Source organism: Blautia sp. LMAG:89 (genome assembly GCF_008679485.1).
Classification (GTDB): Bacteria; Bacillota; Clostridia; order Lachnospirales; family Lachnospiraceae; genus Blautia_A; species Blautia_A fusiformis.
This window is the reverse complement of record NZ_NANC01000003.1, coordinates 1-52,500: the sequence shown is the minus strand read 5'-3', so window position 1 is coordinate 52,500 and position 52,500 is coordinate 1. Positions and strand designations below refer to the sequence as shown.

Sequence of the window (52,500 nt, the reverse complement as noted above, 5' to 3'; positions counted from 1 at the left end):
ACAGTTTAAAAATTTCATCACACATAAAAAGGGTGAAACTACACAGCATAATGCTGTCAGCTCACCCTTTTCTTTAGCTTCAATATTGCCCTCTTCCGCAATATCTGCAATGCTGTCACTGCTGTCGCCAAACTCTTCCGCACTCTCTGTCACGGTTCCGGCTTCCACCAGCGGCATTTCCTCCTGTGCATAGGCCGTCACGGTTCCCGCTGACAGAGATGTGACTGTCACGGACGCCGCAAGCAGCCAGGCCATGATGGTACTCGTCTTTTTTCGCATACCTGTTCCTCCCTTTTCCCCTAATTCACTTTACAGTTTTCTGTAAAGCTGATATCACTGTGAATTTGCCTGATATTTTCTGTTCTGTCAACAAAGTGGATTTTAACAAAATCTGGTCCGACGGATGTTCGCAATTGAAGCAGGGGACTTCTCTGATTCACCGACATTTACATTGACAAATTCCCCTGTTATGATATACTTTGATAATAAAACTATTTTATACTAAAATTATTTAACGAAAGCAAATGAATGTGAGGATCTGATCATTATGAAGAATTTTAAAATCGGTGATAAACTTACGAAATTTCCCCTGATCCAGGGTGGAATGGGCGTTGGTATCAGCCTTGGCCGTCTGGCAGGCACCGTTGCAAAGGAAGGTGGGATCGGAATCATTTCCACCGCTCAGATCGGCTACCGGGAAAAGGATTTCGACCGGAATACCGAAGAAGCCAACCAGCGGGCTATCCTGTCCGAGATGAAAAAAGCACGCAGGATTTCTCCTGACGGTATCATCGGCTACAACATCATGGTTGCACTGAAGGAGTACGCATCTCATGTAAAAGCCGCTGTCCATGCCGGCGCTGACCTGATCATCTCCGGTGCAGGACTTCCTACAGAGCTCCCTGCTCTTGTCAGCGGAAGCAAAACAAAGATTGCCCCCATCGTCTCAACGGACAAATCTGCAAAGGTTATCCTGAAATACTGGGAAAGAAAGTACAAGCGCACTGCAGACCTTGTGGTGATCGAAGGTCCCCAGGCAGGCGGCCATCTGGGCTTCCACAAGGAAGAGCTGGATTCCTATACACCGGAAGCCTACGACAATGAGATCCGAAAGATCGTCCAGACTGTAAAAAGCTATGCCGCAAAATTCGGCACGGAAATCCCTGTAGTAGCTGCCGGCGGCATCGCCACGCACGAGGATGTAAAGCATGTCCTTGATCTTGGTGTGGACGGCGTTCAGGTCGCCACCCGTTTTATACCAACGGAAGAATGTGACGCAGACATCCGGCTGAAAGAATCCCTGATCCACGCCGCAAAGGACGACATTGCCATTGTAAAAAGTCCGGTAGGTATGCCGGGACGTGCCATTATGAATCCCTTCATGCAGCACGTCATGGCCGGTGAAAAAATCCCGCACAGTCCCTGCCACCGCTGCCTTGCCAAATGTTCCCCCGGCGAGATCCCTTACTGCATTACAGACAAGCTGATCGCCGCCGTAAAGGGCGACGTGGAAAACGGCCTGCTGTTCTGCGGAGCAAAGGCCTATATGGCAGATAAGATCGAAACCGTGCACGATGTGATCGCTGATCTGTTTGGCACAGAATCGGAGTGCATCCGGCTGTCATAAAGATAAACCTGCGCCGCTAGGCGCACCTAAACAAAAAGCCCCTGCTTTCATTGCTTTTCGCAGTGAAAACAGGGACTTTTTGTTTTTCTACCGGTTATCGATCTTTTCCGGGTACATGTCATGCTCTGTCAGACGTTTCCAGGCAATCTCCTCCCATCTGGTTCCGGCCTTTCCGTAATTGCAGTAGGGATCAATGGAAATGCCACCTCTCGGCGTAAATTTTCCCCAGACCTCAATGTATTTCGGATCCATAAGACGGATCAGATCCTTCATAATGATGTTCACGCAATCCTCATGAAAATCTCCGTGATTGCGGAAGCTGAAAAGATACAGCTTCAGAGATTTGCTCTCCACCATTTTTTCACCGGGTACGTAGGATATCGTGATCGTCGCGAAATCCGGCTGTCCGGTAATGGGACAAAGGCTTGTAAATTCCGGGCAGTTAAATTTTACAAAGTAATCGTTGTCCGGGTGCTTGTTCAAAAATGTTTCCAGTACCTCCGGAGCATAGTTGTCCGGATATTTTACTTTCTGATTTCCGAGAAGGGTGATCCCTTCTTTTTCCAGGTTTTCTCTGCTCATATTTTTTTCCTTTCTATGGTCGGGCGGATATTTATGATCCGATCTATCTGTCAAGTGCCGGGTCCTTCACTCCATTGAGACGGAATGCCTCTGCTCTGTCAATACAGGTTCCGCACACACCGCAGGGCTTTTCGCCGCCTTCGTAACAGCTCCAGGTCAGTTCATAAGGAACATTCAGCTCCAGGCCGGTTTTTACGACCTCTGCCTTTGTGCAGCTGACAAAAGGCGCCTCAACCTTCAGCTGACCGCCGCTTCCCTGATAGATCGCCTCGTTGATCGCATTGTGAAACGCACTGCTGCAGTCCGGATATGCATTTCCGGCTGCATCATCCGCATGTGCTCCGTAATAGATCACACTGCAGTTTTTTGACAGCGCAATACTTGCTGCCGAGGAAAGAAACAATCCGTTCCGGAACGGCACATAGGTTGAAACCGGTGAGCCATCAGTTTCCTTCAGCTGCTCTGCATAGCTTTCGTGCGGGATCTCTTTGTCTGAATGCTTCAGAAGCGAACAGTCACTGTACCGGAAGATCGGCTCCAGATCCAGATAAAGATGCTCCACTCCGTAATATTCTGCTGTTTTTCTGGCAGCCTCGATTTCTTTTGTGTGCTTCTGTCCGTAAGCTACTGTTAATGCAATTACATTCTCTTTTCCATATTTGTTTACGGCAAGCCCCAGGCAGGTGGTGGAATCCACACCGCCGCTTGCAAGTACAAGTGCTTTCATAGCGTTCTCCTTTTCTGCGGTATTTCTTGTTATATTGTGATATGTTTTCCTGTCATACTCCCCGTTTCTGCGGGTCCCAGATCACCTTATGAAGCTGGATCTGAAGCTTTACATCGTTGAGCTTTTTTTCCATAAGGAAATCCACGATCTCCACCGGCTGGATCCTGCCAAATACAGGGCTGAAATAAACTGCCGTTTTTCCGACCAGCCTGTACTTTTCCAGGATTTCCAGGGCTTTTTCCATATCTCTGCGGCTGCTGACCACGAATTTCAGCGTATCCTCACTGCCCAGAAGCTCCAGATTGGAAAGGAGCATCTCTTTTTCCATGCCGCTGTCCGGTGCTTTATAATCCATGGTAAAGGACGGACGTTTTTTTAATATATGATAAGGCTTCAGATCTACGCTTCCATTGGTCTCAATCTCCACCCGCCGGGATGGATTCTCCAGGATTACCTCGATCAGCTCCTCCATCCCTTTCCGCAAAAGTGGTTCCCCGCCTGTAAGTGTCACATTTTTTACGCCTGTTTCACGGATCCAGGAAAGGATCTCTTCTTCTGTCAGCCTTTCACTCTCACATCCCGGCTCATTTGCCCAGCTGGTATCACAATAGCTGCACTGAAGATTGCAGCCCTTAAACCGGATAAAAGCGGCAAGCTCTCCTGCCCGTCTGCCCTCTCCGTTGATGCTGACAAATTTCTCTACAACCTGATAGGTACTCATAGCCATACCGCCTCCGTTTCTTCTTCCGTTTCCCAGTAAGCTGCACAGTTATTTGGTGTTTCGTAAACAACAGCTCTTTTTACAGGATAGCCCTTTTCTTCCATTTTTCTGAAAAAATACTCTGAAAAATTCTCTGCTGTAGGACGAAAGGGAACCTTCACCAGATGAAAGCCTTCCTCATCCAGTGCTTCCAGCGTTTTCGGACGTAATGTATTTTCTTCATAGATCAGCGTGTGATCCATGGAATCTGCCAGCTCCCGAAGATCCTTTTTCAGATCTCCGAAGTCTACCAGCATCCCTCGCTCCTGGCCGTTTTTCTCCAGCTTCCGGCTTTCGATCTCAATCTCCACATGCCAGCGATGACCATGGATGTTGGAACATTTGCCGGTGTAACCGGACAGAAAGTGTGCCGAATCGAAATCTGCTTCTGTTTTTAACTGATACATAAATTTTTCCTCCTTCTGGATCTGTCACACCACCCGAATATTTCCATAAATAAAAAAAGCCGGGATTCCCGGCCTTGATCCAGTTAAAGTAAAAAAAGGGCAGACCCGCCACGAGTCTGCCCTGATTCTCACATCTTCTTCAGCCCTGGTTTTATTTATAGACAGGATGGTACAAACGAACTGTCTTATATTAATTTGTATGGTATTTCCGGAGATACTGCATCAAACGATAAATCGGACCAGATCATCCGCGTTCGCTGCTCACTCATGAGCGCAGTCGCTCCGCAACGATCTATGGGAACTTTCAGCTCCGGAATTACGGTAAATTTTCTGCAGAATTATCTTCTTCCGCAGCACTTCTTATATTTCTTACCGCTTCCGCACGGACACGGATCGTTGGGATAGATTTTTCTTGCAGATGCCGGCTGCATCGGCATTGCTGTCGGCACAAAGCTGTTCGGCATTGCAGTGTGCGGCTTGCCCGTGGCAAACGGCCATACTGCTCCTGAAATCTCATTCGGTGTGTAACCGCGGAATTCCAGCATTCTTGTGTTATTGTTTGCCTCCATGATCAGCTTTGTAAATTTCTCAAGCTGCTCATCGTTAAACTGGATCCCCTTCTGGTTCAGGTTTTCCATGATCGCTGACATTCTGCCATCCATGGAGCATTCTTTGTAAATAAAGAACAGTACCTGATCCTTCACTGCATCGGAAACCTTCATCTCATCCAGCAGGAATCTGCCCAGTCTCTGGTAAGAAGCAGATTTTGTCGGATAACCGTTTTCGGAATAATCCAGGATCTCATCTACTGACGGAATATAGAATTTCCGTCCACCCTGACGTCTCTCGATATCCTTGTAGATGTTATTGACCAGTGCGGATTTCAGGATCAGCTGATCCTCCGCAAGCTCACAGATACAGGCCTTCTCCGGAATGGTATGATACAGCTCGATGAAGCTGTCATATCCGATGTCAAAGCCTTTTCTCTGCTTAAACATCTCATATACGGTCTTTGCCGGTGCAGATACATACAGATAGCTTACCATAATAAGGCAATCCTTCAGCCAGTTTACCTGGCTGCGAAGTGTCTGGAACTCCGGTGTATTGATCTGATCGTAAACAGCTACAACCTCTGCCGGAACTTCTGCGTAATCATCACTGTAGGAAACAAGGTAGCCCATATCGTTCAGCCATTCTAACGTATTCCACTCATCCTCTGCAACATGGAAGCATTTTCTCTGAATAGCTGCCTCAAAAGCCAGTACTTCCTGATCGTCTGCTACGAGGAAGCTTGCTTTCATAACCTCCGGTTTAAGAACCTCTGCGGCAACCTTTGCGGCGATCTCTTCCTGTTCCATTCCCTTGCAGTGAAGTCCAAGCTCACCTGCAATGCTGAGAAGGTCTTCTTTACGATAGGACATAAGGAAATCTTTTACTGTAGGATTTCTTCTGCTGCCTGTGGCTGCCTCATCTGCTTTTGCAGCTCTGGCAGCTGCCTCTACCGCTGCTACTGTTGCAGCAATGTCCTCAGATGCTTTGACTGTTTCCGCCTCTGTCTCAACTGCTGCAGTGCATTCCAGCTCCGGTGCCTCTGTCCAGTACGGATCATCCTCACCCTTTACTTCTTTTACAATAGAAGGAGCTTCTGCTGTTCCCTCGTCTTTCTTCTCAATGTCAACTCTGTATTCCGGGGCTTCCTTATCCGCACCATACTGACGGAAAGTAAACCATTTCTCGGAATCCATAAGCTCTGCAGTCTCTGTCTCGCCTGCATTTAATAATGTGAAATTATTCTTTGCTTCTCCGTCACCATTCTCACGGATCTGTACTTTTTTCTGAAAAAATTCAATCTCATATAGGCTGCCTGACGGATACTGAACCAGTTTTTCAAGCATGGCTGCCATATTTGCAAATGTAACGTCAGCCGCAACAGTACAACGTCTCCATACCGGCGGTTTCGTTCCTTTTCTTGTGATTTTTAACTGATAAAACATTCCTGTGTTCCTCTCCTGTAAATATATACCGGATCAGGAGACATACACAGCTCCTGATCCGGCGTAAGCAACTTCCCCTATGTTATACAAAAATAGAGAAATTGTCAATATTTGAGAGGCTTCTACAACACAATATCATATTTCTCAACCTGGATCACAGCATTTCCGTCACTGTGAAACAGGATCTCATCTGCTTCCACTGGTGTTGGGATCACGGTAGTCGCAGTTTTGCTTCCATCATTGATAAAAAGCTCTATGGAGCTTCGATCCAAGATAAAACGCAGCTTCAGATTTTGTCTGTCATCTGTGATCTGGAGCTTTCTTGTACATACAACATCACGCTGCACCCCGCTCCAGGTTCTGTCGATTTCCAGTATCTGTCTTTTTCGATCATAGGTAAAGACCGTTGTATATTCTTCATTGCGTGCAAGCTCGATCCGGAACTCATTGTACACATCCAATGCTTCCTGATTTGGATTTCCGGAGTTCCTGCTTCCATCCATGATGCCATCTGCGTTCTGCAGTTCCACAGTCAGATCGATCATTCGGCCACGGACGCCTTCAAGGCTTAAGCTCTCACCCACTTTTACATTCTCATAACAGCAACGGTTTTTCCGATAATTCTCAATTTCTCGGACCGGCTTCTGCCAGATCTTTCCGTCACGATATTCCAGCTCTCTCGGAAGAGTCATCATTCCCTGCCATCTCTGCTTTTCCTTGATCACACAGCTATCCCAGGATTTCATCCAGGCGATCATCACTCTTCTTCCATCTGGAAGAAGGGTTGTCTGCGGCGCATAAAAATCAAGTCCGTAGTCCAGACTTACCGGTGCGTCTTTTTCAAATGTATGTTTTTCGCTGTCATAATCTCCCGTAAAATACAGGGAATTATGTCCATTATGAAACTCATACCCTTTTGCCCGCATATGCTGCGGAGAACAGATCAGCACATGTTTATCCCCGAGCGGAAAGAAATCGGGGCATTCCCACATAACACCGATTTCTCCTGTGGAGTTCTCCGCAAGAATTGTTTCAAATTTCCATTCTTTCAGATCTTTACTGGAAAACAGAACTACCTGTCCAGGAATTTCTTCGCTGCGGCATCCTACGAGCATATGGTATGTTCCGTTATCTTCCCATATCTTCGGATCACGGAAATCAACTCTGCTGCATTTCTCCGGAAGCATATCCCCGGTGACTACCGGATTTTTCTCTACCTTTACATAATCTTTTCCGTCACCCCAGGCAAGGCACTGATTCTGCCGGACTTCTTCTTTTCCATCCGGCAGCTTTTCTGTTGTAACTCCTGTGTAGATCAAAGCCTGTTTTCCATCCGCTTCAATAGCACTTCCGGAAAAGCATCCCTCTCGATCATATTCCTGATCCGGTGCAAGCGCTGCAGGAAGCTGCTCCCATCTGATCATATCCTCCGTCACACTGTGGCCCCAGTGCATAGGGCCCCAGTCACGGCTGTAAGGATGATACTGGTAAAAAAGATGTACCTTTCCTTTAAAAACAGAAAATCCATTGGGATCATTGATCCAGCCAACCGGTGCAGATACATGAAAGGCCGGTTTCTCTTCCTGCGGGATATTTTTTGCTTCCTCTATTTCATAAAGACGTGCTTTTTCAAGTTTTTCACTCATACTCTGCTCTCTCTTTCTTTTTTATGTTTCTGACCGGTATCTTTTTCTGTTTTTATTTCTCTGTCTCACTAAGAGACTTCTGATACTGGTCAAAATATTTCTGTTTGATTGCCAGATAATCAGACAGTCCATACTGCTCCATCTTTTTCAGATAGGAATCCCATTCTTTTTCGATGCCGCCATTTAGGATCCAGTCTGCTTTTTTCTGTTCCGCATACTTCTTGATATCCGTGTCATACTGAGATACCTTATTGGTATCATCAATACTCATAAATACATTCGGATACACATATTTACTGTTCATATCCTTAAGATATGTTTCGTGCATATTGTCGAGACGCCATTTTGCATCTGCCGGCTCTGTTACATATACATCGTAATACTCGTTAAGTATTGCCAACGGTCCGTTTACAGACTGTGCTTCACGAACCTCTACCGGAGATGCATCTCCCAGATCCATATGTTTCAGCATCTGACCACCTTCTGCATTCTCGGACATCTCAAAGATATTAAATGAATCTTTTTCCCCGTAAGTACCCCAGTTATTCTGCGGAGACTGGATCGGTGCATACATCTGATCGATCCATGCTGCTGCCAGTGCCGTATTCCGACAGCTTGTAGTCAGAACGCAGCGTCCTCTGTCAAAGCCACTGGTTTCACTGTTATTCTGTCTTGTGATATTTACAAGACCATCCGGACCGGCCAGCGCCGGGAGCATTACATAATCTTCATTGTTATCAATATTTGCAATATCCCAGGTGAAACACAGACCATATCTGTGGTTCTTACCTTTTGCAACATAAGTTGACCATTCCTGGGTAAAAGCCTCCGGATCCACCAGCTTTTCTTCTACCAGCTGATGGAGCCACTGAATACCTTCTTTATAGCCTTCCTGTACAGTTGTATAAATAACGGTTCCATCATCTTTTACTGCAAAATGATCACCGGTGTCACCATATCCTTCTCCGAATCCGTTGATGAGAATTGCAGGATCCTGATCACCATTATTGATGATAAAGGACATCGGGATCACACCACCCTCAATGTTGAATTTCTTTTCCAGTTTATCTGCATTGTCGCGGAAAGCGATCAGAACCTGTTCCAGTTCCTCAGTTGTAGTTGGAACGTCCAGCTTCAGATAATCCAGCCATTTTTTATTAATGTAGGGAATATCTCCAATTGCCTGAATGGCTTCTTTCCCCGCACCAAGCTGCTCAATCCATGGGAAAGAATAAATATGTCCGTCCGGTGCTGTACACATTGTTCTGTATTCCGGGTATTTTTCAAATACAGCCTTAAGATTCGGCATGTATTTATCAATGAGATTTTCTACCGGAATAATGATTCCCTGTTTGGCATAACGAAGAAGATCATAATCACTCATCCCTGCGTTAAAAAGTCCATCCGGAAGATTTCCGAACTGTGCCAGCGCCAGATTTTTTTTGTCATCAAACTGATCCGATACAAAACAGGTCCAGTCAATGTGGACATTAGTCTGCTTTTCCAGTCTTTCAAAGATCGTTCTTTCATTAGGTTCCTGTGTAGATGTTGCAGGTGCACTGGTAATAAAAGACAGCTCTGCTTTTTCTTTCAGAGGAAAGGACACATCTTCCACCGGGGTATCCGGATCTGTTTCTGCTTTCATGTGTTCTTTTCCATTTCCACATCCGGCACTGCATACCATTATAATTGCAGAAAGCCCGATTGCCAATAATGCCTTCATTCTTTTTTTCATCATTATCAACCTCCTGTCATCAGCCTTTTACAGAACCAACCATAATGCCCTGGTCAAAATATTTCTGGAAGAATGGATACATGATCAGAAGCGGTAAACTTGATACAATGATCGTAGCATATTTCAGAAGCTCCGCTACCTTTGCCATCTGTGCAGTACTCTGGATATCTGCGATCATTCCGGGCTGCGGTGTATTCTGTACAAGGATGGAACGAAGTACCAGCTGCAATGGCTGCAGTTTCGCATCATTCAAATAAATCATAGCGTCAAAATAACTGTTCCACATTCCTACAAAGGACCACAGTGCAAGCACTGCGATGATCGGTTTGCATACCGGCATCATAATCTTGAAAAAATGCTCGATTTCCGTGGCACCGTCAATGGCAGATGCCTCTCTGAGTTCCTTGGGGATAGACTGATAATAGGTTCTGGCAAGGATCATGTTCCAGACATTAAACGCACCCGGAAGCAGGATTGCCCAGATTGTATTTACCAGATGCAGCTGATTGATCAGGATAAAAGTCGGGATCATTCCTCCACCGAAAAACATGGTAATGAGAAAAATAACATTGAAGAAATTTCTTCCCACAAATTCTTTCTTGGACATTGGATATGCTGCCAGCAGAGTTACCAGAACTGAAATAATGGTAAACACCAGGGAATAAAAAAATGAGTTTGCAAAGCCTCTCCAGATCATATTATTTTCAAGAACTCTGCGGTACGCATCGATCGTCCACTTCCGCACATCAAAGCTGATCCCCTGGCTGTTCAGCACATTCGGATCCATAAAGGATGCGATCACAACATATAAAAGCGGAACCAGAATGGAAAGTACAAATGCACCCAGAAGTACGTATCCGATTCCTAAAATGGCTTTGTCAGATGCCGAATATTTCTTTTTCTTTGCTTTTGCCATAACAGCACCTCCTATAATCCCTCTCCGTCATTCAGTTTCTTGACTACCCAGTTTACAAAGATCAAAAGAATTACATTGATCACTGAATTAAACAGCCCCACTGCTGTAGAATATCCATAATCTCCATTCAGAAGACCGATTCTGTATACATAAGTAGAAAGAATCTCAGATGCAGGAAGGTTCATATCTGTCTGCAGTGCATATGCTTTTTCAAAACCAATGCTCATAATATTTCCGGCCTGAAGGATAAACTGGATCACAATGATGTTTTTAATAGCCGGAAGCTGTACATACCAGATCTGCTGCAGGATATTTGCTCCATCCACCACTGCTGCCTCTTCCAGATCCTTACTTGCATTGGCAAGTGCTGCAGTATACATAATGGATGCCCATCCGGCTGTCTGCCAAATTCCGCTGGCTATGTAAATGGTACGAAATGCTGCCGGCATAGTCATCCAGTTGGCATCGGAACCGATCAGTTTATTCAGCGGACCTACCGGTGAAAGAAACATACGAACCATACCACAGAGTACGATAACGGAAATAAAATTCGGCGCATAGATCAGAAGCTGAATTTTTTTCCTGATCCCAGCTCTCCGGATCTGATTCAGAAGAAGTGCCAGGATGATCGGAATCGGAAATCCCCACAGTAGTCCGTAAATACTCAGTTTCAGAGTGTTCACAAGATAATTCATAAAATCCGGTGATGCCAAAAATCTCCGGAAGTATTCCAGTCCTACCCATTTGCTTCCAAATACACCATCAATGACATTGTAGTCCTCAAAAGCGATCAGTATGCCACCCATGGGCACGTATTTGAAGATGATCGTCAGAAGAAGTGCAGGCAGCAGAAAAAACACATACAGCTGCCAGTTCTTTTTCACATACTGAAGCTTTTCTGCAGCAGTTCTTTTTCCTGCCGGAACAGCTTTCGCAGAACCTTTTTTCATTCTCTTTTCCTCCCTTTTTTGTTCTTTCGTTCTTGTTTAGTAACCGGTAAAGTAACCGGTTACTTTATAATTTGATACTACTATATGACATAGCTTCTGTCAACCTTTTTTGTTAATTTATTTAAGAAAAGTTACCGGTAACTTAACTGGTTATTTTTTTATTGCTATTTAACGTCTGTATTGTTATACTTAATTACATCAATCCAATTATCCTGTACGGTCTGCAGATTTCTCTTATATGATCACATCTGCATTCCGTATCATAACTTTCTGCTGTTAAAAGGAGACTATTTTTTTATGGCTAAAAAACAGGTAACATTTGCCGATATTGCAGAATACACTGGTTTTTCCAAGACTACGATCTCCAGATATTTCAATCATCCGGATTCTCTGACCCTGGAAAATCAGGAAAAGATCGCAAAAGCCCTTGATGAGCTCGGCTACAGAAAAAACAAGCTTGCCAGGGTTCTTGCCAATGGAAAAAGCGAATTTGTAGGGATCATTGTCCCGAACCTTTATCTTCATTATTATTCCGAAATGCTGACACAGCTTCTTCGAAGTTACTCCGATTATCATTACAAATTTCTGGTTTTTGTCAGTGATGGCGGCCCGGAGAAAGAAATGCAGTATCTGGACGAGCTGATGGCTTATAAGATTGAAGGACTTATTGTTCTCAGCCATACTCTTTCCTCTGAAAAACTGGCTTCCTATAATATTCCTGTGATCGCCATTGAACGTGAAGCAGAACATATATGCAGCGTTACAACAGACAATTACATGGGCGGCATGCAGGCTACTTCTCTGCTGATACGCAATCAGTGTGATGTACTGATCCACATCAATGTCCATGTACCTGAGAATATTCCGGCTTATGACCGTATCCGTGCCTTTGAGGAAACATGCCGGGAATATCATGTTCCTTATGAACTGAACCTTAATGTTTCCGGTGATTCCTATCAGGAGCTTTTTGAACAGATGCGTGTGATCTTTCAGGATATTGACAGTAAATATTCCGGTCAGAAAAAAGGCATATTTTTATCCAATGATACTTACGCAAATATATTTCTCAATCTGATCTTCCAGAAATACAACTGTCTGCCGGATGAATATCAGATCATCGGATTCGATAATTCACCCATTGCTGCGGAGTCCATCATCCCGATCACTACTATTGGACAGCAGATTGATGTGATCGCACAGACTACCATGGAACTGCTTGTGGAACAGATGAACGAAATGAAGAAAAGAAAACCGGCACCGCTTCAAAAACCGATCCACAAAAAGATCACTCCGGTCCTGATACGACGACAGACAACTGGAGACTGAAAATACTTACAACATTTTTCCATATTCCATAACAACCCGTATATTCATGTACCGGAAACTTCATGCTATAATTCTGTGGAAAAATGTCAGATAACCATTACCGCCGGGAAATATTTGACAGGTTTCCCGACATCTATAAATATCTATTCAGGGAGGAAATCATGAAAAAAGATCAGGAAATTTTTCAGGAACGTTTAAACCATCATCACGACGAGCTTCGATGGCTGTACACAGAGCTTTATCACAATGACGATATGTTTGCAGAGCTCTGCGACCAGATGTACCAGTATTTTACAGCACGCCGCCGCGCGCTCAAAAACCGCGACCTGGAAAGAGAAAAAAATCCGGACTGGTTCCGCCAGAAGGATATGCTTGGCATGATGCTCTATATTGACAATTTTGCCGGCAACATCAAGGGAGTTTCTGCCAAGCTTCCATATCTTAAGGAATGCAACGTGAACTGCCTGCATCTGATGCCGTTTCTGGACACTCCGAAGGGCCGTTCCGACGGTGGTTACGCAGTAGCCGACTTCCGCAAAGTCCGCCCGGACCTTGGTTCCATGAAGGATCTGGCTGCCCTTGCAGATAAATGCCACAAAAACGGAATGAACCTGTGTATGGATTTTGTTATGAACCACACCTCCGAGGATCATGAGTGGGCCAAAAAAGCACGCCAGGGTGACGGCGAATATATGAGCCGTTACTTCTTCTACAACAACCGTGAGATCCCGGACGAGTACGAAAAGACCGTACCACAGGTATTCCCGACCACTGCTCCGGGGAACTTTACCTGGCTTCCGGATATCGGTCACTATGTCATGACTACCTTTTATCCGTACCAGTGGGATCTGAACTACGGCAATCCCCGTGTTTTCAATGAGATGATGTACAACTTCCTCTTCCTTGCAAACCAGGGAATGGACGTGATCCGTATCGATGCGGTTCCGTATATCTGGAAGGAACTGGGAACTCCTTGCCGTAACCTGAAGCAGGTGCATACGATCGTTCGTATGATGCGTATGATCGCCGAGATCGTCTGCCCAAGTGTTGTACTTCTGGGTGAGGTCGTTATGGAGCCGGAGAAGGTTGTTCCCTATTTCGGAACCGTAGAGAAGCCGGAATGCCATATGCTTTACAATGTAACAACCATGGCTACAACCTGGAACAGCATTGCCACTCGTGATATCCGCCTTCTGAAAAAACAAATGGATATTGTAAACAGCCTTCCGAAGCAGTACACCTTCCTGAATTATCTCCGCTGCCATGACGATATCGGCTGGGGACTTGATTTCGCCACCCTGAAAGAATGGGACATGGATGAGCCATCCCATAAGCGTTACCTGAATGATTTCTTTACAGGAAAGTATCCGGGAAGCGACAGTCGCGGAGAGCTCTATAATGATGACCCGGTAACTCAGGATGCCCGCTTCTGCGGAACTACTGCTTCCATGTGCGGGATCGAGGCTGCTCTTTTTGAAAAAGATGACGAGAAGCTGAAAAGGGGTATCCGCGAGGATCTGATGCTTCACGCATATATGCTTACCCAGTCCGGGATCCCGATGCTTTACAGCTCCGATGAAATCGGACGTCTCAATGATTATTCCTATAAAGAGGATCCGGATAAGGCTGCAGATTCCCGCTATATCCACCGTGGTGCTTTCCAGTGGGAGCTTGCCGAAAAAAGAAACTCCAAATCCTCCGTTGAGGGACAGATCTTCCAGACTCTTAGCCGCATGGAGCAGATCCGCAGCCAGGAATCTGTTTTTGATAAGGACTGTAACGTGTATACATACGATGTTCATGATAACAGCATCCTCTGCATCCTCCGCCAGAAAGGAAACGAACGTTTCATCGGAATCTTCAATTTCAGTGACAGCGAAAAAACTGCCTGGATGCAGGAGGAAGGAACCTTCCGCGATCTTATTACCGGACAGACACTGGAACTTAAGGACGTAGTACTTCCAGCCTATGGATTTATGTGGTGTAAGAGAGTGTAATGATCCTGTGGCAGTTTCCAGGATCATGTGACTTACCTTTAATTTGTTATTCAAGTAAATAAAAAAGACGTGGCCTTACGGATCGCTATATTTCGTTCATTAACAACTCAGTAAATGAACGAACCTGTCGATCCGAGTCCACGTCTTTTTATTACGTTATATCTTCAAGTTTCTCTGCCATTGCCTGACATTCAGAAATTACTTGCAGAGCTCCTCTGCCATTGCATCGATCTCTGCCACATTCTCATCGCTGAGGGAGGACATGATCTTTACATTGTTCTCAAGCCATGTGATATTTTTGCTCTTTTCGAACATTCCTTTCATGACTTTGGCTGCAGTCGGTGCCCAGCTTCCGTTCTCAATGAGGCCGATGGTGCGGTTCTGGTAATTACGTTCTGTCAGGTTCTCGATGAATGTACGCATAAACGGGAATGCTTCTCCGTTGTATGTAATGCTGGCCAATACCAGCTTGCCGTAGCGGAAAGCGTCTTCCACTGCCTCTGCCATGTCTTCTCTTGCAAGATCGCAGACAACAACCTTCGGGCAGCCCTTTTCCTCCAGCTTCTGCGCAAGAAGCTCTGCTGCTTTCTTTGTATGTCCGTATACAGATGTGTAGGCGATCATTACGCCTTCGCTCTCTACTTTATAAGAAGACCAGATATCATATTTCTCCAGATAATGTCCAAGATTCTCAGTAAGAACCGGTCCGTGAAGCGGGCAGATGGTCTGGATATCAAGAGTTGCTGCTGCCTTGAGAAGCTTCTGTACCTGCGGACCGTATTTTCCGACGATTCCGATATAGTAGCGACGTGCTTCGCGGTCCCAGTCCTCTTCTACATCAAAGGCTCCGAATTTGCCGAAGCCATCAGCAGAAAACAGGACCTTGTCTGTGCTGTCATATGTAACCATGACCTCCGGCCAGTGAACCATCGGTGCAAATACGAAGGTAAGGACGTGTTTTCCAAGTGTCAGAGTGTCACCATTTGCTACAATATGTTTCTTTCCTTCCAGATCCATTCCACGGAAGAAATTCTCCATCATGGTGAAAGTTTTTGTGTTGGCAACAACAGTTGTATCCGGGTATGCTTTCATGAAATTCTCAATGTTTGCTGCATGATCCGGCTCCATATGCTGAACTACAAGATAATCCGGTTTCGCGCCATCCAGAACTTCTGCTACTTTTCCCATCCACTCTTCTGTGAAGTTGGCATCTACGGTATCCATGACTGCGATCTTCTCATCTTTGATCACATAGGAATTATAGGACATTCCGTTTGGCACTACATACTGTCCCTCGAACAGGTCTACCTGATGATCGTTTACTCCTACATAATAAATATCATTTCCGATTTTCATTGTATTGAGTTCCTCCTTAGTCTGCTGTATTTTATATTTCCAATATCTCTGAAAATACTTTCTTATTGCTCTCATTTATTATATCATTGTTCGTACTGAAATCAATGTAGAATCATAAATAAAAACAAACCTCTGCGCCTGGTAAAAGAGCTATTTTCCCCTCTTTACAAACCTATTCCAACATAGTATTGTATACCTTGGATGAAGGAATTTTTTATAATTTTTATGAGGTAAACTATGTGTGAAAATGAAAAAAAGAAAACGCATTCCATTGAGATGACCTCCGGCTCTCTCTGGAAAAATCTCCTCCTTTTCAGCCTTCCCCTGATGGGGTCCCAGGTGTTGGAGGTTCTTTTTAATTTAAGTGATGTTGCGGTTGTGGGGCGATTTGCAGATTACATGGCACTTGGAGCTGTGGGTTCCACAACTCTGCTGGTCACTTTATTTACCGGAATCCTGATCGGCATGGGCGCCGGAGTCAATGTTCGTGTAGCACACGAGCTTGGTGCCGAAAACAGAAAAGGTACCGAAGAAACAATCCATACATCTCTTCTTCTCTGTGCCATCGCAGGACTTCTGGTCTGTGTCGTCTGTCTTCTGTTTTCCGGACAGATGCTGTCCATGATGAATACGAAACCGGAGCTGATGGACCAGGCTGTTTTATATATGAAGATTTATGCTCTGGGTATGCCGGCCATGGCTGTATACAATTTCGGTAACGGCGTATTAAGTGCCCGCGGCGATACGAAGCGACCGCTGATCTATCTTTCCATTGCCGGAGTGATCAACGTTCTTCTGAACCTGTTTTTCGTTATCGTCTGTCATATGGCCGCCGCAGGTGTGGCAACTGCCAGCGCGATCGCCCTGTATATATCCGCTGCTCTGGTAATGATCCACCTCCTCCGGAGAAAAGACGAATGCAGGGTATCCCTGCGTAAGCTCCATCTTCACCCAAAGGCCTGTAAAGCAGTACTGCTTCTTGGTATTCCCACAGGTCTGCAGAACGGAATTTTTGCCATTGCAAATCTGTTCGTACAGGCCGGCGTCAACTCCTTCGATGCAGTCACGGTTTCCGGAAATGCTGCCGCTGCAAATGCAGACTCTCTGATCTACAACGTCATGTTCGCCTTCTATACTGCATGCGCAAGCTTCATCGGCCAGAACTGGGGTGCCGGAAATAAAAAACGTATGCTGAAGACTTATGGGATCAGCCTTACATATGCCTTCATCGCAGGCGCGATCCTTGGTGGACTGCTTCTTGTTTTCGGTCCGCAGTTTCTGTCACTGTTTGCCACAGAACCGGCAGTCATCGATGCCGGCATGGAGAGGATCCGGATCATGGGCTTCAGCTATGCCTTCAGCTGTTTTATGGATTGCAGTATCGCCGCTTCCCGTGGCATCGGAAAAAGTATCCCACCGACCATCATCATTATTCTGGGATCCTGTGTATTCCGTGTCATCTGGTTCTATACGGTGTTCGCACACTTCCAGACCATTTCCTCGCTTTATCTCCTGTATATTTTCTCATGGGGAATTACAGGCTTTGCGGAGGTTCTGTTCTTTGCTGTAAGCTTCCGGAAAATTCGGACCTGATACTTCAAATATATAGCGCCAGACGAAGCATTGATCTGGCGCTTTTTATATCTTTCTCGCGTTTTATGTACATTTGTCTTTACAAGGCGGACATAATTGTATATAATTATCCTGTTGTGCTTTTACGCGATGCAGTAATACCAGCTTAGAACGATCCGCCCTTTACACTGGATCGTTGCTTTGCGGCTCAGCATTTTTTTAGCACACTCACACAATAGGAAAGAGGAAACTAGTTATGAAAAAACTGATTCAAAAATGGAACAGTATCAACCTGATCAAGCGTATCATTTGTGGTCTGATCGTTGGTATCATTCTCGGACTTGCGATCCCTCAGGCATCTGTGATCTCCATTCTCGGTGATCTGTTCGTCGGTGCTCTCCGTGGAATTGCCCCACTTCTGGTGTTCTTCCTGGTAATGAGCTCTCTGTGCCACATGGGAAAAGGCCAGAAAACAAACATGAAATTCGTTGTTGTACTTTATCTTCTGGGAAATGTACTCTCAGCACTGGCAGCTGTGATCTCCAGCCGCCTGTTCCCGATCATGCTGACTTTTTCCGAAAGTACAAATACTTCCGACGTCACTCCGCCAAGCGGTGTTGCAGAGGTCCTCAAAAACCTTCTGATGAACATTGTTTCCAACCCGGTTGACGCACTTGTCAACGCCAACTATATCGGTATCCTTGCATGGGCCATCATCTTCGGTATCGCACTGAAGGCCGCAAGTGAAACTACCAAGACTGTCATCGAAAACATTTCCGATGCAACCTCCACAGCCGTAAGATGGATCATCAGCCTTGCTCCATTTGGTATCATGGGCCTGATCTTCACAACCATCTCCGAGCAGGGGCTTGGCGTACTGTTAAGCTATGGCCGTCTGATCTGTGTACTGGTGGGAACCATGCTCTTTGTTGCACTGGTGATCAACCCGATCATTACTTTCATCTGCACACGCCAGAATCCGTATCCGCTGGTTCTGCGCTGCCTGAAGGACAGTGGTATCACAGCCTTCTTTACAAGAAGCTCTGCCGCCAACATTCCGGTAAACATGGAGCTGTGCAAGGATCTCGGACTTGATGAGGATACCTACTCCATCTCCATCCCTCTTGGTGCGACCATCAACATGGGTGGTGCAGCGATCACCATTTCCATCATGGCTCTGGCAGCTGCACATACACTCGGTATCAGCGTAGACTTCCCGACCGCTCTGATCCTCTGCATCCTGGCTGCTGCAAGTGCGGCTGGTGCTTCCGGAGTTGCCGGCGGTTCTCTTCTTCTGATCCCGATGGCCTGCAGCCTTTTCGGAATCCCCAATGATGTTGCCATGCAGGTAGTTGGTGTCGGTTTCATCGTAGGCGTGATCCAGGATTCCTGTGAGACAGCACTGAACTCTTCCACAGACGTACTTTACACAGCATGCGCCTGCAGGATCAGAAAGAATAAATGATCACACTTATAAACCGTCAGGCGGATATTCGTAATTGAAACAGGGGACTCCCTTGATTCGGTTAAAAAGAGCAGATCTTCCGTATTTGGAAAATCTGCTCCTTTTTTGGCTTAGAGCGTGTTTGAAAAAGGCTTTCTGCAAGATGTGCGTCACAATTTGTGGGAGATTTTGTCCGGATGAGGGCGCCGTAGCGGGCTACGGCAACTGAATTCGGGTAAAATATACCGCAAAGTGGGGCGTGCAGATTACGGGAATGATTTTTCAAACACGCTCTAACCTTCAGTTCCTGCAATATCTGCCCATTAAAAATATCCGTAATCGGTAAATAAAACATCCTCTACATCTGAAAAAGCTTCCAGCTCTCCCCCATCTGCACAGCCAGATATACGATCTCAAAGATCACAGCTACAGATCCAAGCTTAAAAAGCAGGGAATCCACAAAGCCTCCTGCCTTACAGAAATCCAGCGCAATGCCTCCCGGCAGCGGATACAGGATCCGTACCCGTTTCCGGTTAAAGCAGTCCAGCACCAGATGTGATGCGAATCCAACCACAAAATAAAGGACCAGCTTCACGGACACCATGGATATGGCTGCACTTAAAATGGCCATAGCCATGATCGAATGCATAAATGACCGGTGCGGCTGATTTTTTCCAAAGGCGCAGACTGCAATAAAAATAATAACTCCCATGGCAACCGGCGCCATAGACTGGTTATTGCGGATCTTTTCCCAGATGGAAAAATCATAAAAATAATTCAATGCGATCTCTGCTGCCACAAGCAGTACCGCGATCAGTGTGATCCGGTCCGCATCCTTATGGGATTTGGAGGTTCCTACATCAATGTCGCTGATCAATGCTCCAAGCATTCCTGTTCCTGCCGCAAGTACCAGACCGGAAACCGTAGAGGGCTGTGTAACTGCCAGCACTGTTCCGAGTCCGACTGCTGCGTGTGTTTTTCCTGTCATAATTCTCCCCTTATTGTAAAAAATCTTCCGTTATTCAGGATTATCCACTGCTGCAGATCAGACACTCCCTTCTGATCTGCAGCATATATAAATGTATCACTTTATCACTTTATCATTTACCGCAGAGCTGAAAATACAATAAGGCAGCTGTCAGCCTTACCTTTTACTGACAGCTGCCTCCACGAAACAGCATTATATCACACAAGAAAACACTATTCTATCTAAATTCTCCCTACTCTCATACACATCCCGTTTAAATGGAATATATCTCACAAACGTACCAGTTAATCAGACCAGTTCATACGTCCGTAGCGAAGTGCAAGACCATGGATCTCTTTCTGAAGCTTCACAGTCAGCTCCCTTTTGCGGATCCTCCACTTCCAGTTCTTTCCTACTGTGGAAGGCTGGTTCATTCTGCAACTGTTATCCAGGCCCATATAATCCTGCATAGGGATCACACAGAGCTTTGCACTGCTTCTCATAACCAGGCTGATAAAGCATTTATGCAGCTCTTTATCCGGTGTATAGTTATCACAGAGATAATCCCTGGCAAGCTTACGCTCTTTTGCCATAATGCTCTTCCACCATCCGGCGATAGTCTCATTATCATGGGTTCCTGTGTATACCACACTGTTCTCCGGATAGTTGTGTGGAAGATAATCGTTGGCACAACCGGAATCTCTGGAATCAAACGCAAACTCCAGGACCTTCATTCCCGGGAATCCACTGTCATGGACAAGCTGACGCACAGAATCTGTCACATAGCCAAGATCCTCCGCAATGACCTGCTTCCAGCCAAGGGCCTGCTCCACTTTGCGGAACAGATCGATTCCGGGACCTTTTTCCCAGTGACCGCCAATGGCATTTTCTGCACCATATGGAATGGAAAAATACTCGTCAAAGCCACGGAAATGGTCGATTCTTACCACATCATAAAGGCGGAATACGTAGCTCAGTCTGGAGATCCACCACTGATATCCTGTATTTCTGTGGTAATCCCAGCGGTACAGTGGATTTCCCCAAAGCTGTCCTGTTGCGGAAAAACCGTCCGGCGGGCATCCGGCTACAGCCACCGGCACATTCTCCTCATCCAGCTGGAAAAGTTCCGGATGAGCCCAGGTATCTGCACTGTCCATAGCTACATAGATCGGGATATCTCCGATGATCTGAATGCCTTTTTCGTTGGCATATTTTTTCAGTTTCATCCACTGCTCATAGAATTTGAACTGCATATACTGCTGGAATTCAATATCAAAATATAATTCTCTGCGATAGTAGTCCATGGCATTTGCCCAGCGAAGGCGGATATCCTCTGCCCATTTTGTCCACTCAACACCGCCGAACTGATCCTTTACTGCCATAAAAAGTGCATAGTCGGAAAGCCACCAGCTGTTTTCTGCAACAAATTTCTGATAATCCGGATTCTCGCTGATGTTGCTGTTTTCGTAAGCTTTGCGGAGAAGCTTATAACGGCCTTTGTAGATTTTTTCATAGTCTACGCTGTCTGCTCTTTTTCCCCAGCTGACCTTATCACAGTCCTCCTTTGTAAGGACGCCTTCCTCCACCAGTGCCTTCAGGCTGATAAAATACGGATTTCCCGCAAAAGTGGAGAAGGACTGGTACGGAGAATCTCCGTAACTGGTAGGTCCCAGCGGAAGGATCTGCCAGTAGCTCTGTCCCGCTTCCTTCAGCCAGTCCACAAAATCATAGGCACTCTTTGAAAAACATCCGATGCCGTACTCTGACGGCAGGCTTGTGATCGGCATCAGAATGCCGGCTGCTCTTTTATCCATATCTTTTCTCTCCTTATGTTGAGCCCTGCATCTCAGAGCATCTTATCTATTATCCTCTCACGGATGCATATTCATATAATCTACGCAACCGTTTGCGTAAATTATACGTCCATTTTGCATGAAGTGCAATGCGTTTTTGTCTTTTCTACCTTTCTTACAATTTTTACATCCTGATTTTGTGCAGTTTTTCATTATGTCAAACAGAATCTGTCTGCATCTCACTACCTGATTTTCTGTGCATCTGTTTTTACGCAATTTCATGCAATTTTCCGTGCAATATGTTTGACAGTATCCTTATTATGAACTACAATATCTCTATCAGACTGAGATAAAAAAGCCGGATCAGAGGCATACTTCCGCTTTGATCCGGCATATCCGTGAGGAGGCAAATTTATGGCAGTAACCATCAAAGATGTGGCAGCTCTGGCCGGGGTGTCCCCGTCCACCGTTTCCAGAACCTGCAAAAATAATCCATCTATCAGTGAAGAAACCAAGGAACGTGTACGCAGAGCCATGGCGGAGCTTGGCTATGAGCCGAATTTTCAGGCCAGTAACCTGGCAACACAGATTTCCCGCTCCATCGGTATCATCCTGCCTCCGTCCCCAAAGGAGACATACGAGAATTCCTTTTACCTTGAGACGATCCGGGGGATCAGCCACTACTGTAACGCACATCAGTATATCAGCACCATTGTTACCGGTCAGAATGAAGAAGAGATCCTTAACGCAGTACGTTCCATGTCCAGAAGCGGTAAGGTTAACGGATTTATTGTTCTTTATTCCCGTGTGAATGATCCTGTTATTGATTTTCTTTTCAGTGAAGGACTTCTCTATATCCTGATCGGAAAACCGGCACAATACACCAATCATACGATCTATATCGATAATGACAACCTTCTGGCCGGACAGGAGGCAACGGAGTATCTTTATGCTCTGGGCCACCGGAAGATCGCTTATCTGGGTGTAGATAATTCCCTGGTCTTTTCCGCAGACCGCAAAACCGGCTATATGACTGCGCTGATCAGCCACGGATTAACCGTACAGCCCGAATACTGTATAGAGGTTCCTGCCGCTTCCCAGAATGAGTTTCAGGAGCTTCGAAAGTTGCTTTTAAGTGAGGAGCGCCCTACAGCTGTGCTTGTCAGTGATGATATTCTGGCGCTTTCCCTGGAAAGGATCTGTATGGAAGCAGATATCTCCATACCGGAGGATCTGTCCATTCTTTCCTTTAACAACTCACTTTTTGCCAGACTGACTTCGCCTCAGCTGACCTCCATTGATATTAACTCCGGGCAGCTTGGAATGGAAGCAGCCACGCAGATGATCAGTCATATCGAAAATCCGAGCCTTCCGGCCACAAAGATCATTGTACCTCACCAGCTGATCGAAAGGGACAGCTGCCGGAGGATCTGATCTGCTTTCAAACAAAAAACAGGTATCTTCTCTGCTGACTGTGTATTGACCACCACTTATCGATCTGACATTGGTGGTCGATCTACCGCCCGGCAAAAAGATACCTGTTTTTCATTTTTTATAATGCTTTCTCATAACACCAGTACATATGTCCCCAGAGTTCACACTCTCCCACGTTCTCAAAATTCAGCTTATCATAAGAACGGAGTGCTTTTACATTGTCCTTCGCAACAAGAAGATGTACAGCTTTATAGCCCCGCTTCTTCAGCTCTTCCATCACACCCTTAAGAAGTTTCCCGGCAATCCCCTGATTCTGGAATTCCTGACATACTCCCACCCGGGAGACCTCCGCTGACGGCACCATGGTTTCTGACCAGCATGTGAGACATTCCACATTTGGATCATCATCAATGGAGATCACACCTGCGATATTTCCCGTATCGTCCCGCATACAGAACAGCGCATCTCTGGAAAGATCAAATTCCACTTCTTTTTCTGAAGGATACTCCTCTGTCCACACACAATAGGGCGTCCCCAGCAATGAACGGTACAGCTTCAGAACTGTATCTGCTTCTTCTCTTTTTACACGCTCGAAATTCATTTTATATCCTTTCTCCTGAAAATACATTCTTTTTCCGCCCGGATCTCGCCAGTATCAGGATCACAGCAAATGTAATGATCTCTGAACTCAGAAAGGAACTCCACACGCCATTGATCCCAAATAATCCGGACAAGATCACCGCACTTGCAGCAATAGCGATAACACCACGCATAAGCGATCCCACGATCGCCGGAACTGCACGATCCACCGCCGAAAAATACGCCACCAGCATAATATTGATCCCCGCAAACAGGAATCCCAGGAAGTAAATCCGCAGGCCCACATGCGCATAATCCAGAAGCTGCTGGTTATTTTCACTGTTAAAAACAGCGACCAGATTGTCTGTAAAGCCCCACACCACCAGGATCGTCACCGCTTCCAGCACTGCACAGGAAACCAGACTCCAGCGAAGCAGGCTTTTTACATGGTCACGCTGTCCTTCTCCGTAGCTTTTGCTGATAAGCGGCTGTGCACCCTGCGCCAGTCCGTTAAAAATAGACATTGCCACAAGGGAAAGATTAGCCACTACTCCGTAGGCTGCCACGCTTACATTTCCTGCGATCCCAAGAAGAAGCATGTTAAAAATGATCGTAATGATCGCTGAGGAAAGCTCTCCGACAAAGGCCGAAATCCCAAGCTGACAGCATGAGATCAGATGGCGGATGGAAGGCCGTACCCACCGGAAACCTACGTGATTCTTTTTCCCAAGGTAATGGGTTGTGCAGATCGCCATTGTAATGGCAGGACTGATGGCCGTTGCCAGCGCCGCTCCGGCAAGCCCCAGTTTCATTGGAAACATAAAAATATAGTCAAACACAATATTGAAAAGACTTGCGGAAATCGCCCCTGCCATGGCAGTGGAGGTTCCCTGGTCATTTCTTGCAAAAGCAGTAAACGTATAATTGGCCATAAACAGCGGCGTAGTGATCAGCATGATGCGGAGATAGCTTTTTCCAAGGGCAGTCAGACCTGCATCTGCGCCAAGAAGGTGAAGAAATTTCTCCGGTGCAAGAATACCTGTGATAATAAAAGGCACACTGCACAGAACGCTCCAGAAAACAGACTGCAGAAAATAGTGATCCGTATTCTCACCCTTGGCTCTGTTGATCCCGAATCGGGTGGCAGAACCGATACCGATCATTGCCCCGATAGCATATACCAATCCATACACCGGAAGGATCAGATTCAGAACTGCCAGGCCATCTGCGCCTGAATGAACTGATATAAAAAATGTATCCGCCAGAATATAAACCGATATTCCGATCATACCTGCAATGCTTTGAAAAATATATTTAAAAAACTGCCTCAGCATATATGCACCATGTCCTTTCCTGATTCTGGTTTTCATCCCATTTATCATTTATTCTAACTCAAAAAAGCTTCTCTTTTTGTTACTGATAATAACATCTTTCGCTACACCCCGCCGGAAACACTATCCGTTTTAACGTACATTTAAATTCCCTCTCATTTTCTGCAGCGTCCAGAATTTCCAACGCTTTTCGCAAATTCCGGATATCTTTTTCCATGTGATCCACATAGTTTCCCCGGCCAACCAGCTTCAGATGCGTGATCCCTGCCTGCTTCAGCTGGTACAGTGCACACAGTCCACAGCCTGTCTCACCACAAAGATATCCTGATTCATCATATGCTTTCAGATCCGGTTCCTGATCCCACGCCTGCTCCTGAAGAGCCACTATTTTTTCCGGAACAGCCTCACCATTCCGTACAGTTCCAAGCCAATAGGGCACCCTGCAAAGATATCCCATCTCATCACAGTGAAGAGAATTACAGAATGCTCCCGTAAACTGGCACATTTCATTCAGCACAAAGGCTTCGAACTCCATTCCCGCCTCCGGTCGGATTCCGGCCTGTTTTTCCACTTCTCTCTGAGATGCAATAACAGACTGCATATCCCGGAACGTGTTTTTCCGATGAAAGATCAATCTCTTCAGAGGAAAGCGCCGGAACATCTTCAGCATTTCGCTGTTCACTTCCCCTGTCTCTCCGCTGAGATGGATCTCACAGGAAATCCCCCTGTTTTTCAGATAAACAAGAAGCGCCGGATCTGCAATGATATAGCTTCGAAATCCAATTCCCATGCACTTTTCTATGATATCTCCGATCTCCGGATACTGTTCTGGAAGATAATACAGGGAATTGAAGGTGAGATGCACCGGCTTTTTATATTTTTTCACCATCCGGGAAAGAATTTCCAGCTCACTGTATGCTCCAAGCTGAACATTACAGCAGAGAACCTCCCTGCGATTTAACGGCATTACTGTGCCGTATTTTTCCGCCCAGGAAAAGGGTACATAGCCACAGAAAAATTCATCTGCTCCTGCCTGCACAAAACGTTCATATTCATCTATGGAGCCTAACCCGGCTGTTATTTTCATACCGTTATCCATGTCCTGTTCCTTTTTTTGAAATGTATTTTTGTCAAACGGATATTCACGATCTACCTTCACAGCCTGCTCATCACCTGTCATATATTAACAACAATGCGATCCGGCTTTGTGCCTTTTATATTTTTCCACATTTCCGTTGACTCCGGAAGTGTTTTATCCACACCAAACAGGGAGTTATACCGCCCTGCCATGTGTAAATGTTCCGGATAAAGCAGTGCGTATTTTTCACAGAATTTCGGGCAGTGGTCCGCAAGCTGCTGTGTACCGCGATCTCCGGTGGTACACAAAGCATACAATGGACAGTACTGCGAAGTGTTTGTCTGATAAAAAGGCAAATGCAGACTGTTTTTTCCCGGCGGAAACTCCTGTGGATATCCGCAGGACTCCCATTCGTATCTGTGGATATGAAATTCTTCAGCCAGAAAATCCCGATAAAACCCCGCATTCAGGCTGTTTTGCTGAAATAATAAGGTATCACCGGATTTATATTTCATTCGCGGATCCTTTTTTCGTTTATTGAGCAATGTGCCCAGAACAGGATGCAGGCGGGATGTTTTTCCACAAAGCATTTCCACCATGGCCCAGTCATTGACTACGATTTCCACATTCACCCCATGAATACAGCACCAGTTATCCACCTTTTCCAGAAGCTTTCCCACAGACAAAAGCATAAATTCCCGGATATAAGAAAATACCAGTGTGATCTCCGATCCCTCCGAATACATTTTATCCATGATAGAAAAAAGCTGCTCTTCTGTCGGAAACAGGTTATGGCAGAACTGATTTCCAATATAAAATCTGTCCGGTGTCCGGCCTGCAAAATAACTGTGAGTGAGATAATTCTTCTGCCAGTAAGACGCCAGAAAAGCCTGCAGCGGCTGGCGCAGATATTCTTCATACAGGGAAGTGCAGTTTAATTCCAGGGCAAACTCTGTATTATCCAAAAGCCTTAATTCTTCTGCACCCATTGTATCCTGTGGATTACCGGAAGCCTTTTCACCCTCTCTGAAAAACCACTGCTTCTTCTGTTCCTCCAGACTCCTGCAGTGCATCTCATCCAGCTCCGCAGGATAACCGGTCAGTGATTTCGCCAGCTCTCCATCGTCTCCTTCCAGCTTCAGACGGATATATCGGTTGTACTCTCCGGCCAGCCGCCGAACCTCCTGTACATAATCCTTCTGTTCCACTCTCACAGAATATTCCCTGTAAAAATATTTTTCGGTTTTCTTTTCAACTGGCTGTTGATCCTGCAGGCATTGCTCCTCTGCTGCACTCATCCCAAACCTCCGGATCTCCACTCTCCTGTACCCGGCTTTTTTCATATCATAAAAACAGATCAGAAACTGCTCCGGTTCCGGGCATTCCTCTGCCAGCCGAAATCGAAATCCATCTTCACCCAGCTCTGTGATCCTGATTTCTTTGCTATCCATAAAACCGGACAGCAATCCAAATGGTATCATAGAGATCCTCATCAGGAAAGCTTCCTCCCTTCAGGCAAAAAAGGAGATGCCATATGCTCCCATACAGCACCTCCCACTGTTCCTTCTTATTTCACTTCTACTAATTCAATTCTGAAATTCAGCTCTTTACCTGCCATCTCATGATTAGCATCGAAAGTAATGGTTTTTTCATCTTTTGCGTTAACTTTAACCGGGAACGGCTGACCATACTGATTGGAGAGGTATACCTGCTGTCCTACAGTAAGATCCTCAGCACCCGGAAGCTGTTCGATCTCAAGTGTAAAAATCGCATCCGGATTCGGCATACCGTAAGCTTCCTCAGGCATCAGATGAACATCTACCACCTGGCCAACCTCCATGTTTGCAACTGCCGCATCAAAGCCTTTGATCATCTGTCCTGCTCCGCAGATGAATTCCAGTGGCTCGCCACGGTCATAGGAAGAATCGAACTGTGTTCCGTCATTAAAGGTTCCTCTGTAATGTGTACGGCAGGTTTTTCCGACATTAGGACCTGTGATAGATGGCTGGGAACCACATCCTCCGCCACAGCCTCCGCAGGAATGTCCGCCTTCATGACCGCCGCAGGAGTGTCCATCCTCATGGCTTCCGCAGGAATGTCCATCCTCATGATGGTGATGGTCACAGTTCACACCTGTGGATACCAGCTCGCCCTTCAGATAAGCATCCACAGCTGCATCTACGTCACCCTGGGCTCCGGAACATAACTCAACACCAGCCTCAGCAAGTGCTGCCTGAGCGCCTCCGCCGATTCCGCCACAGATCAGAACGCTGATCCCCTGATCTGCAAGAAGTCCGGCAAGTGCACCATGTCCGGTGCCATTGGAGCTGATCACTTCACTGGAAACAACCTTGTTATCTTCCACCTCATATACCTTGAAAAACTCTGTTTTTCCAAAGTGCTGAAAAATGTTTCCATTATCGTATGTTGCTGCAATTTTCATTTGTAAAACCCTCCATTAGTCAGATATGTATTATATTAGTATATCGTGCAGGCAGGATAAAAGCAAGGTTTAACTTCGCTCACAAAAAACACCTCGCGGGACATTGCCAGTGAACAGTAACCTCTTGCTGTCATTCAATGAATCCAGTATAATAGAAGAATCTGTAAAAATAAACGATTTTTTGAATAAGAAGGTTTGAATTAAAATGAAATCATACGAAGAATTACTTTCAGATATTGAAGAAGACATGGAGCTCATGGGTTCCTCACACATTGTTTATTCCATGGAAGAGGACGACATTGTTACCGATTATGATTATCTTCCATCCGATTCCTGTACGATCTCCATTACCTTAAAGGAGCTTCAGGAAAAGCTTCAGCTGCAGATGCTCTATGCAAAAGTTTCCTCTCATACAGCCGGAGCAGATAAAAATGCCCCGAAATTAGCTGTTGTTTTTCCGGGCATCGGATACACTGCTGACAAGCCGCTTCTGTACTATACCAGCCGCCTTGCCAGCAAACACGGCTACAAAATCCACACTGTATCCTATGTCACCCTCCCGGAAAATGTCAAAGGAGATCCTGAAAAAATGAAACAGGCCTTTGACCTTGCCCTGGAACAAACAGAACGCTCCTTAGGCAGCATCGACTGGAATTCCTATGGCAGCATTCTGTTTATTTCCAAAAGCATTGGTACAGTCATCTCCTCTGCCTATGCTTCCAGACACGATCTGACTGTAAAAAGTATCCTGTTTACACCTCTTGCAGAGACCTTTTCCCTCCCACTTGCCGGAAGCATTGCCTTCCACGGCACCGCAGATCCCTGGGCCGAAACCGATTCCATCCGGGAACTGGCAGCGCAGAAAGATGTACCTCTCTTTCTCACCCAAAACGCCAACCATTCTCTGGAAACCGGTGATGTACTGACGGATATCTTTATTCTAAAAACTACAATGGAGCGGGTCCAGCGTTTTATTTAACGCCGGTCCGCTTATTTTTCTCCACCCACTAAAAACTGAGGTGTCAGCTTATTCAGCTCACGATCCATGGAAGTTCTGGAAATATCACTGATGTCCTTCAGGGCAAACACTTTGGAAAAGCCGATCTCCATCATGTGATCCAGATCCCATGCCGGGCGCTTTTTATCACTCATAAACAGCTTACTGCTGAGCTCTTTCCCTGTTTCCGCATCTTCATGAGCATGGATACCTCTTCCGTATTTTTCCCACATGGCAGCATCATGTGCCTCGTAAATCTTTTTCTTTTCTTCATCATAAAGATGCAGATACCAGCAGGCGTCCGATACCAAAAGGCGTCCGCCTTTTTTCAGTACACGCAGCCACTCCTTGTAAGCCTTCTGTGGATCATCCAGCGTCCATGTGATATTTCTGCAGATAACCATATCAAATGTCTCATCCGGGAAATTCAGATTGTGGCAGTCCATAGTCATCAAATCTGCGGATAAACCTGCTGCCTTTACATTTTCCTTTGCTTCATGGATCATATTTTCAGTAATATCGATCCCGGTCACATGATGTCCTTCTTTTCCCAGCATAATTTCAAAAAATCCCGGCCCGCAGCCTACATCCAGTACTTCCAGATGTTCTTTTTCCGGCGCATACTCCAGAATCAGATTCTTCCAGTTTTCTGCTGTTTCACTTTTCAATTCTGCCTTGATCCCTTCGCTGTAAATGCCAGCTTCTCCTTCCCAGTACTCTTTGATCTTATCGTTTTGCATGTCACTTCTCCTTCTTTGTGGCTATTACAATAAATTTTTTTCCCTGATATCCGTATTTCCAGAAATCCATCGTCCATGGTCTGTTTAGCCAGCGGTTCTCTCTGATCTGGATCCTGGCAAAGCGTACCTTTTTTAATATCTGAAAGTCCGTTTCCGGACGCTTCTGCGATGTAAATGGCAGCTTTTCATAAATTCCGCTGTTTTCCTTCACGTCAGATCCATATGTTTTTCTTTCTGTAACATAAATAAGAAAATCAGCAATTTTCATATGGACCTTATTTTTTAATGTGGGTTCGATGGTACGATAGTCCCCATCAAAATAAATGATCCTTCCACCTGGTTTTAATACAGCCTTCCAGCGTCTGAAAGCTTTTTCCGGATCATATAATGTCCACACCGCATCTCTGGAAAGTATCACATCATAGCTTTGTTCCTGTTCCAATGGCAAGGTTACACCATCTTCCTCACAGATTTCCACCTGTTGATGATACTGTCGCATATTCCTTCTGGCTTTTTCTACCATTCCTGATGAACCATCGATCGCTTTTACATCATGTCCCAGGCGCGCTGCTATGATGCTCATAAAACCCGGGCCGCAGCCCACTTCTAAAATACGAAGGGGCTCAGGTCCAAGAAGTCTTTTCAATTCTTTTGTCCAGTGAGATACCGTTCTTTTGTTACTCAATTGTTTTTGGATCATATCATCATAATCACCGGAATCTTCTGTCCATTTATTCTCGATTTTTTCAAACATTTTTTTACTCCACTACATCCAGTGTTGCCCAGTTAATGCCTTCATAGGCAGTCGGTGCAAGCTCTACATTGGTCAGTCTGGTATTGTTATAGATATAATCACGGTTCGGATAATACAGCGGCACTGTTACTGCCTGATCGTTGATACGTGTAAGAATCTTATCGTATAATTCCGTACGTTTTTCTTCGTCCTGTGTTTTTAATACTTCTCCGAGATCTTTGTTCAGTTCCTCATCGTACCAGTTTACTGCCTTTGCTCCATCTTCCGCATAGAACATTGATTTCAGGAAACCATGAGGCATCCAGGAGTCTTCATAGCTGCGGTAAATGCACAGATCGTAGTCTCTGGTGTTCCAGATTTCATCATAGTAAGCTGCAGATTCTTTTTCTACCAGTTCAATACCCACACCAACCTTCTCATATTCAGATTTCAGGTATTCACACAGTGACTTCCAGGAAGCATATTCTTCAGTCTGGAATACCAGTCTGAGGCTCAGTGGTTCTCCGTCTTTTTCTACAATACCATCTCCGTCTGTATCCTCATATCCTGCTTCCTTTAACAGTTCCTTTGCTTTATCCGGATCATATGGATAACCCTTGCTGTTTTCTTCTGTTACATAAGGAACTGTCGGAGACATAAGTCCGGTTGCCGGATTGCCGTAACCATCCAGCAGATCATTTACAATGCTTTCTTTATTTGTTGCATAGTTCAGTGCCTGACGTACGTTTATATCCTGAAGCGCCGGTGTATCATAATTTTCGATGAGATAGTAAGAAAGTGTGGAAACCTGCTGTTCTGTCGATAAATTTTTATCTGCCTGGATAATACTGAAGCTTTCGGATGGAATATCCTGAAGATTCAGATCTGCCTCTCCACTCTGAAGTGCCATCACTCTGGCATCACCGTCTACCACCTGTTTCAGAACTACTTTATCAATATTTGGTTTCTCACCGTAATAATTAGGATTTGGTACCAGGACAACCTCCTGACCGCTTTCATAACTGTCGATCATCCACATTCCGGTACCCACTTCCTGACAAAATTCTCCGTCTTCATCCAGTGCACTTTCACAGGTGAAACGGAATGGTCTTGGATAGCTGAATTCGATCAGCAGTGTATAGCATGGTTCTGCGAACTTAAATTCTACAGTATAATCATCTACCTTTGTAACATTTTCCAGTTTGGCTGAAAAGTTACCGATCACATCCTGTTCCACCCATCTGTTATAATTCCACATCACATTGTCTGCATTAAAATCTGTGCCGTCCGAGAATTTCACATCTTTTCTTAAATGGAACGTATAGGTTGTGCCATCTTCGCTGATATCCCAAGATTCTGCCAATGCCGGTTTGATTTCTCCATTTTCTCCATAACGCACCAGTGGATCATAGATCATTTCATAAAGACGAAAGTCTGGACCACTTTTTATAGGGTCACAAAGTTCAGGCGTCAGATCAATGGATGTCATTGCCGTAACTACTTTTTCCTCTTTTGCCTGTACATTGACACCTGTCAGTAAAGTTGCCGCCACCATGCTCAATGCTATCAATTTTGCTACACGTCTTTTCTTCATTTCTTCCTCTCCTTTGTTTGTTTTATATTTTACAGCATATGACATGCCGCAAAATGTCCTGTTTCAATTTCTGTCAATTCCGGTATATGCTCTCTGCATATATTTGTACATCTTCTGCACCGGTTCTGATATGGGCAGCCCTGTTCCGGAATGGTATCTGAAAATATTTTCTTTTCCTGCAATCCGATTCTTCGCATTTTCGGTTCTTTTACCGGAATAGAATCAAACAGATCTTTTGTATAAGGATGTACGGCAGTCTCCTTTAAGCTGTCCGTATGATCGATAAACTCGACCACGCGTCCCTGATACATAATAGCCACCTCTTTGCAGAGATATGGAACGTTGGACAGATCGTGAGTGATCAGTAAATAGGTCATCTCATATTTTTCCTGCAGCTCATTTAACAGATGCAGGATCTGCTTTCGTATGGAATAATCCAGACTGGATACCGGTTCATCACAGATCACAAGCTCCGGTCTTAATACCAATGCTCTCGCAATATTAGCTCTCTGACACTGACCTCCTGAAATCTGTCCAACATAACGGTTGCGGATATCCGGATCAAGCCCCGTCTGGATCAAAGCCTCCTTTACTCGCTCTTCATACTCACCCTCTTGCAGTTTTTCATGTAATTTCAAAATTTCCAAAATATTTTCTCCAATGGTATAACCGGGATCAAATACCCCGCTACTGCTTTGAAAGACCATCTGAAGATTCTTGCGATATGGACGAAACTGCTTTTCAGACAAATCCTGCATTTCCTGTCCCTGAAACCAGAATTTTCCATCTGTAGGTTTCTCCAAGCCGGCGATCAGCTTTCCGAATGTAGTTTTACCACTTCCACTTTCACCGATCAGAGCCATGGATGATCCTGCATGGATTTCCAGACTTACATCATCCACTGCCTTCACAATTTTTTTCTTGCCATAATATTTTTTTAAATGTTCTGTCTTTAGTAACGTACTCATACTTTTCCCCTATAAAACTGCATCCAACAGTTTTTTTGTATATGAATGCTGCGGATGATAAAAGATCTCTTCAACTGTTCCGTTTTCCACTATTTCGCCGTCTTTCATGATCGAAACATCATCTGCGATCTCTGCCACCACACCCAGATCATGCGTAATAAATAACACGCCCAGATTTTCTTTCCTGGATAGCTGATAGATTTCTTCCAGGATCTGCTTCTGTACGGTTACATCCAAGGCTGTCGTCGGCTCATCTGCGATCAGATAATCCGGTTTCATGGACATGGCAATGGCGATCATAACACGTTGGCACATACCACCAGACAATTCGTAAGGTTTTTTCTTCATCAGTTCTTCCGGATCACGCAGATTCATCATCCGCAGACTTTCCAACGCTGCTTCCCTTGCCTGTTTTTTGCTCATTCTGCGATGTTTTCTCAGTCCTTCCAGAAGCAGTTGTTCAACTGTAAAAAGCGGATCAAGAGCAGCAGTCGGATCCTGAAAGATCATTCCGATCCTGTCTCCGTATAACTGTCGTTTTTCTTTTCCTGATAACTTCAGAAGACTCTTTTCGTTCAGTGTCACATCTCCGGATATCACCTTTCCATTTCCTGCAAGCAGATTCATGATCGTCAGAGAGGTAACTGACTTGCCGCTTCCACTTTCTCCCACCAGAGCATGGATCCTTCCGCGTTTTACTTCCAGGCTGACATCTTTTACTGCATGAACCATTCCGTGAGATGTCTGAAACTCCACATGTAGTCTTTTTACCTTTAGGACATCATTTTTGGGTTGTTCCATTCTGTATTCCCTCCCCCAGATAATTAAATGCCAGAACAATGATCATGATCAGTATGCCCGGATAAAACATCAGTCTTGGATAAGTCTGGATATAACTTCTACTGTCACTGAGCATGATCCCCCATTCCGGTGTCGGTGCCTGCACACCAAGGCCGATAAAGGAAAAACCGGCAATTGACAGAATGATCGAACCGATTTCCATTGTTGCCAGTGCGATCACAGATGGCAGGATATTTCTCAATACATGCCTAAATATGATCCTTGCATGGCCGCAGCCGCCGGCTTTTAGTGCGGTCATATAATTTTTATTTTTTTCCTGAAGTGTCAATGCTCGGGCAAGCCTTGCATATTCTGCCCAGGATACGACCGATAAGGACAGAATCAGATGAGCGCCGCTGGCTCCTACGGTTCCTGCAATGGCAAGTGCCACAATAAAGACCGGCATAGCCATAAATACATCAATGATCCTCATAATTATGGAATCGATTTTTCCACCTACATATCCGGCAAACAGTCCGATCGGCACCCCGACACATACGGTGATCAGAAGCACCGTAAAGCTATAGCTCAGTGAATACCGGCTGCCCCAGAGAAGTCTTGATAAAATACATCGTCCCAGCTGATCAGTACCTAAAGGATATGCCGCCGACGGATTCTTTAATTTTATCGAAACATCCACAAGCAGTGGATCATGTGGCGCCAGTACAGGTGCAAAAATAGCTGCCAGTGCAAAAATTATGACCACCATCAATCCTATTTTTGTTTTTGGTGACCGGAATACCTGTTTCCAGTACAGATTCTGGATCATGCTTTTTTCTGTTTTCTGCTTTCTTCTGCTTCCCATTCTATGATCTCTCCTTTACTTTAACTGGATTCGCCGGTCAATCGCAGAATAGGCGATATCCACAAGAAAATTTAATACTACAATGCCAACAGCCAGAATAAAGATAAAACATTGCAGCACCGGAGTGTCTTTTGAGATCACGGATTTCAATGCCAGATTTCCGATTCCCTGAATTGAAAAAATACTTTCTATCACAGCTGAACCACAGAAAAAACCGATCACAATTGATACCAGACGTGTCAGCACAGGAATCAGAATATTTTTCAGACCATGACGCAAAATTACATTTACAGATGACAATCCCTTGGCTCTGCTGGCACGTATGTAATCCTGCTTCAGCACCTGTATCATATTGGTACGGATCAATCTCGTCATAATTCCAAAAAAACTGATATCCATGGCAAATGCCGCAAGAATCGGGATGCCTCCGGCATCTCCTCCGATCACGGAAATCACTTTTAGCTTTACTCCAAATATATAGAGCAGCATCAGACCGATCCAGAAAGACGGCATAGATACACTGAGGGACGACAAAATGCGAATGACTTTATCCAGAACTCTGTTTTCATAAATTGCCGACAAAATTCCGAGAGGGACTGATACGATCATCAACAATAAAAACGAAGTAACTGCCAGTTTAAATGTCTGTGGAAAATATCTTTTTAATTCCTCAAAAGCCGGTTTTCTGGTAGAATATGATTTTCCAAAATCGCCATGAAGTGCCTGATCCAGCCATTTCCCGTATTGTACCAGCACCGGCTGATCCAGTCCTTCCTCATGCCGTACTTCTTCTACCTGCTCCGGTGACGGATGCTCATATTTTTTCTCCGCCAGCACTCTGGCAGCATCACCTGCCGATATAAAACTCAGCATAAAAATAATAAATGTAACCGCCAGCACTACCGGAATCATAAATATAAAACGCTTTGCAATTACTTTTCCCATCTTCATCTCTCCTCATTTTTCATCTGTTTATTCGGTTAAAATAAAAAAAGCTGATATGATCCAGCATCATATCAGCACAAAAAACAAACCTCTACCTCAAGCAGAGCTTATTCCTTCTGTATCCCATCCGAATCAGAATTCTTCTGTCAAAAAGGCAAGTCTCCTGACTCCAGTTCTTCCTACTTACCATCTTCCCGGATCTCTCCAGTGATATTTTGGTTTTCGTCCCTGTCACAGTAGCGGTGGCTGTTCTGGCATTTCACCAGATTCCTTATTAAGTACTTTGTACACCCTTCTGACTATTCAATTTTCATAGTTGCAATGAATAAGTATTATAATATCATACTTTTCTTTTTATATAAATAGTTTTTTGTCAAATATAAAATACCTGAACATTTCATAGTGAAACCCGGATATTTTCTGCCTGTATTATTATAGATCCCTTAAGTAAATAACATTATGTATGAACGGTGACTTCTTTATATTTCCGTATAATGATCATATAACTTACGAATAATAAAACAGCTGCACTGCTCCATGCACAGATCTCTGCATAGTATATTCCATCTTCACCGATCAGTTTTGGCAGCAGCAGCGCAACACTGACACGCATTATAAATTCTGCAATGCCGCTGGCAAGCGGAATCAAAGTATTACCCAGGCCCTGGATAGCGGAACGATACACATACAGCAGATACAGCACCCACAAAAAGACAGCCATGATAAACAAATACTTATATGCTATATCCAATACCTGTCGGGTCTGATCCGGTTCACCGGATACAAACAGGGACAGTACATTACGTCCAAACAGTACCATCATGCCGGAAATGAAAGCCGAAGTGAGCACTGCCATATAAGTGCCGCTGCGCACGCCTTTTCGAATCCTCTGGTATTTTTTTGCACCAAGATTCTGGCCCACATAGGTTGTAATAGCATATCCATATGAAACGGCAGCCATCTCCAAAACCCCATACAACTTGTTCGATGCCGTAAATCCCGCCACAAACAGAAAACCAAATCCATTGATCACATACTGTACCACAAGTCCTCCCACGGAGATGATCACATTCTGTATCGCAAGAGGAACCGCCAGTTCCAAAAGCCGCAGGCTCATAGAAGGCTGCCTGTAAAAATCCTCCTTTTTCAGGCGGATATCCGGGATTTTACGTAATACGATCAAACAGTACAAGGCTGAAAATCCCTGTGCGATAACGGTTGCCACTGCTGCTCCGGCTATACCCCAGCCAAAAACCGCCACAAATAACAGATCCAGTCCCACATTGATCACTGCTGCCACTGTCATTGCGATCAACGGAGATCTGCTGTTTCCAAGTGCCCGAAGGATCGCTGCAAATATATTATAAGCAGCTATGATCGGGATTCCCGCAAAGATCAGCCGCAAATATAGCATTGTCAGATCAATGACATTATCCGGTGTCTGTAAAAATAAAAGAACATGATAAACTGTACCTTCACTTACTGCGAGTACGACCACAGACAGTAATGCTGTCATGATATAGCTTTTCGCTACTGCACATTTCAGATTTTCCTTTTCCCTTGCTCCATAATACTGAGATACAAGAATAGAAAAACCCTGTGTGATACCTGTCATGATCCCCAACACCAGCCATACCAGCCAATCTCCGGCACCTACTGCCGCCAGTGCTTCAACTCCTACCACTTGTCCGACGATCATGGTGTCTGCCATTGTATAAAACTGCTGAAAAATATTTCCAAGCATCATTGGTATGGCAAAAGTTATGATCAGTTTTCCGGGGGATCCGGCAGTCATATCTTTTTCATTGGTTCCCATAAGAATCTCCTTTTCTTTTCATCCTTATCCGCTATTTTACAAGGGACTCTTACGAAACACAATCCTATTTTTTCACAAAGTTTTATAATATTTTTGGTAGCTATTACATCCATATAATCATTATTTTTAATGGAGCATTTTTACCACGCTTATCTTAAAACTCTTTCTTCTTCATAGCACTCATACTATACTTATACGAAGCAAACCATATAAGCAGACTTAGCACAATGAGGGCAATCCCGATTTCAAAATCCCCTATCCCCCCTATCATATGCAGAATACTTTCTTTTAATCCCAAGTTAGTCTTCACAAAAGATCTAATTGTATAACAAATCGCAAAAATAATTAAAATTGCGATTGGCAGCACAATTCGCCCTTTCTCTCCTTCAAACCTTATCCTGATCGCGATCATGATTCCCGCAATTGCCTGAAACACAAAAAATGTGATCAACTCCATTGCCAGCATTTCCAGATCAAACACCTCTTCAGGATTTATGAGTACCATAATTCCTGCACAGATCATTCCAATGCACCATCCACATGCTGTCATGATAAAGGAAAAAATATATTTTTCTCTGACATATATTTTTTTATTTACGGGTAAAGAAAATAAATATGTGTAGCCATGGCCATTTTCATCATAACTGATCGTATTACCTGAATATATCGCCAGAACAGATGGGATATATATTGCAATGAAAGTAGCTCCCGTTTTTCCCGTAAGTATAAAAAACAATGCTACAAACACTAACACAAAAAAAAGATTACCACCCTGCCGAAAAAACAATCGAAAATCCTTTTCCAAAAGCCCTCTGATTCCTTTCATCATCTTTCGCCTCCTGTCAACATCAGGATCACCTGATCGAGTGATCCGCTCTCTACTACGATTTCCGGATAATTTTCTATATAATACTGCTTCTCGTTCGTCAGACAGGCAACTCCAAAAAACTCTTTTTTCTCTTTCAAAAGATACCTTTTATCCACTGCCTGATATTGTTCCTCACTGACCTTCAACACTGCATATTTTTCAAGAATCGTATCCATCGCTTCATGAAGTATGATCTTTCCTTTATGTATCACATAAATGTCATCACACAGATGTTCTAAGTCCGAAGAAATATGTGAACTGATCAGGATACTTCTCTCCGGCTCTTCTTCCATATACTCTCTTAAAATATCCAGCATCCTTTCCCTCGCTCCGACATCAAGCCCTGCTGTCGGCTCATCCAGCATCAGGAATTCTGCCTGATGTGTCAATGCAATGATCAGATTCAGCTTTGCTTTCATTCCTGTTGAGTACTCTTTTATAAATTTATCCAACGGAATCTGATATTCTTCACACATCTGATGAAATTTTTCTGCTTCAAACTTTGGATACAATTTGGCAAGGACTGCCTCAACATCTTTCCCTTTCAAGTATCCACTGAATCCGGCTTCTGCCAGGACAACTCCCAGCTCTTCTTTCTCTTTTTCACTTAACTCTTCCGGTATTTTTCCCAGAATCTTTATCTCACCGGCATCATAAGAAATGAGTCCGAGCACTGCCTTGAACAAAGTACTCTTACCGGCTCCGTTCTCTCCAACCAGACCGGTGATCCTTCCTTTTTCTACATTTAACGAACAGTCTAGCTGAAATTCACCGTAGCTTTTCTTTACTCCTTTGATCTCTAACATAATCATTCATCCTCCATGATGAGTTCAAACAATGAACGGATCTCTTCCTCCTTCATTCCGCAGCGCTTTCCCTTCTGAATCGCTGCTTCCAGATCCGCCTCAACCTCTTTCCTGCGCTCTTCTTCCATCAGCTGTGTATTCGAAGCCGCTACATATGTTCCTTTTCCATGAACTGTGACTGTCATGCCCTCTGCTTCCAGATTGTCATATGCTTTCTTCACAGTAAGTGCACTGATCTTCAGTTCCTTTGCCATTGTTCTCACGGACGGCAATATATCATTTTCTTTTAATTCTCCGGAGATGATCTGCGCCTTGATCTGCTCCATGATCTGTTCATAAATTGGTACCATCGATGTATTATTGATTATAATCTTCATATGTTCCCTCCTGTTGTAAACAGTATATAACAGTATAATACTGTTGTCAACTGTTATATACTGTTTTGCAGTAGTTGACTGCTGGGATTCTGTCATCTGCCATCAGAAGGTATGGGAAGTCTTAGTCATTTACTTTTCATGATCATTAATTTTTATTTGTTACGCAAAATGTATTGACTTTATAGACCGATTAGTCTATTTTGCAAATAACTACAACAAAAATATTCTTGGAGAAATATATGACGAAGACTATCAATAATTATGATAAAACAAAAATTTCAATGGCACATGTTTTCCTGCAATATGATCAGGCTACAATGATACATAAATATTCATTAGATCACAATTCTGACTGGTTATATATTACTTTTATTAACCGTACCTATCGTATTAACCGAAAAACGGGAAGTGTTCAGTGGTCAGATAATGATTTTGAAATAGTTCATGAAGCCAATCATAATGAAGCAATGACTATTTATGATGTTTTATGTTATTCAAAGGATAGATGCCATCTGTCACATGAATTTGTAAATATAAACAGCCTTTCCTCTGTCCGAACAGGAAATCTCTCGCCGAACAGAGGATTTTTTCAGAATACCGCTGACTTTTTTAACGGAAAAACCGTTGAATTGCGCAATGCCTGTATATCACTTTCCGGAAAGGAACTGGAAAAAGGAGATGTTGCTTTTAAATTAAATCTTTTTCCTTTTTTGCCGATTATCATTCGTTTCTGGGAAGCTGATGACGAGTTCCCGGCAAGTCTTCAAATTCTTGCAGATAGGAATACTTTAGATTACATGCATTATGAAACGCTTATGTTTGCACTTACACATCTGTTTTCCAGACTGAAGGAGGAAATGCGAATTGAAAAAGGGTGAAGAATCCAGACAACGCCTGATCGAGTGTGCTGCTGAATTATTTTGGAAAAATGGGTATTCTGCTACTGGAATCAGCGAAATCTTCAAACAAACAGACCTTCCAAAAGGATCTTTTTATTTTTATTTCAAAAGCAAGGATGACCTGGCAACAGCGGTAACGGAATACTATCAAAAAATCTTACTGGAACAATTTCAAAATAGTTCTCAGGGAAATGACTGGGAAAGTTTTATTGAAGAAATCTTTGATTTTTTATCTGAAAGGACAAATGGACAAACATTTGCAGGCTGCCCGTATGCGGTGATGGGTATGGAAACAGCACTTAGCAAGCCTGCAGTTGCATCTGTATTTATGGAAGGACTGAAAAAATTTGAGCAGATTTTTCAGGAAGTATTGTTATACTCCGGATTGTCTCCAGATCATGCAAAAATTCTTTCTCAGCGCATGCTTTCTATCTATCAGGGATATTTTCTTCTTGGACGAATCAGCGCCGATACTTCTTATTTGAAAAATGCCCAAAAAAATATGATTGAAATATACCGGGAATACCGGGCATTTCATGGAATCTGAGAGGAATTTACATGAGTACGGTAATTCGGGCTTGTAACTGCCCAGTCGTAGTAACGGCTTTCACTCCGTATTATTCAATTTCGTCAGTCCAATGCTATAAAGCTCTGCACCCTCTTGATAGCGCACAAATTTCTTTGCTATTTTCTTTGTTTTCTCTACATCTTTACGTGCATATCCCATACACGGCACCTGCTTTTTTGCATAAAAAAAGCAGCTAACCTATTTTTCATAGACTAACTGCTCGTGTTTTTGTTCCATATTCTGTTTGGCTTAACCGTTTATGAATATCACGTCCACCATACATAATTCGCACTACATATACTATTTCAGTTTCATCATCTGTTTTGTAAAATACCAGATAATTATCCACCGGAAAGAATCGAAGTCCTCTGCTGTACCATGGTTCTTCCTCATAGAGCCGATTTCTATTCGGCATAGTATCCAGCTTCCGAATTGCCGTCATAATCCGCTCTGCCTGTCCTGCAGCATTCTCCGGAGCTAACAGTTCCTCTGAAATATATCTGAAAATATTTCGCAGATCTTTCTTTGCTCCTGCTGTATACATCACTTTATATTTCATATACCAAATTCCTGTTTCATTTCCGCTTCAACTTCATCTGCTGAATACACTCTTCCAGCCTTAATATCTTCCATGCCTTTTTCTATTTCTGCATTGAACTGTTTCTTTGTCAGAGAGCCATATGCCACAGGCTCCTCATAAGCTGGAAGTTTTATCTCAAAAGGAATTCCTCTCTGGAGTACAATCTGTCTCAGAAACATTCCTACTGCATTGGACATTGGAATTCCAAGTCGATCAAGCACCTGCTCTGCCTGTTCTTTCACTTCAGGCTCAACACGTGCAAATACATTTGCTGTTCTTGCCATAGATATCGCCTCCTTTTTTTCTTCATTATATTTCATTTGATTGCAAATTGCAAGTAGTTCGCAATCTTATTTATCATTCATACGCTGGCAGGTGGCAGATAGGTTATCTACAAAATCTGTATTTGCTTCAATGACTCTGCCACCCATTATTCTTTTAATCGAATACTTTTTTCCTGCTTTTCATTTATTTGATACCCCTGCATTATCTCAAACAAGCAACTCGCAGTTGCTGTCCTTATTATTCGCCTTTTTCGTTCACGGCTAAATGAAAAAATCATTTGATATCATAACAAAAGTTATATTATTCTCTTCTTATATGTGCATATAATCCCAACTATAATGATAGTTATGTAATAAAGAATAGTACGAGCATTTTTAATTTTATCAGCTATCATAATTCTGTATGCCTCCTTCTTCCATGAGATTACAGCAAACGTAGTAGTAATGTCTATCAAAAGGCTTTTACATATTAGATAAAAGCATGTAAAATTTCTTTTACATAGCTTAATTGCGGTCTATTTAGCTTGTTTCTTGACTACTCAGGAAAAATATTTCTACCCTCGCCCCACCTGTATTTTCAGAATTTGAAAGTTTAATACCTCCACCATATTTTTCAGCCACAGTTTTTGCAAAAAATAGTCCCATCCCATAATGGGCTTCGCCATTTCTACTTGTGTCATCCATAAAAAACTGCTCTGTGCCATGCAATAATGCTTCTTTTGTAAATCCTGATCCGCTATCCTCCACAATGAATGTCAGCCGGCCATCCTGCTCCTTTGCGTCAATATAAATGATTCCATTTTCTTTTGTATGCTCCACTGCATTCTGAATCATATTCATTACGGCCCGGAACATTGGATCATAAGCAATCGTTACCTTTTTATCACTTTGTCCCGCCTTCCAATCTATTTTCTGGTGATAGATTTCTACCAGTCCGAGTGCCTGTTCCTTTATATCTGCGAAAAAATCTTCTAACCTCACCGTTGTATAGGTAACATCACTGCAATTCCATGATTTTGTGACATCTACCAACTGTTTTACATAACTTTGTATCTGTGTTGTGCCGTTCAAAACATAAGTGATATTATTCTTCTGTTCTGTGGTCAGTTCAGTCTCTGAAAGTAGTTCTGCATTTCCCCGTACAATCGTAAGAGGTGTTTTAATATCATGCGCCAAAGCAGACATCTGTTGTTTCTTTTCCTGCTCTGTTTTCCACTGCTTTTCTAAAGATTCTCGCAATGCATCTCGCATATCATCGATTGCCGATAAACAGTCATCAAACTCTTTGATACCGGAACAGGATGTCTCATATTCCAGATTTTGATCCTTTATTTGTCTGATTGCGTCTAATACAGGCTGCATCTGCTTTTTGATTCTTTTTCCAAAACGTATGGACGGAATGATGATAATCGCTACCGCTCCAATCACTGACATAATACTCATCACATTCTGTGGTCCTATAAAATGCTCCCTCAAAAAAGCTGAATGATATTGAGGTGTCAGGCGATATTGCAATACAACATATTCATTTTCCCTTACAATTACTTTATAAAAATATTTCCCGGATGCGTTTCCGTACTTTGCAACATTCCATGCTATCTGTTCGTATTGTTCTGACAGATCTCCACCTATTTTCTCTCCATTCTCTGAAAAGATTACATAATCACAAAGTGCAGGAATCATCTCAGCAGTTACTTTATCCGCACGTAAAATCGTATCATATGCTTCATTAATCTTTTGCTCTGCATAATTCGCCGGATAGATACAGCCCACACTAATCAAAAGGTACAGCAGCAGCCAAGCAACAATCACCAAACCTACTAATGATCCAAGCATGACCAGTACATATCTCATAAAAATCCAGCTGAGTGCATTGCTTCTCTTTACTCTTCCCATTTATATCCAATCCCCCAGACTGTTTTTATCGGTGTATAATCATAATCCGCAAATTTTGCTCTTATATTTTTGATATGCGTGATAATGGTACTGTCATTACTCTCACTGTCAAAACCAAAGACCTCTTCTAAAATCTGTTCTTTCGAGAAAACCTGTCCCCTGTTTTTAGCCAGGAATTCACAAATTTCGTACTCCGCTTTCGTAAGAGGAAGTTCCTTATCATCAACCAATAGTTTCTTTTGAGATATTTGAATACAGATCCTCCCCAAAACCATCCGGACAGAATGTTCCCTGTGCTCTCTTCTAAGATGTGCATGAATCCTTGCCCGAAGTTCCATCACTCCAAATGGCTTTGAAATATAATCATCTGCTCCCAACGAAAGTCCGTTCACCAGACTTTTTTCCTCCGTTTTTGCGGTAAGAAACAAAATCGGACAATCCACAAGTGCCCTGATTCTTTTGCATAATTCAAAGCCGTCCATTCCAGGCATCATAATGTCAAGTAAAATCAGGTCATAACGATGTAATTCTTCCATATTAAGTTTCAGCGGATTACTTACTTTGGTAACCAGATGTCCATCCTTATTCAAAATGCTTTCTATCATTTCCAGAATTGCCGGTTCATCATCAACTGCCAGTATTTTTGCCATAGTTTCCCTCGATTCTATTCCGATATTCTGTTTCCTTCCCAGTGGTTTACCCACCAAAAATAGTATACCATACTAATCCCTGTAAATATTAAGCAACCTGGTATGAATGACAACCATTCACCTACACTAGTTTCTCCCAATACAGATTGCAGATAAGTATATGGTACTCTACCCGTCCAGCAGACAAATACATATTTCCACACATAATCTCCAAGTCCGGTAAGCATCAATGCACTAATTAGTCCTGATATAATCCCTGCTCCAATGGATACCCCTTTTCCAAACTGAAAAGCCAGAATCAGCTGCCACAGATAAAGTGGAACACTGCTTCCCCACAGCAGCAATGCTGCAAATATACATCCTTTCATGATTTCGATATCGCTTGATGCGATTCTTCCAAATCCAATTCCGAATATGATTGCTGTCAATAGGATAGAGCACAGACACAAAACCAGTAGCATCAACAGTTTCGATAAAAATGCTGCAGGTTTATCCGGTAAAGACAACAGATTTTGAAAATCACCTGCATTTTGTTCCTGTTCCATCACACTTGCTGTAAAAATTCCAATAAGTACCGGAAGTCCTGCTCCTATTGCCTGATAAAATGCAATCACTTTCATATTTTCATTCCATGGTGAAAAAAAGTAATATATTAAAAATATAACGCTGGTTATAATCGGAATCAGTAAGTGTGCCAGAATCACAGATGTTCCTTTCATCTTTCGCAAGTCTGCATTAAGAGATCTTCCAATCATCTTATTTCACCTCTCTTCTCTCAAACCATTTCAAAAACAGAACCGTTACAAAAACAAACCAGATGATTGAGAGACACATTCCCGGAACAATGACTCCCGTATCCAAAAGAGGATTCCCTGCTTCTGCGGCAAGTCCATTTGGTAAAACATGAAGCAACGGGCACATCATTCGCATAGGGATTGCAGAAACAAGTACATACCAGATTCTGGTTTGTGATATTACCACACCGCTGACGGTAATAAATAGGCAGACGAACAGGTTTACAATCATTCCAAATCGTTCACTTAAAAATAAAGCTACCGGAATCTCCCATAACTCAGAAACCGTCAGAAACAATACTGCAATCAACGCTCCTCCAACTGGAACATGTGTCGTTAGAAGAAAGCCTCCAAGCGTTGCTCCTGCAAACACAATCACATTAGAAAACAAAATCATGTACCCAATATAAATAATTTTCCCCAGCAACAATTTTCTTCTGTCTGTGGGAATAGTCATTAAATGATAGTATTTTATCTTTTTCTCCTGCGCCACAGAAAGATAACAAAATAGAGCAATCATCCCCGGCAGCAAAAGTGTATACCACCAGTTCCAAACACTTTCTGCATAAGCATTTGTCATCCCAAGAGTAAATATAAATGCCATGACAAATGTAAGAAGAGGAAATCCCCAGATAAACTTTTTTCGCATGGTTCTTTTGGCTTTTTGATGTTCTGCTTTTATAATATTAACCATGGATTTCACCTGCTTTCTGGTTTTTTCTTACCACATTCATAAACAAATCTTCAAGATTATCTCCCTGCTTTAATGCTCCTTCATATCCTAAGATTCCACCTGAAATAATCCCGACTTTATCTGCAAGTAACTGTACCTCTGAGAGAATATGACTGGAGAGAATTACAGTGATTCCCTGTTCCGGAAAAGACCGGATCAGCTCTCGTAATTCCTCGATGCCTATTGGATCTAATCCATTCGTAGGTTCATCCAATATCAAAAGTTCCGGTTCTCCAAGCAATGCCATTGCAATGCCTAGTCTTTGCTTCATCCCCAAAGAAAACTGTCCTGCTTTCTTCTTTCCGGTGTTTGTAAGTGATACAATCTGCAAGACCTCATCAATTCTGTTTTCATCTGTACCAAGCAATAATTGTCTTACCTTCAAATTCTCTCTGGCGGAAAGATTTTCATAAATAGGCGGATTTTCAATTAACGCTCCTATTTTTGATAAATCTTTCCTATCCAAAAGTTTTCCATCAAAGTAAATCTTTCCTGCAGTTGGTTTCATCATACCGGTCAGCATTTTCAATGTGGTAGATTTACCAGCGCCATTCGGTCCAAGCAGTCCATAAATCTGTCCCTTTTCGATATTAAGTGAAACATTATTTACCGCTTTCTGTTTTCTAAAATATTTACATAGACTTTGTGTCTGTAACATCATTTCCATCTTTACTATCCTTCCTTCTATATTTCATTTCTTACTGAAATATAACCTAACAGAAAAAAATAAAGATTTGATGAAGATTTATTCCCGTATGGAATAAACCATCAATTGAATATCATTATCAGAACTCGGCTTTCCACTGAAATCAGCAAAGCTGTTACAAATACGAAGTCCTAATTTACAGAATATCTCCGTGATTTCATCCAAACTATATAACCTTATAGGATTTCCTTCTTTCATTTCAGGCTTATAAAGTGCTTCTCCATACATATAGTCTACCTGCCCATATATCAGCGTTTTTCTATCCTTCCCCCATTCAAAAGCAGATAATGTAAGCCCCTTTTCTCCTGCATCCCATAACTTGCAAGGGAAATGTGTTTGGGCATAGCTTCCATTCATGATATCCATAAAGTGCTTTCCACCATTTTTTAATGCTTTCGCAATGACAGAAAAAATCTTATGATTTTCCCCATCGTCTTCAAGATATCCTATTGCTCCATCCGCCATATTCAGCACAACATCAAATTCCTTATCAAATGTGATCGTGCGAATGTCCTGACAAATGAACTTTGCATTCAAATTTTCTTTTTTTGCCTGCTCGTTTGCATAATCTATGTACGCCGGTGTAATATCAATACCGGTAACATCATACCCACGTCTGGCAAACTCCAGTGAGTGCCGACCAAATCCACATGCAAGATCAAGTATTTTTTCCGTTCCTTTTAAATGTAACTGCTTGATTAGAAAATCTACTTGTCTGTTGGTGTCTTCTACCCATGACATATTCTGAATATCCAGCATCCAATTTTTCTGATACCAGTCTTTTTCCATTGCTTTCATCTAAATTTACCTCCTGCTTTTCATCATTCAAAAATCTGTCCCAGAAGTTTTTTCTTCTCCATATACGGGAACTCTCTATCAAATGCCTCTGCTTCCTTTTCATTTACCAGATACCCTGCCGGAGGTGCATACTCTCCTGTAATTCCATTAAGATATCCCGGTATCAGTTCTTTGCACAGAAACTGTATGGTATTCCTTAAGATATTGATAAATCTGGCTTAAACCATCTTTGTCTACTACAGATGTTTCAATAATCGGTACCCCGATTGCAATATTTTCTATTTCTAATACCTTTGCATCCACTTCATCGCATAAATCTACTTTAGTCAACACAATGACAGGCATAGCTCCACTGTTCCATGCAACAGATAGATATCTTTCCAATCTCCTGACGTTAAAATCGTTATTAAGTGACATACAGATAAATACCGTATCAATATTTGCAGCTACAATTTGTTCCACACTATTTGTCCCTGCCGCCTTTCGCAGAAAAACGCTTTTCCTTGGCAATACCTTTTGAATCACAGCAATATCATTTTTATTCACACACTGCAAAAGAACAAAATCTCCAACTGCCGGATAATCAGATGGACTTTCCGCTTCATACCGAAACTTTCCAGACACCTGCTAAAGTGGCTATCATCAGAAATAAAGTCTTAGTGAATGACTTATTCAATTTTCAAGCGAAAAGGCTTCCGTTTTTGCTATCCGGAATGAACCCCTTCACTCATTTGGACAAAGGGGTATGAAATGCACACCCAAAATCTCCGCTTTTCCAAAAATTTTTTGAAAAATTTTTGAAATAAAAAAAGCCGCCTGCTCCGGTTAAGAAACAGACGGCAAATCAACGTTCTAAATGTATTCAATGTTCAATTTCTTTTTCTTTGCTTCAAGCACTTTACATAGAACATCATCTACTGCGTCGGTGTATCGTCCCTGAGCTGCTAAATTGTTCTTCAGTTCGATGAGCGATTGTATCACTCGGCTTCGTTCTTCTTCATTTAAGTATAGATGATAGGTTTTCTCTCTCATTGGCTGTCCCTCCATCTTTCAAATGTATTTTTGATTATCTCCACATCTTCCTCGGTATCGGAAGAAATAAATATATGTACGCTCTGAAAAGCTTTCTTTAAATTATTGGCATAATCCAGTTCTGTGCCTTTCATCGGCAGCTTAATCAGCCTTATTCCTCTTTGCTTGCACATATATGCTTTCATTATTTCTAAATTCTCATCGGCACTTCCTGACTCAATAGCCAACTTCTCTGAAGGTATGTATGTTTCAAGCGGAACTCCAAGCAATCGGTCAGAACCAAGTTCTGCTTTCAAGCCTTTCTTATTAGAATAATAGCTGACAGCCAAAGCAGGAAATAGAGATAAATACTCCTGCTCACAAATTCGACAGCCTTTCTTCAATATCGTTCTTTCATTTATCTTCATACTCCACGAATGACCGTGTCTGCATTTCCACCATGCTCTCTTTGCCGAAGTTCGTGATACCTCTGTAGGTTTCAGTTTATTCTGTTCATAATCCCATTCGCTAAGAAGCTGACTGTCTGTTGTCGCCAAATCATTATATCCGGCAAGGACTTCTCTCTCTGCACAAACGGGGCATACCGTACCTTTCACACGGGCATTGATAACAGATTTCCACTCGTTACCGCATTTACTGCATCTCCACCAGACATTTTTCCTCGACTTTGCATTTACTTCATCAGGCTTCAATGGCAAGTTCTTCTCCGACCACTCCGAAGCAATTTCAGGGTGTGTTGTCTGCAAATCGTTAAACCCTTTCAGGAATATGTACCCACTGCAATACGGGCATTTACTGCCACCGGAACGAGTAGAAATAAGGGTGTTCCACTCTCTGCCGCAATCCTTACACTTCCACCAAGCCTTACGATTGGCAAAGACCGTAACCTGAGTCGGAAGTAACGGATAATTTCTGTCCGACCACTCGGCAGCTATATCCGGCAAAAGCGTTGCAAGGTCATTAAATCCTGCCAACACTTTATTATGGGAACAATATGGGCAACCTGTTTTATTTATTGTCCTGCTCTTAACAGCAGCTTCCCACTCGTGTCCTTTCTCACATCTCCAAATCACTTTCTTATGAGAACCAATAGAAACCTCTGTCGGTTTTATCTTATTCTTTTCCGACCACTGCTTTTCCAGTAGCGGCTCTAATGTTGCCAAATCGTTAATCCCTGCAATCACTCTTGCGCCGGAACATATCGGGCATTTCTCTCCATTGGAACGAGCCTTAACGCTTGTCTGCCATTCATGACCGCAAGCACCTCTCCACCATACTTTTTTATTTGAACCGAAAGTAATCTCATCAGGTTTAAGCGGTAAGTTCTTCTCTGACCACTCAGGAACAAGTTCCGGGCGTACTTCTGCTAAACTGTTATTCATAGCCAAACCTCAACCTCCTTGTGCTTAGAGTATATGAAGTTTTGGCTTTATCTTGTAGTTTGCGAATATCCGTATAAATAGAAAAAGCCCTTTGAGAAAAGGATTTCTCCTCTCTCAAAGGGCAAGTTGGCAAACTTGAAGTTGTAAATATCATTTTACATTTTTATATGAAATCACAATATGACTTGGTGCAAATAATACTGATGCAATAATCAATAGCACTGACCTACTCATAATCCCACTAAATAAGAACAACATTGAAGGAATAATAGAAAGTGCTAATGCTCTGAAAACGCTGTTTTTCTTAAAATATATAATCCAAATAGCACAATAAAGCATTACCAATATGATATCTACAATCAAATATAGTACAAATGCTTCGTCAGACCACCACCCGAACCAAGTTCCCGGAATATTGATTATCATGAATCCGAAACAACCCAATCTCCCTACTTGTTCTGTGACCTCAACATATTTATTGTTCCACTTATTATCAAATCCATCTTTGCACTTAATCGCAAATACAACATTGGGTATCATAATGACTGCAATAAAAATCAGCCCAAAAACATTAAACCATTCCATATTATCTACCATCACAAACTCTGATTTTCTCAATTCTCCAAACCGGAAGTTATAGTGCAATCTTTTTCCATTTTCTAATCTTGGTTCTAAAGGTTCCGAACGGAGCAACTGTATTAACATGTATGAATTTGTATACTTCCCAGACAGCTGTTTTAGTTGCTTCGTCAGCCCATTTTCTCATATGTGGTTTAAATAATTCTTCCTCACTCAGAGAATCAATCATTACATAAATAGAGTTGATATTCTCATTCAATCTGTCTTTCAATTCTTGCAGTGACAGCTGAGCATATGTATCTGTGAACCATTGATATAATTCGCCAAGCTGATTCCACTTAAAATTATCCGAAGGAGTTTTGACAGGAATACCCTTTCTTTCGTCTGATTCCCATTTAATAACAAGAGTTGTCCAGCCAACCTGATAAGCAAGATTTTCTGCCGGAGTTCGATCGACCTCATCAATTCTCTTATCTTTTAAATGCTCCGGAATATCATTAAATTCTGAAATATACTTTGCAAAGCTTTTATTTATCTCGTTTTTAAGCTCGTCTTTATTCTCATATGTTCTCAATAGTCTATCTCCTCAGCTTCCGATTTTCCAGTTTCAAAAAAAGGATTTTTCAAATTAGTCTTTGCAAATAACCTTTGAACCTTCACCATCAATTACAATTCCCTGATGGTTGTTAATAGGGCATAGATTCAAATCCGAAAATTCAGTCATTATTTTCTCGGTAACTTTCTTAAATGGTGCTGTAAGATAATGCGGAAGAACATAGAAATCAATCAAATCAAGCCCTGCATCATCTTCTTGTGAGTAGTCCTCCGGCTTTTCATCCATTTGCTCGATATATTGGATGCTTGGAGCGCATATAATCGCACCTGCCGATTCACCAATCATCAGTTTTCCCTTTGCCAATTCTTTTTTCAACAGCTCATCCGTTCCCGTTTTACGGAGCTGGTCTATAAGGAAAAAAGAATTTCCGCCGGTAAAATATATCACATCCGCATCTTCAAAAACAGACTGTATCGTTGAATAAGCCTCCGTTGAAATATCAATTTCAGTTACGATTGCTCCCAACTTTTTGAATAATTTTCGAGCCGAGCCGACATAACCGGTGTAGCCTTCACGCAGCGAAGCTGTTGGAATAAATGCGACTTTTTTATTTTCAATTTCTTCCTTTATCAGACTTCCTACACTTGAAAAATGCGAACATAAAAATAGTTTCATCAATATTCTCCTTTATAAATCCCGATTGAGATTTCACCTGTTTTAAGAAATTTAATAACTGTTATATTTTATTATTAAATTCTTCGCAACCCCTTGAAAACACTGGATTTGTCGCAGGTGAGCTTTCCCTTATTATTTCCCTTGTGTTATATCGTCCCATCAGTGTTTATGCACTCTGATAAGGGCAAATACAAGGGCAAGAAAAATCTATAAGA

52 protein-coding genes, 3 pseudogenes and 1 riboswitch (1 of these 56 only partly in view) are annotated in these 52,500 nt (G+C 43.1%); of the genes and pseudogenes, 10 read left to right on the top strand and 45 right to left on the bottom strand.

All coding sequences use genetic code 11. From position 1 onward, the window contains the following. On the bottom strand, positions 1–279 hold the 5' portion of the coding sequence (locus CCC70_RS00505) for a hypothetical protein (RefSeq protein ID WP_287084084.1). The gene continues 48 nt to the left of window position 1, outside the view; 279 of the gene's 327 nt are visible here — the first part of the coding sequence; it begins with the start codon at positions 277–279; its stop codon lies beyond the left edge, outside the window. Positions 280–547: 268 nt separating this feature from the next. Here CCC70_RS00505 and CCC70_RS00500 point away from each other — a divergent pair, with 268 nt between their 5' ends. Continuing rightward, a complete protein-coding gene (locus CCC70_RS00500; RefSeq protein WP_178688190.1) occupies positions 548–1,627 on the top strand; it encodes an NAD(P)H-dependent flavin oxidoreductase in 1,080 nt (359 codons plus the stop codon). Between the two features lie 87 nt (positions 1,628–1,714). On the opposite strand, the gene queF is transcribed toward CCC70_RS00500, so the two are convergent. From queF to CCC70_RS00455, 9 genes are all read right to left on the bottom strand, one after another. Continuing rightward, complete coding sequence (gene queF / locus CCC70_RS00495) at positions 1,715–2,209, bottom strand: preQ(1) synthase (RefSeq protein WP_015526640.1); 495 nt, start codon at positions 2,207–2,209, stop codon at positions 1,715–1,717. 43 nt (positions 2,210–2,252) lie between these two features. Continuing rightward, the gene (gene queC, locus CCC70_RS00490) at positions 2,253–2,969 is read right to left on the bottom strand and encodes a 7-cyano-7-deazaguanine synthase QueC (protein WP_270391407.1); all 717 of its coding nucleotides are present in this window, start codon (positions 2,967–2,969) and stop codon (positions 2,253–2,255) included. Between the two features lie 19 nt (positions 2,970–2,988). Continuing rightward, complete coding sequence (queE, locus tag CCC70_RS00485; protein ID WP_178688192.1) at positions 2,989–3,657, bottom strand: putative 7-carboxy-7-deazaguanine synthase QueE; 669 nt, start codon at positions 3,655–3,657, stop codon at positions 2,989–2,991. Further along, positions 3,654–4,103 carry a 6-carboxytetrahydropterin synthase QueD gene (queD, locus tag CCC70_RS00480; protein ID WP_287084083.1) on the bottom strand — a complete coding sequence of 150 codons (450 nt, stop codon included), beginning with the start codon at positions 4,101–4,103 and terminating at the stop codon, positions 3,654–3,656. The genes queE and queD overlap by 4 nt, the downstream gene beginning before the upstream one ends. Positions 4,104–4,441: 338 nt before the next feature. Continuing rightward, positions 4,442–6,097, bottom strand: a complete 1,656-nt coding sequence (locus CCC70_RS00475; RefSeq protein WP_287084081.1) for a YecA family protein — start codon at positions 6,095–6,097, stop codon at positions 4,442–4,444. Positions 6,098–6,219: 122 nt separating this feature from the next. Next, positions 6,220–7,743, bottom strand: coding sequence for a glycoside hydrolase family 32 protein (locus tag CCC70_RS00470; protein ID WP_287084079.1), 1,524 nt, complete (start codon positions 7,741–7,743; stop codon positions 6,220–6,222). 52 nt (positions 7,744–7,795) lie between these two features. Then, positions 7,796–9,427 (bottom strand): ABC transporter substrate-binding protein, encoded by a 1,632-nt coding sequence (locus CCC70_RS00465; protein ID WP_442859718.1) that lies wholly within the window; start codon positions 9,425–9,427, stop codon positions 7,796–7,798. Positions 9,428–9,497: 70 nt separating this feature from the next. Beyond that, complete coding sequence (locus CCC70_RS00460; RefSeq protein ID WP_015526648.1) at positions 9,498–10,394, bottom strand: carbohydrate ABC transporter permease; 897 nt, start codon at positions 10,392–10,394, stop codon at positions 9,498–9,500. Between the two features lie 11 nt (positions 10,395–10,405). Continuing rightward, positions 10,406–11,344, bottom strand: coding sequence for an ABC transporter permease (locus CCC70_RS00455; RefSeq protein WP_148448345.1), 939 nt, complete (start codon positions 11,342–11,344; stop codon positions 10,406–10,408). A 297-nt stretch (positions 11,345–11,641) separates the two neighbouring features. On the opposite strand from CCC70_RS00455, the gene CCC70_RS00450 reads away from it, so the two are divergent. After that, entirely contained in the window at positions 11,642–12,670 is a 1,029-nt protein-coding gene (locus CCC70_RS00450) for a LacI family DNA-binding transcriptional regulator (RefSeq protein ID WP_059086410.1), read from the top strand. Positions 12,671–12,831: 161 nt separating this feature from the next. Further along, on the top strand, positions 12,832–14,667 hold the full coding sequence (locus CCC70_RS00445; RefSeq protein WP_287084076.1) for an amylosucrase: 1,836 nt from the start codon (positions 12,832–12,834) through the stop codon (positions 14,665–14,667). Positions 14,668–14,868: 201 nt separating this feature from the next. Here the strand turns inward: CCC70_RS00445 and CCC70_RS00440 are convergent. Beyond that, a pseudogene (locus CCC70_RS00440) lies at positions 14,869–16,023 on the bottom strand (FprA family A-type flavoprotein); the annotation flags it as partial. A 237-nt stretch (positions 16,024–16,260) separates the two neighbouring features. On the opposite strand from CCC70_RS00440, the gene CCC70_RS00435 reads away from it, so the two are divergent. After that, positions 16,261–17,616, top strand: a complete 1,356-nt coding sequence (locus tag CCC70_RS00435) for an MATE family efflux transporter (protein ID WP_118753262.1) — start codon at positions 16,261–16,263, stop codon at positions 17,614–17,616. 235 nt (positions 17,617–17,851) lie between these two features. After that, positions 17,852–19,060, top strand: a complete 1,209-nt coding sequence (sstT, locus tag CCC70_RS00430) for a serine/threonine transporter SstT (RefSeq protein ID WP_178688202.1) — start codon at positions 17,852–17,854, stop codon at positions 19,058–19,060. A gap of 61 nt (positions 19,061–19,121) precedes the next feature. Here sstT and CCC70_RS16470 read toward each other — a convergent pair. Next, a pseudogene (locus CCC70_RS16470) lies at positions 19,122–19,265 on the bottom strand (DUF6783 domain-containing protein); the annotation flags it as partial. On the opposite strand from CCC70_RS16470, the pseudogene CCC70_RS16465 reads away from it, so the two are divergent. Next, positions 19,203–19,385: pseudogene (locus CCC70_RS16465) on the top strand (DUF6783 domain-containing protein). The pseudogenes CCC70_RS16470 and CCC70_RS16465 sit on opposite strands and share 63 nt — an antisense overlap. A 12-nt stretch (positions 19,386–19,397) precedes the next feature. Here CCC70_RS16465 and CCC70_RS00425 read toward each other — a convergent pair. Both CCC70_RS00425 and malQ read right to left on the bottom strand, forming a co-directional pair. Next, positions 19,398–20,027, bottom strand: a complete 630-nt coding sequence (locus CCC70_RS00425; RefSeq protein ID WP_178688204.1) for a metal-dependent hydrolase — start codon at positions 20,025–20,027, stop codon at positions 19,398–19,400. Positions 20,028–20,311: 284 nt separating this feature from the next. Then, positions 20,312–21,820: a 4-alpha-glucanotransferase gene (gene malQ / locus CCC70_RS00420; protein ID WP_270652730.1), complete on the bottom strand. Its 1,509-nt coding sequence runs from the start codon at positions 21,818–21,820 to the stop codon at positions 20,312–20,314. A gap of 393 nt (positions 21,821–22,213) precedes the next feature. On the opposite strand from malQ, the gene CCC70_RS00415 reads away from it, so the two are divergent. Continuing rightward, positions 22,214–23,233 (top strand): LacI family DNA-binding transcriptional regulator, encoded by a 1,020-nt coding sequence (locus CCC70_RS00415; RefSeq protein WP_270652728.1) that lies wholly within the window; start codon positions 22,214–22,216, stop codon positions 23,231–23,233. A gap of 118 nt (positions 23,234–23,351) precedes the next feature. Here the strand turns inward: CCC70_RS00415 and CCC70_RS00410 are convergent, their stop codons facing one another. From CCC70_RS00410 to CCC70_RS00390, 5 genes are all read right to left on the bottom strand, one after another. Next, positions 23,352–23,834 carry a GNAT family N-acetyltransferase gene (locus CCC70_RS00410; protein WP_022426115.1) on the bottom strand — a complete coding sequence of 161 codons (483 nt, stop codon included), beginning with the start codon at positions 23,832–23,834 and terminating at the stop codon, positions 23,352–23,354. Position 23,835: 1 nt separating this feature from the next. Further along, positions 23,836–25,146, bottom strand: coding sequence for an MATE family efflux transporter (locus tag CCC70_RS00405; RefSeq protein ID WP_270391381.1), 1,311 nt, complete (start codon positions 25,144–25,146; stop codon positions 23,836–23,838). Between the two features lie 79 nt (positions 25,147–25,225). Then, the gene (locus CCC70_RS00400) at positions 25,226–26,302 is read right to left on the bottom strand and encodes a U32 family peptidase (protein WP_287084075.1); all 1,077 of its coding nucleotides are present in this window, start codon (positions 26,300–26,302) and stop codon (positions 25,226–25,228) included. Positions 26,303–26,319: 17 nt separating this feature from the next. Next, positions 26,320–27,702, bottom strand: a complete 1,383-nt coding sequence (locus CCC70_RS00395) for a hypothetical protein (protein WP_270652723.1) — start codon at positions 27,700–27,702, stop codon at positions 26,320–26,322. An 86-nt stretch (positions 27,703–27,788) separates the two neighbouring features. Further along, the gene (locus CCC70_RS00390) at positions 27,789–28,664 is read right to left on the bottom strand and encodes a NifB/NifX family molybdenum-iron cluster-binding protein (protein WP_270610260.1); all 876 of its coding nucleotides are present in this window, start codon (positions 28,662–28,664) and stop codon (positions 27,789–27,791) included. A 205-nt stretch (positions 28,665–28,869) separates the two neighbouring features. Here CCC70_RS00390 and CCC70_RS00385 point away from each other — a divergent pair, with 205 nt between their 5' ends. Continuing rightward, entirely contained in the window at positions 28,870–29,643 is a 774-nt protein-coding gene (locus CCC70_RS00385) for an alpha/beta hydrolase (protein WP_270652721.1), read from the top strand. A gap of 11 nt (positions 29,644–29,654) precedes the next feature. Here CCC70_RS00385 and CCC70_RS00380 read toward each other — a convergent pair whose 3' ends face one another. The 11 genes from CCC70_RS00380 to CCC70_RS00330 form a co-directional block, all read right to left on the bottom strand. Then, positions 29,655–30,401, bottom strand: coding sequence for a class I SAM-dependent methyltransferase (locus CCC70_RS00380; RefSeq protein ID WP_138276760.1), 747 nt, complete (start codon positions 30,399–30,401; stop codon positions 29,655–29,657). Position 30,402: 1 nt separating this feature from the next. Further along, the gene (locus CCC70_RS00375; RefSeq protein ID WP_270438239.1) at positions 30,403–31,155 is read right to left on the bottom strand and encodes a class I SAM-dependent methyltransferase; all 753 of its coding nucleotides are present in this window, start codon (positions 31,153–31,155) and stop codon (positions 30,403–30,405) included. Between the two features lie 4 nt (positions 31,156–31,159). After that, positions 31,160–32,728, bottom strand: coding sequence for a nickel ABC transporter substrate-binding protein (locus CCC70_RS00370; protein WP_270427757.1), 1,569 nt, complete (start codon positions 32,726–32,728; stop codon positions 31,160–31,162). A 29-nt stretch (positions 32,729–32,757) separates the two neighbouring features. After that, a complete protein-coding gene (locus tag CCC70_RS00365) occupies positions 32,758–33,696 on the bottom strand; it encodes an oligopeptide/dipeptide ABC transporter ATP-binding protein (protein WP_118609166.1) in 939 nt (312 codons plus the stop codon). Positions 33,697–33,705: 9 nt separating this feature from the next. After that, positions 33,706–34,497 (bottom strand): ABC transporter ATP-binding protein, encoded by a 792-nt coding sequence (locus CCC70_RS00360; protein ID WP_021650927.1) that lies wholly within the window; start codon positions 34,495–34,497, stop codon positions 33,706–33,708. After that, positions 34,478–35,341 (bottom strand): nickel transporter permease, encoded by an 864-nt coding sequence (gene nikC, locus CCC70_RS00355; protein WP_287084074.1) that lies wholly within the window; start codon positions 35,339–35,341, stop codon positions 34,478–34,480. The genes CCC70_RS00360 and nikC overlap by 20 nt, the downstream gene beginning before the upstream one ends. 15 nt (positions 35,342–35,356) lie before the next feature. Further along, positions 35,357–36,286: an ABC transporter permease gene (locus CCC70_RS00350; RefSeq protein WP_015526672.1), complete on the bottom strand. Its 930-nt coding sequence runs from the start codon at positions 36,284–36,286 to the stop codon at positions 35,357–35,359. 136 nt (positions 36,287–36,422) lie between these two features. Then, a riboswitch (cobalamin riboswitch) is annotated at positions 36,423–36,596 on the bottom strand. A gap of 147 nt (positions 36,597–36,743) precedes the next feature. Then, positions 36,744–38,102 carry an MATE family efflux transporter gene (locus tag CCC70_RS00345; protein WP_270652716.1) on the bottom strand — a complete coding sequence of 453 codons (1,359 nt, stop codon included), beginning with the start codon at positions 38,100–38,102 and terminating at the stop codon, positions 36,744–36,746. Positions 38,103–38,256: 154 nt separating this feature from the next. Then, entirely contained in the window at positions 38,257–38,931 is a 675-nt protein-coding gene (locus CCC70_RS00340; RefSeq protein ID WP_270652714.1) for an ABC-2 transporter permease, read from the bottom strand. Next, positions 38,928–39,776 (bottom strand): ABC transporter ATP-binding protein, encoded by an 849-nt coding sequence (locus CCC70_RS00335; protein WP_173741556.1) that lies wholly within the window; start codon positions 39,774–39,776, stop codon positions 38,928–38,930. The genes CCC70_RS00340 and CCC70_RS00335 overlap by 4 nt, the downstream gene beginning before the upstream one ends. 2 nt (positions 39,777–39,778) lie before the next feature. Next, complete coding sequence (locus tag CCC70_RS00330; protein WP_287084072.1) at positions 39,779–40,153, bottom strand: GntR family transcriptional regulator; 375 nt, start codon at positions 40,151–40,153, stop codon at positions 39,779–39,781. Between the two features lie 239 nt (positions 40,154–40,392). Between CCC70_RS00330 and CCC70_RS00325 the strand changes: the two genes are divergently transcribed. Both CCC70_RS00325 and CCC70_RS00320 read left to right on the top strand, forming a co-directional pair. After that, positions 40,393–41,031, top strand: coding sequence for a DUF3786 domain-containing protein (locus tag CCC70_RS00325; RefSeq protein ID WP_287084070.1), 639 nt, complete (start codon positions 40,393–40,395; stop codon positions 41,029–41,031). After that, on the top strand, positions 41,018–41,599 hold the full coding sequence (locus CCC70_RS00320; protein ID WP_287084068.1) for a TetR/AcrR family transcriptional regulator: 582 nt from the start codon (positions 41,018–41,020) through the stop codon (positions 41,597–41,599). Before CCC70_RS00325 ends, CCC70_RS00320 begins: the two co-directional genes overlap by 14 nt. A gap of 60 nt (positions 41,600–41,659) precedes the next feature. On the opposite strand, the gene CCC70_RS00315 is transcribed toward CCC70_RS00320, so the two are convergent. The 15 genes from CCC70_RS00315 to CCC70_RS00245 all read right to left on the bottom strand — a co-directional run bounded on the left by CCC70_RS00315 (position 41,660) and on the right by CCC70_RS00245 (position 52,285). Continuing rightward, positions 41,660–41,779: a DUF6462 family protein gene (locus CCC70_RS00315; RefSeq protein WP_226844454.1), complete on the bottom strand. Its 120-nt coding sequence runs from the start codon at positions 41,777–41,779 to the stop codon at positions 41,660–41,662. A 46-nt stretch (positions 41,780–41,825) separates the two neighbouring features. Continuing rightward, the gene (locus CCC70_RS00310) at positions 41,826–42,179 is read right to left on the bottom strand and encodes a type II toxin-antitoxin system RelE/ParE family toxin (RefSeq protein WP_287084067.1); all 354 of its coding nucleotides are present in this window, start codon (positions 42,177–42,179) and stop codon (positions 41,826–41,828) included. After that, positions 42,176–42,484 (bottom strand): type II toxin-antitoxin system RelB/DinJ family antitoxin, encoded by a 309-nt coding sequence (locus CCC70_RS00305; protein WP_195566831.1) that lies wholly within the window; start codon positions 42,482–42,484, stop codon positions 42,176–42,178. The genes CCC70_RS00310 and CCC70_RS00305 overlap by 4 nt, the downstream gene beginning before the upstream one ends. Positions 42,485–43,003: 519 nt before the next feature. After that, on the bottom strand, positions 43,004–44,380 hold the full coding sequence (locus CCC70_RS00300) for a sensor histidine kinase (protein WP_287082707.1): 1,377 nt from the start codon (positions 44,378–44,380) through the stop codon (positions 43,004–43,006). Then, on the bottom strand, positions 44,368–45,030 hold the full coding sequence (locus CCC70_RS00295) for a response regulator transcription factor (RefSeq protein ID WP_287084066.1): 663 nt from the start codon (positions 45,028–45,030) through the stop codon (positions 44,368–44,370). The genes CCC70_RS00300 and CCC70_RS00295 overlap by 13 nt, the downstream gene beginning before the upstream one ends. 14 nt (positions 45,031–45,044) lie before the next feature. Then, the gene (locus tag CCC70_RS00290; RefSeq protein ID WP_005330844.1) at positions 45,045–45,785 is read right to left on the bottom strand and encodes a lantibiotic immunity ABC transporter MutG family permease subunit; all 741 of its coding nucleotides are present in this window, start codon (positions 45,783–45,785) and stop codon (positions 45,045–45,047) included. 1 nt (position 45,786) lies between these two features. Next, complete coding sequence (locus CCC70_RS00285) at positions 45,787–46,518, bottom strand: lantibiotic immunity ABC transporter MutE/EpiE family permease subunit (protein ID WP_004853398.1); 732 nt, start codon at positions 46,516–46,518, stop codon at positions 45,787–45,789. Continuing rightward, a complete protein-coding gene (locus CCC70_RS00280; RefSeq protein WP_287084046.1) occupies positions 46,511–47,224 on the bottom strand; it encodes a lantibiotic protection ABC transporter ATP-binding protein in 714 nt (237 codons plus the stop codon). Before CCC70_RS00280 ends, CCC70_RS00285 begins: the two co-directional genes overlap by 8 nt. 78 nt (positions 47,225–47,302) lie before the next feature. After that, on the bottom strand, positions 47,303–48,061 hold the full coding sequence (locus tag CCC70_RS00275; RefSeq protein ID WP_287084045.1) for a class I SAM-dependent methyltransferase: 759 nt from the start codon (positions 48,059–48,061) through the stop codon (positions 47,303–47,305). 147 nt (positions 48,062–48,208) lie between these two features. Next, a complete protein-coding gene (rsgA, locus tag CCC70_RS00270) occupies positions 48,209–48,607 on the bottom strand; it encodes a GTPase RsgA (protein ID WP_287082737.1) in 399 nt (132 codons plus the stop codon). 306 nt (positions 48,608–48,913) lie between these two features. Next, positions 48,914–49,093 carry a hypothetical protein gene (locus CCC70_RS00265; protein ID WP_287084044.1) on the bottom strand — a complete coding sequence of 60 codons (180 nt, stop codon included), beginning with the start codon at positions 49,091–49,093 and terminating at the stop codon, positions 48,914–48,916. Then, on the bottom strand, positions 49,090–50,475 hold the full coding sequence (locus CCC70_RS00260) for a zinc-ribbon domain-containing protein (protein WP_287084316.1): 1,386 nt from the start codon (positions 50,473–50,475) through the stop codon (positions 49,090–49,092). The genes CCC70_RS00265 and CCC70_RS00260 overlap by 4 nt, the downstream gene beginning before the upstream one ends. 150 nt (positions 50,476–50,625) lie before the next feature. Continuing rightward, a complete protein-coding gene (locus tag CCC70_RS00255; RefSeq protein ID WP_287084043.1) occupies positions 50,626–51,072 on the bottom strand; it encodes a hypothetical protein in 447 nt (148 codons plus the stop codon). Positions 51,073–51,109: 37 nt separating this feature from the next. Further along, complete coding sequence (locus CCC70_RS00250) at positions 51,110–51,628, bottom strand: ClbS/DfsB family four-helix bundle protein (RefSeq protein WP_055264514.1); 519 nt, start codon at positions 51,626–51,628, stop codon at positions 51,110–51,112. Positions 51,629–51,682: 54 nt separating this feature from the next. Continuing rightward, entirely contained in the window at positions 51,683–52,285 is a 603-nt protein-coding gene (locus tag CCC70_RS00245) for a Type 1 glutamine amidotransferase-like domain-containing protein (RefSeq protein WP_077326061.1), read from the bottom strand. Positions 52,286–52,500 lie beyond the last annotated feature (215 nt).

Excerpts from the sequence above, each read along its gene's own strand:
- CCC70_RS00500 (WP_178688190.1), top strand. The coding sequence starts at position 548 with ATGAAGAATTTTAAAATCGGTGATAAACTTACGAAATTTCCCCTGATC.
- queF (WP_015526640.1), bottom strand. The coding sequence starts at position 2,209 with ATGAGCAGAGAAAACCTGGAAAAAGAAGGGATCACCCTTCTCGGAAAT.
- queE (WP_178688192.1), bottom strand. The coding sequence starts at position 3,657 with ATGAGTACCTATCAGGTTGTAGAGAAATTTGTCAGCATCAACGGAGAG.
- queD (WP_287084083.1), bottom strand. The coding sequence starts at position 4,103 with ATGTATCAGTTAAAAACAGAAGCAGATTTCGATTCGGCACACTTTCTG.
- CCC70_RS00475 (WP_287084081.1), bottom strand. The coding sequence starts at position 6,097 with ATGTTTTATCAGTTAAAAATCACAAGAAAAGGAACGAAACCGCCGGTA.
- CCC70_RS00470 (WP_287084079.1), bottom strand. The coding sequence starts at position 7,743 with ATGAGTGAAAAACTTGAAAAAGCACGTCTTTATGAAATAGAGGAAGCA.
- CCC70_RS00465 (WP_442859718.1), bottom strand. The coding sequence starts at position 9,427 with ATGGTATGCAGTGCCGGATGTGGAAATGGAAAAGAACACATGAAAGCA.
- CCC70_RS00460 (WP_015526648.1), bottom strand. The coding sequence starts at position 10,394 with ATGGCAAAAGCAAAGAAAAAGAAATATTCGGCATCTGACAAAGCCATT.
- CCC70_RS00455 (WP_148448345.1), bottom strand. The coding sequence starts at position 11,344 with ATGAAAAAAGGTTCTGCGAAAGCTGTTCCGGCAGGAAAAAGAACTGCT.
- CCC70_RS00450 (WP_059086410.1), top strand. The coding sequence starts at position 11,642 with ATGGCTAAAAAACAGGTAACATTTGCCGATATTGCAGAATACACTGGT.
- CCC70_RS00445 (WP_287084076.1), top strand. The coding sequence starts at position 12,832 with ATGAAAAAAGATCAGGAAATTTTTCAGGAACGTTTAAACCATCATCAC.
- CCC70_RS00435 (WP_118753262.1), top strand. The coding sequence starts at position 16,261 with ATGTGTGAAAATGAAAAAAAGAAAACGCATTCCATTGAGATGACCTCC.
- sstT (WP_178688202.1), top strand. The coding sequence starts at position 17,852 with ATGAAAAAACTGATTCAAAAATGGAACAGTATCAACCTGATCAAGCGT.
- CCC70_RS00425 (WP_178688204.1), bottom strand. The coding sequence starts at position 20,027 with ATGACAGGAAAAACACACGCAGCAGTCGGACTCGGAACAGTGCTGGCA.
- malQ (WP_270652730.1), bottom strand. The coding sequence starts at position 21,820 with ATGGATAAAAGAGCAGCCGGCATTCTGATGCCGATCACAAGCCTGCCG.
- CCC70_RS00415 (WP_270652728.1), top strand. The coding sequence starts at position 22,214 with ATGGCAGTAACCATCAAAGATGTGGCAGCTCTGGCCGGGGTGTCCCCG.
- CCC70_RS00410 (WP_022426115.1), bottom strand. The coding sequence starts at position 23,834 with ATGAATTTCGAGCGTGTAAAAAGAGAAGAAGCAGATACAGTTCTGAAG.
- CCC70_RS00405 (WP_270391381.1), bottom strand. The coding sequence starts at position 25,146 with ATGCTGAGGCAGTTTTTTAAATATATTTTTCAAAGCATTGCAGGTATG.
- CCC70_RS00395 (WP_270652723.1), bottom strand. The coding sequence starts at position 27,702 with ATGATACCATTTGGATTGCTGTCCGGTTTTATGGATAGCAAAGAAATC.
- CCC70_RS00390 (WP_270610260.1), bottom strand. The coding sequence starts at position 28,664 with ATGAAAATTGCAGCAACATACGATAATGGAAACATTTTTCAGCACTTT.
- CCC70_RS00385 (WP_270652721.1), top strand. The coding sequence starts at position 28,870 with ATGAAATCATACGAAGAATTACTTTCAGATATTGAAGAAGACATGGAG.
- CCC70_RS00380 (WP_138276760.1), bottom strand. The coding sequence starts at position 30,401 with ATGCAAAACGATAAGATCAAAGAGTACTGGGAAGGAGAAGCTGGCATT.
- CCC70_RS00375 (WP_270438239.1), bottom strand. The coding sequence starts at position 31,155 with ATGTTTGAAAAAATCGAGAATAAATGGACAGAAGATTCCGGTGATTAT.
- CCC70_RS00370 (WP_270427757.1), bottom strand. The coding sequence starts at position 32,728 with ATGAAGAAAAGACGTGTAGCAAAATTGATAGCATTGAGCATGGTGGCG.
- CCC70_RS00365 (WP_118609166.1), bottom strand. The coding sequence starts at position 33,696 with ATGAGTACGTTACTAAAGACAGAACATTTAAAAAAATATTATGGCAAG.
- CCC70_RS00360 (WP_021650927.1), bottom strand. The coding sequence starts at position 34,497 with ATGGAACAACCCAAAAATGATGTCCTAAAGGTAAAAAGACTACATGTG.
- nikC (WP_287084074.1), bottom strand. The coding sequence starts at position 35,341 with ATGGGAAGCAGAAGAAAGCAGAAAACAGAAAAAAGCATGATCCAGAAT.
- CCC70_RS00350 (WP_015526672.1), bottom strand. The coding sequence starts at position 36,286 with ATGGGAAAAGTAATTGCAAAGCGTTTTATATTTATGATTCCGGTAGTG.
- CCC70_RS00345 (WP_270652716.1), bottom strand. The coding sequence starts at position 38,102 with ATGGGAACCAATGAAAAAGATATGACTGCCGGATCCCCCGGAAAACTG.
- CCC70_RS00340 (WP_270652714.1), bottom strand. The coding sequence starts at position 38,931 with ATGATGAAAGGAATCAGAGGGCTTTTGGAAAAGGATTTTCGATTGTTT.
- CCC70_RS00335 (WP_173741556.1), bottom strand. The coding sequence starts at position 39,776 with ATGTTAGAGATCAAAGGAGTAAAGAAAAGCTACGGTGAATTTCAGCTA.
- CCC70_RS00330 (WP_287084072.1), bottom strand. The coding sequence starts at position 40,153 with ATGAAGATTATAATCAATAATACATCGATGGTACCAATTTATGAACAG.
- CCC70_RS00325 (WP_287084070.1), top strand. The coding sequence starts at position 40,393 with ATGACGAAGACTATCAATAATTATGATAAAACAAAAATTTCAATGGCA.
- CCC70_RS00315 (WP_226844454.1), bottom strand. The coding sequence starts at position 41,779 with ATGGGATATGCACGTAAAGATGTAGAGAAAACAAAGAAAATAGCAAAG.
- CCC70_RS00310 (WP_287084067.1), bottom strand. The coding sequence starts at position 42,179 with ATGAAATATAAAGTGATGTATACAGCAGGAGCAAAGAAAGATCTGCGA.
- CCC70_RS00305 (WP_195566831.1), bottom strand. The coding sequence starts at position 42,484 with ATGGCAAGAACAGCAAATGTATTTGCACGTGTTGAGCCTGAAGTGAAA.
- CCC70_RS00300 (WP_287082707.1), bottom strand. The coding sequence starts at position 44,380 with ATGGGAAGAGTAAAGAGAAGCAATGCACTCAGCTGGATTTTTATGAGA.
- CCC70_RS00295 (WP_287084066.1), bottom strand. The coding sequence starts at position 45,030 with ATGGCAAAAATACTGGCAGTTGATGATGAACCGGCAATTCTGGAAATG.
- CCC70_RS00290 (WP_005330844.1), bottom strand. The coding sequence starts at position 45,785 with ATGATTGGAAGATCTCTTAATGCAGACTTGCGAAAGATGAAAGGAACA.
- CCC70_RS00285 (WP_004853398.1), bottom strand. The coding sequence starts at position 46,518 with ATGGTTAATATTATAAAAGCAGAACATCAAAAAGCCAAAAGAACCATG.
- CCC70_RS00280 (WP_287084046.1), bottom strand. The coding sequence starts at position 47,224 with ATGGAAATGATGTTACAGACACAAAGTCTATGTAAATATTTTAGAAAA.
- CCC70_RS00275 (WP_287084045.1), bottom strand. The coding sequence starts at position 48,061 with ATGAAAGCAATGGAAAAAGACTGGTATCAGAAAAATTGGATGCTGGAT.
- CCC70_RS00265 (WP_287084044.1), bottom strand. The coding sequence starts at position 49,093 with ATGAGAGAGAAAACCTATCATCTATACTTAAATGAAGAAGAACGAAGC.
- CCC70_RS00260 (WP_287084316.1), bottom strand. The coding sequence starts at position 50,475 with ATGAATAACAGTTTAGCAGAAGTACGCCCGGAACTTGTTCCTGAGTGG.
- CCC70_RS00255 (WP_287084043.1), bottom strand. The coding sequence starts at position 51,072 with ATGGTAGATAATATGGAATGGTTTAATGTTTTTGGGCTGATTTTTATT.
- CCC70_RS00245 (WP_077326061.1), bottom strand. The coding sequence starts at position 52,285 with ATGAAACTATTTTTATGTTCGCATTTTTCAAGTGTAGGAAGTCTGATA.